The organism is Rhodococcus mengyinensis, assembly GCF_048381435.1.
In the GTDB taxonomy this organism is placed as follows: domain Bacteria; phylum Actinomycetota; class Actinomycetes; order Mycobacteriales; family Mycobacteriaceae; genus Rhodococcus_F; species Rhodococcus_F opacus_D.
Map to the genome: position 1 here is coordinate 1 of NZ_JBLWIT010000136.1, position 56551 is coordinate 56551.

At 68.4% G+C, this 56551-nt stretch carries 55 protein-coding genes and 1 pseudogene (1 of these 56 cut by a window edge); 24 read left to right on the forward strand and 32 right to left on the reverse strand.

Annotated elements, in window-relative coordinates:
- From ACNJ7E_RS33670 to fdhA, 4 genes are all read left to right on the forward strand, one after another.
- The coding region (locus ACNJ7E_RS33670) for an aromatic ring-hydroxylating oxygenase subunit alpha (RefSeq protein WP_418341944.1) at window positions 1-1056 on the forward strand (1056 nt) is incomplete at its 5' end.
- A gap of 18 nt (window positions 1057-1074) precedes the next feature.
- Entirely contained in the window at window positions 1075-1311 is a 237-nt protein-coding gene (locus ACNJ7E_RS33675; RefSeq protein WP_348539604.1) for a hypothetical protein, read from the forward strand.
- Between the two features lie 37 nt (window positions 1312-1348).
- Window positions 1349-2302 (forward strand): PDR/VanB family oxidoreductase, encoded by a 954-nt coding sequence (locus ACNJ7E_RS33680; protein ID WP_418341945.1) that lies wholly within the window; start codon window positions 1349-1351, stop codon window positions 2300-2302.
- Window positions 2303-2458: 156 nt separating this feature from the next.
- Window positions 2459-3679: a formaldehyde dehydrogenase, glutathione-independent gene (fdhA, locus tag ACNJ7E_RS33685; RefSeq protein WP_418341946.1), complete on the forward strand. Its 1221-nt coding sequence runs from the start codon at window positions 2459-2461 to the stop codon at window positions 3677-3679.
- 788 nt (window positions 3680-4467) lie between these two features.
- Here the strand turns inward: fdhA and ACNJ7E_RS33690 are convergent.
- Window positions 4468-4761: a hypothetical protein gene (locus tag ACNJ7E_RS33690; protein ID WP_280780073.1), complete on the reverse strand. Its 294-nt coding sequence runs from the start codon at window positions 4759-4761 to the stop codon at window positions 4468-4470.
- A gap of 217 nt (window positions 4762-4978) precedes the next feature.
- Between ACNJ7E_RS33690 and ACNJ7E_RS33695 the strand changes: the two are divergent.
- Together ACNJ7E_RS33695 and ACNJ7E_RS33700 are read left to right on the forward strand one after the other, a co-directional pair.
- A pseudogene (locus tag ACNJ7E_RS33695) lies at window positions 4979-5405 on the forward strand (phosphatidylserine/phosphatidylglycerophosphate/cardiolipin synthase family protein); the annotation flags it as partial.
- A 426-nt stretch (window positions 5406-5831) separates the two neighbouring features.
- Complete coding sequence (locus tag ACNJ7E_RS33700; protein WP_280780072.1) at window positions 5832-6161, forward strand: carbon-nitrogen hydrolase family protein; 330 nt, start codon at window positions 5832-5834, stop codon at window positions 6159-6161.
- A gap of 1070 nt (window positions 6162-7231) precedes the next feature.
- Here the strand turns inward: ACNJ7E_RS33700 and ACNJ7E_RS33705 are convergent.
- Complete coding sequence (locus tag ACNJ7E_RS33705) at window positions 7232-7972, reverse strand: lipoate--protein ligase family protein (RefSeq protein ID WP_280780071.1); 741 nt, start codon at window positions 7970-7972, stop codon at window positions 7232-7234.
- A gap of 239 nt (window positions 7973-8211) precedes the next feature.
- Here ACNJ7E_RS33705 and ACNJ7E_RS33710 point away from each other — a divergent pair, with 239 nt between their 5' ends.
- Window positions 8212-8649: a cupin domain-containing protein gene (locus tag ACNJ7E_RS33710; RefSeq protein ID WP_005256250.1), complete on the forward strand. Its 438-nt coding sequence runs from the start codon at window positions 8212-8214 to the stop codon at window positions 8647-8649.
- Window positions 8650-8669: 20 nt separating this feature from the next.
- Here the strand turns inward: ACNJ7E_RS33710 and ACNJ7E_RS33715 are convergent, their stop codons facing one another.
- From ACNJ7E_RS33715 to dprE2, 4 genes are read right to left on the reverse strand one after another with little or no spacing between them, the layout of a single operon-like run.
- Window positions 8670-9413, reverse strand: coding sequence for a cobalt-precorrin-6A reductase (locus ACNJ7E_RS33715; protein WP_280780070.1), 744 nt, complete (start codon window positions 9411-9413; stop codon window positions 8670-8672).
- 2 nt (window positions 9414-9415) lie between these two features.
- On the reverse strand, window positions 9416-10165 hold the full coding sequence (cobM, locus tag ACNJ7E_RS33720) for a precorrin-4 C(11)-methyltransferase (protein WP_280780069.1): 750 nt from the start codon (window positions 10163-10165) through the stop codon (window positions 9416-9418).
- The gene (gene cbiE, locus ACNJ7E_RS33725) at window positions 10162-11397 is read right to left on the reverse strand and encodes a precorrin-6y C5,15-methyltransferase (decarboxylating) subunit CbiE (protein WP_418341947.1); all 1236 of its coding nucleotides are present in this window, start codon (window positions 11395-11397) and stop codon (window positions 10162-10164) included. The genes cobM and cbiE overlap by 4 nt, the downstream gene beginning before the upstream one ends.
- Window positions 11394-12170: a decaprenylphospho-beta-D-erythro-pentofuranosid-2-ulose 2-reductase gene (dprE2, locus tag ACNJ7E_RS33730; protein WP_280780067.1), complete on the reverse strand. Its 777-nt coding sequence runs from the start codon at window positions 12168-12170 to the stop codon at window positions 11394-11396. Before dprE2 ends, cbiE begins: the two co-directional genes overlap by 4 nt.
- Before the next feature lie 30 nt (window positions 12171-12200).
- On the opposite strand from dprE2, the gene ACNJ7E_RS33735 reads away from it, so the two are divergent.
- Window positions 12201-12614: a pyridoxamine 5'-phosphate oxidase family protein gene (locus tag ACNJ7E_RS33735; protein WP_418341948.1), complete on the forward strand. Its 414-nt coding sequence runs from the start codon at window positions 12201-12203 to the stop codon at window positions 12612-12614.
- Here the strand turns inward: ACNJ7E_RS33735 and ACNJ7E_RS33740 are convergent.
- Window positions 12574-13332 carry a polyprenol monophosphomannose synthase gene (locus ACNJ7E_RS33740; protein ID WP_105416207.1) on the reverse strand — a complete coding sequence of 253 codons (759 nt, stop codon included), beginning with the start codon at window positions 13330-13332 and terminating at the stop codon, window positions 12574-12576. The two genes, ACNJ7E_RS33735 and ACNJ7E_RS33740, sit on opposite strands and share 41 nt — an antisense overlap.
- A 118-nt stretch (window positions 13333-13450) precedes the next feature.
- Complete coding sequence (locus ACNJ7E_RS33745) at window positions 13451-14590, reverse strand: M24 family metallopeptidase (protein ID WP_280780066.1); 1140 nt, start codon at window positions 14588-14590, stop codon at window positions 13451-13453.
- A gap of 36 nt (window positions 14591-14626) precedes the next feature.
- Here ACNJ7E_RS33745 and ACNJ7E_RS33750 point away from each other — a divergent pair, with 36 nt between their 5' ends.
- On the forward strand, window positions 14627-15583 hold the full coding sequence (locus tag ACNJ7E_RS33750) for a 5'-3' exonuclease (RefSeq protein WP_418341949.1): 957 nt from the start codon (window positions 14627-14629) through the stop codon (window positions 15581-15583).
- A gap of 7 nt (window positions 15584-15590) precedes the next feature.
- Here ACNJ7E_RS33750 and ACNJ7E_RS33755 read toward each other — a convergent pair whose 3' ends face one another.
- From ACNJ7E_RS33755 to pafA, 8 genes are all read right to left on the reverse strand, one after another.
- Window positions 15591-16280 carry a DUF4333 domain-containing protein gene (locus ACNJ7E_RS33755; RefSeq protein ID WP_095869276.1) on the reverse strand — a complete coding sequence of 230 codons (690 nt, stop codon included), beginning with the start codon at window positions 16278-16280 and terminating at the stop codon, window positions 15591-15593.
- 102 nt (window positions 16281-16382) lie between these two features.
- Window positions 16383-19118 carry a DEAD/DEAH box helicase gene (locus ACNJ7E_RS33760; RefSeq protein WP_418341963.1) on the reverse strand — a complete coding sequence of 912 codons (2736 nt, stop codon included), beginning with the start codon at window positions 19116-19118 and terminating at the stop codon, window positions 16383-16385.
- A gap of 18 nt (window positions 19119-19136) precedes the next feature.
- Entirely contained in the window at window positions 19137-20177 is a 1041-nt protein-coding gene (gene tatC / locus ACNJ7E_RS33765; RefSeq protein ID WP_280780064.1) for a twin-arginine translocase subunit TatC, read from the reverse strand.
- Window positions 20178-20248: 71 nt separating this feature from the next.
- Window positions 20249-20524: a Sec-independent protein translocase subunit TatA gene (tatA, locus tag ACNJ7E_RS33770; RefSeq protein ID WP_005563470.1), complete on the reverse strand. Its 276-nt coding sequence runs from the start codon at window positions 20522-20524 to the stop codon at window positions 20249-20251.
- A 72-nt stretch (window positions 20525-20596) separates the two neighbouring features.
- Window positions 20597-21661, reverse strand: a complete 1065-nt coding sequence (locus tag ACNJ7E_RS33775; protein WP_418341950.1) for a 2-dehydropantoate 2-reductase — start codon at window positions 21659-21661, stop codon at window positions 20597-20599.
- Window positions 21658-22638: a helix-turn-helix transcriptional regulator gene (locus ACNJ7E_RS33780; protein WP_418341951.1), complete on the reverse strand. Its 981-nt coding sequence runs from the start codon at window positions 22636-22638 to the stop codon at window positions 21658-21660. The genes ACNJ7E_RS33775 and ACNJ7E_RS33780 overlap by 4 nt, the downstream gene beginning before the upstream one ends.
- The gene (locus tag ACNJ7E_RS33785; RefSeq protein ID WP_418341952.1) at window positions 22635-23627 is read right to left on the reverse strand and encodes a helix-turn-helix transcriptional regulator; all 993 of its coding nucleotides are present in this window, start codon (window positions 23625-23627) and stop codon (window positions 22635-22637) included. The genes ACNJ7E_RS33780 and ACNJ7E_RS33785 overlap by 4 nt, the downstream gene beginning before the upstream one ends.
- Window positions 23628-23674: 47 nt before the next feature.
- Window positions 23675-25033, reverse strand: a complete 1359-nt coding sequence (gene pafA, locus ACNJ7E_RS33790) for a Pup--protein ligase (protein WP_012687833.1) — start codon at window positions 25031-25033, stop codon at window positions 23675-23677.
- A 73-nt stretch (window positions 25034-25106) separates the two neighbouring features.
- On the opposite strand from pafA, the gene ACNJ7E_RS33795 reads away from it, so the two are divergent.
- On the forward strand, window positions 25107-26573 hold the full coding sequence (locus tag ACNJ7E_RS33795) for a phosphatase PAP2 family protein (protein WP_280780060.1): 1467 nt from the start codon (window positions 25107-25109) through the stop codon (window positions 26571-26573).
- Here the strand turns inward: ACNJ7E_RS33795 and prcA are convergent.
- The 5 genes from prcA to ACNJ7E_RS33820 form a co-directional block, all read right to left on the reverse strand.
- Window positions 26564-27343: a proteasome subunit alpha gene (gene prcA / locus ACNJ7E_RS33800; protein WP_418341953.1), complete on the reverse strand. Its 780-nt coding sequence runs from the start codon at window positions 27341-27343 to the stop codon at window positions 26564-26566. The two genes, ACNJ7E_RS33795 and prcA, sit on opposite strands and share 10 nt — an antisense overlap.
- Window positions 27340-28224 carry a proteasome subunit beta gene (gene prcB, locus ACNJ7E_RS33805; protein ID WP_037229527.1) on the reverse strand — a complete coding sequence of 295 codons (885 nt, stop codon included), beginning with the start codon at window positions 28222-28224 and terminating at the stop codon, window positions 27340-27342. The genes prcA and prcB overlap by 4 nt, the downstream gene beginning before the upstream one ends.
- Window positions 28221-28415 carry a ubiquitin-like protein Pup gene (locus ACNJ7E_RS33810; protein WP_007299058.1) on the reverse strand — a complete coding sequence of 65 codons (195 nt, stop codon included), beginning with the start codon at window positions 28413-28415 and terminating at the stop codon, window positions 28221-28223. The genes prcB and ACNJ7E_RS33810 overlap by 4 nt, the downstream gene beginning before the upstream one ends.
- A gap of 170 nt (window positions 28416-28585) precedes the next feature.
- Window positions 28586-30085, reverse strand: coding sequence for a depupylase/deamidase Dop (gene dop, locus ACNJ7E_RS33815; RefSeq protein ID WP_007299057.1), 1500 nt, complete (start codon window positions 30083-30085; stop codon window positions 28586-28588).
- Between the two features lie 74 nt (window positions 30086-30159).
- The gene (locus ACNJ7E_RS33820; protein ID WP_280780058.1) at window positions 30160-30537 is read right to left on the reverse strand and encodes a nitroreductase family deazaflavin-dependent oxidoreductase; all 378 of its coding nucleotides are present in this window, start codon (window positions 30535-30537) and stop codon (window positions 30160-30162) included.
- Window positions 30538-30619: 82 nt separating this feature from the next.
- Here ACNJ7E_RS33820 and ACNJ7E_RS33825 point away from each other — a divergent pair, with 82 nt between their 5' ends.
- A complete protein-coding gene (locus ACNJ7E_RS33825; protein WP_280780057.1) occupies window positions 30620-31168 on the forward strand; it encodes an NUDIX domain-containing protein in 549 nt (182 codons plus the stop codon).
- A gap of 65 nt (window positions 31169-31233) precedes the next feature.
- Here the strand turns inward: ACNJ7E_RS33825 and arc are convergent, their stop codons facing one another.
- On the reverse strand, window positions 31234-33009 hold the full coding sequence (gene arc, locus ACNJ7E_RS33830; protein ID WP_005243005.1) for a proteasome ATPase: 1776 nt from the start codon (window positions 33007-33009) through the stop codon (window positions 31234-31236).
- A gap of 181 nt (window positions 33010-33190) precedes the next feature.
- Here arc and ACNJ7E_RS33835 point away from each other — a divergent pair, with 181 nt between their 5' ends.
- Window positions 33191-33685: a WKL family lipoprotein gene (locus ACNJ7E_RS33835; protein ID WP_280780056.1), complete on the forward strand. Its 495-nt coding sequence runs from the start codon at window positions 33191-33193 to the stop codon at window positions 33683-33685.
- A 48-nt stretch (window positions 33686-33733) separates the two neighbouring features.
- On the opposite strand, the gene ACNJ7E_RS33840 is transcribed toward ACNJ7E_RS33835, so the two are convergent.
- Complete coding sequence (locus tag ACNJ7E_RS33840) at window positions 33734-34588, reverse strand: tRNA (adenine-N1)-methyltransferase (RefSeq protein ID WP_025432818.1); 855 nt, start codon at window positions 34586-34588, stop codon at window positions 33734-33736.
- A 94-nt stretch (window positions 34589-34682) separates the two neighbouring features.
- On the opposite strand from ACNJ7E_RS33840, the gene ACNJ7E_RS33845 reads away from it, so the two are divergent.
- Together ACNJ7E_RS33845 and ACNJ7E_RS33850 are read left to right on the forward strand one after the other, a co-directional pair.
- Window positions 34683-35588 (forward strand): RecB family exonuclease, encoded by a 906-nt coding sequence (locus ACNJ7E_RS33845; protein ID WP_280780055.1) that lies wholly within the window; start codon window positions 34683-34685, stop codon window positions 35586-35588.
- Window positions 35585-36421: a thioesterase family protein gene (locus ACNJ7E_RS33850; protein ID WP_418341954.1), complete on the forward strand. Its 837-nt coding sequence runs from the start codon at window positions 35585-35587 to the stop codon at window positions 36419-36421. Before ACNJ7E_RS33845 ends, ACNJ7E_RS33850 begins: the two co-directional genes overlap by 4 nt.
- Window positions 36422-36485: 64 nt before the next feature.
- On the opposite strand, the gene hisG is transcribed toward ACNJ7E_RS33850, so the two are convergent.
- The 6 genes from hisG to metH are packed head-to-tail and all read right to left on the reverse strand — an operon-like array spanning window position 36486 to window position 43714.
- Complete coding sequence (hisG, locus tag ACNJ7E_RS33855) at window positions 36486-37337, reverse strand: ATP phosphoribosyltransferase (RefSeq protein WP_105416235.1); 852 nt, start codon at window positions 37335-37337, stop codon at window positions 36486-36488.
- Window positions 37338-37384: 47 nt separating this feature from the next.
- Window positions 37385-37666, reverse strand: a complete 282-nt coding sequence (locus ACNJ7E_RS33860; protein ID WP_009473527.1) for a phosphoribosyl-ATP diphosphatase — start codon at window positions 37664-37666, stop codon at window positions 37385-37387.
- 25 nt (window positions 37667-37691) lie between these two features.
- Entirely contained in the window at window positions 37692-38585 is an 894-nt protein-coding gene (locus ACNJ7E_RS33865; RefSeq protein WP_280780053.1) for a pseudouridine synthase, read from the reverse strand.
- Window position 38586: 1 nt separating this feature from the next.
- Window positions 38587-39444, reverse strand: coding sequence for an oxygen-dependent tRNA uridine(34) hydroxylase TrhO (gene trhO, locus ACNJ7E_RS33870; RefSeq protein ID WP_280780052.1), 858 nt, complete (start codon window positions 39442-39444; stop codon window positions 38587-38589).
- Between the two features lie 15 nt (window positions 39445-39459).
- Window positions 39460-40152, reverse strand: coding sequence for an HAD family hydrolase (locus ACNJ7E_RS33875; protein WP_418341955.1), 693 nt, complete (start codon window positions 40150-40152; stop codon window positions 39460-39462).
- The gene (gene metH, locus ACNJ7E_RS33880) at window positions 40145-43714 is read right to left on the reverse strand and encodes a methionine synthase (protein WP_280780050.1); all 3570 of its coding nucleotides are present in this window, start codon (window positions 43712-43714) and stop codon (window positions 40145-40147) included. Before metH ends, ACNJ7E_RS33875 begins: the two co-directional genes overlap by 8 nt.
- 51 nt (window positions 43715-43765) lie before the next feature.
- Here metH and ACNJ7E_RS33885 point away from each other — a divergent pair, with 51 nt between their 5' ends.
- The 6 genes from ACNJ7E_RS33885 to ACNJ7E_RS33910 all read left to right on the forward strand — a co-directional run bounded on the left by ACNJ7E_RS33885 (window position 43766) and on the right by ACNJ7E_RS33910 (window position 51753).
- Complete coding sequence (locus tag ACNJ7E_RS33885; protein WP_009473532.1) at window positions 43766-44707, forward strand: PAC2 family protein; 942 nt, start codon at window positions 43766-43768, stop codon at window positions 44705-44707.
- Window positions 44704-45855 (forward strand): MFS transporter, encoded by a 1152-nt coding sequence (locus tag ACNJ7E_RS33890; protein WP_280780049.1) that lies wholly within the window; start codon window positions 44704-44706, stop codon window positions 45853-45855. The genes ACNJ7E_RS33885 and ACNJ7E_RS33890 overlap by 4 nt, the downstream gene beginning before the upstream one ends.
- A gap of 90 nt (window positions 45856-45945) precedes the next feature.
- Window positions 45946-48441: a nitrite reductase large subunit NirB gene (gene nirB, locus ACNJ7E_RS33895; protein WP_418341956.1), complete on the forward strand. Its 2496-nt coding sequence runs from the start codon at window positions 45946-45948 to the stop codon at window positions 48439-48441.
- Window positions 48438-48764, forward strand: coding sequence for a Rieske (2Fe-2S) protein (locus tag ACNJ7E_RS33900; protein WP_280780047.1), 327 nt, complete (start codon window positions 48438-48440; stop codon window positions 48762-48764). Before nirB ends, ACNJ7E_RS33900 begins: the two co-directional genes overlap by 4 nt.
- 124 nt (window positions 48765-48888) lie before the next feature.
- Complete coding sequence (locus ACNJ7E_RS33905; RefSeq protein WP_418341957.1) at window positions 48889-51075, forward strand: acyltransferase family protein; 2187 nt, start codon at window positions 48889-48891, stop codon at window positions 51073-51075.
- A 99-nt stretch (window positions 51076-51174) separates the two neighbouring features.
- Window positions 51175-51753 (forward strand): carboxymuconolactone decarboxylase family protein, encoded by a 579-nt coding sequence (locus ACNJ7E_RS33910; RefSeq protein WP_280780045.1) that lies wholly within the window; start codon window positions 51175-51177, stop codon window positions 51751-51753.
- 14 nt (window positions 51754-51767) lie between these two features.
- On the opposite strand, the gene ACNJ7E_RS33915 is transcribed toward ACNJ7E_RS33910, so the two are convergent.
- Window positions 51768-52208, reverse strand: coding sequence for a DUF3224 domain-containing protein (locus ACNJ7E_RS33915; protein WP_280780044.1), 441 nt, complete (start codon window positions 52206-52208; stop codon window positions 51768-51770).
- A 65-nt stretch (window positions 52209-52273) separates the two neighbouring features.
- Between ACNJ7E_RS33915 and ACNJ7E_RS33920 the strand changes: the two genes are divergently transcribed.
- The gene (locus tag ACNJ7E_RS33920; RefSeq protein ID WP_280780043.1) at window positions 52274-53074 is read left to right on the forward strand and encodes a helix-turn-helix domain-containing protein; all 801 of its coding nucleotides are present in this window, start codon (window positions 52274-52276) and stop codon (window positions 53072-53074) included.
- A gap of 16 nt (window positions 53075-53090) precedes the next feature.
- Here ACNJ7E_RS33920 and ACNJ7E_RS33925 read toward each other — a convergent pair whose 3' ends face one another.
- Window positions 53091-53303 (reverse strand): helix-hairpin-helix domain-containing protein, encoded by a 213-nt coding sequence (locus ACNJ7E_RS33925; RefSeq protein WP_280780042.1) that lies wholly within the window; start codon window positions 53301-53303, stop codon window positions 53091-53093.
- 11 nt (window positions 53304-53314) lie between these two features.
- Window positions 53315-53896, reverse strand: a complete 582-nt coding sequence (locus ACNJ7E_RS33930) for a helix-turn-helix domain-containing protein (RefSeq protein ID WP_007299039.1) — start codon at window positions 53894-53896, stop codon at window positions 53315-53317.
- A gap of 47 nt (window positions 53897-53943) precedes the next feature.
- On the opposite strand from ACNJ7E_RS33930, the gene ACNJ7E_RS33935 reads away from it, so the two are divergent.
- From ACNJ7E_RS33935 to ACNJ7E_RS33945, 3 genes are all read left to right on the forward strand, one after another.
- Window positions 53944-54783, forward strand: coding sequence for a class I SAM-dependent methyltransferase (locus ACNJ7E_RS33935; protein ID WP_283354448.1), 840 nt, complete (start codon window positions 53944-53946; stop codon window positions 54781-54783).
- 171 nt (window positions 54784-54954) lie between these two features.
- Entirely contained in the window at window positions 54955-56076 is a 1122-nt protein-coding gene (locus tag ACNJ7E_RS33940) for a helix-turn-helix domain-containing protein (RefSeq protein WP_280780040.1), read from the forward strand.
- Window positions 56077-56258: 182 nt separating this feature from the next.
- On the forward strand, window positions 56259-56551 hold the start of the coding sequence (locus ACNJ7E_RS33945; protein WP_418341958.1) for a hypothetical protein. Its footprint extends 871 nt past the window's final position; only the first 293 of its 1164 coding nucleotides appear in the window; its start codon is at window positions 56259-56261; its stop codon lies off the right edge, out of view.

Sequence of the window (56551 nt, forward strand, 5' to 3'; positions counted from 1 at the left end):
AACCAGTGGTACGTCGCAGCCTACGGCCGTGAGGTCGGACGCGAACTGTTCTCGCGCACCATCTGCGAGGAGCCGATCCTGTTCTGGCGGACCGAGGCCGGCGAGGCCGTTGCGATGAGCGACCGGTGCGTGCACCGCCGGTACCCGCTGTCCGAGGCACCGAGCCGGCTTGACGGCGACAAGGTGGTCTGCGGCTATCACGGTTTCACCTACGGCAGCGACGGTGGCTGCGTGTTCGTGCCCGGCCAGGCGCGCGTTCCCCGCACCGCCCGGCTGAAGTCGTACCAGGTGGTCGAGCAGGACTCGTTCGTGTGGGTCTGGATCGCCGACCCGCAGAACCCCCAGCAGGGCGACCCCGCCCGCATCCCCCGCGCACCGTGGATGGATTCCCCCGACTACACCGTGGTCAGCGGCATGGAACCGATCGACTGCAACTACGGCCTGCTCGTCGACAACCTGATGGACCTGTCGCACGAGACGTACCTGCACGGCGGTTACATCGGCACCCCCGAGGTAGCGGAAACCCCGATCACCACGGAGATCGACGAGGACCGAAACGTCATCTACGTGTCCCGGCACATGGACGACGCCGAGTGCCCGCCGTTCTACTCCAAGTCCACCGGCATCGAGGGACGCATCACCCGCTGGCAAGACATCGAGTACACGCCCCCGTGCCTGTACCTGCTGCACAGCCGCATCGCCCCGATCGGCGCACCGCTGCCCGGCGACGACGGCTCCGACCCGCACGCGTTCCACAGCGAGATCGTGTACGCGATCACCCCGTCGACGGAGAATTCCACCCTCGACTTCTGGGCCGTGGCCCGCGACTTCGCGGTCGGCGACGACGCCGTCACGACGTTCCTGGCCGAGAACAACCGGACCGTCGTGATGCAGGACGTCGTAGCGCTGAACATCCTGCAGAAGGCGCTCGACACGGAGAAGGACGGCTACCAGGAGCTGTCGATCAACATCGACGCCGGCGGCCTCGGCGCACGCCGGATCCTGAAGAAGCTGGTCGACGCGCCGCAGGCCGCCACGGCAGCGACGGTGGGCTGAGCCGTGGAACCGACCAGGATGCTCCGCGGCGCCAACGTGATGCGCATCGTCTGGCTTCCGGGCTCGGACCTGCTCGAGGGCGAGTGCCACTGCGGCGCGCGCCACGTCGCGGAAGAACCCGCCGCCCTCTGGGAGTGGTTGCTCGCCCACCCCGAGGGACACGCCAGCGCTCCCATCCCCGAACCGTGGTCCACGCGACCACATTCAGTAACCGCGGATTGCGTCGACACCACACACCAGCTCGCCCACACCTGACCCCCAGCTCAGCCGGCACCATCGAAACCAGGTGAGAATGAAAAGCACCCACAACGAGACCGATCTGTCGCTCGTCGTCGCAGCCAAGTTCGAGGCCGCCGACGGCGTGGCCGTCCTTCAACTGCGCCAGCCCGACGGGGCCGACCTCCCGCAATGGTCACCGGGTGCCCATATCGACCTGATCCTCACCCCGGAGCTCACCCGCCAGTACTCGCTGTGTGGGGATCCGTCGGACCGCAGCGTCTGGCAGATCGGCGTCCTGCGTGAATCCGCCGGGCGCGGCGGCTCCCAGTTCGTGCACGACAAGCTCTCCTCCGGTGACACCGTGCAGGTGCGCGGCCCCCGCAACCACTTCGAACTCGAACAAGCGGACAACTACCTGTTTATCGCTGGTGGCATCGGAATTACCCCGATCATGGCGATGGCCGCCGAAGTTGACCGAGCCGGCTCGCAGTGGACGCTCGTCTTCGGTGGCCGCAGCCGCGCGACTATGGCGTTCGCTGACGAGTTGTCCACCCACTATCCGGAACACGGGGTCATTAATCCCCAGGACGAAGGGAGCCTGATCGACCTGGACGGCCTTCTCGGCGAACCACTTCCGGACACCCTCGTCTACACCTGCGGGCCCGGGGCCCTGCTCGAGGCGGTCACCGACAAATGCCAGTCCTGGCCCACAGGAAGCCTCCACCTCGAACGGTTCAGCGCCAAACCGCTGAGCGAACCTGTCCTCAACACTTCGTTCGAGGTCGAACTCGCCTTGACCGGCAAGACCCTCACCGTGCACCCGGACGAGTCGATCCTCGACGCCGTTACGGCCTGCGGAATCCAGGTCCTGTCATCCTGCGAGCAAGGCACCTGCGAAACCCCGGTCCTGGGCGGCACTGTCGACCACCGCGACTCACTACTGACCAAGGAAGAGCAAGACGCACACGACACAATGATGATCTGCGTATCCCGCGCCAGTTGCCCCCGGTTGATCCTCGAAATCTGAACCCCGCGACCATCCGTCGGTCGGCCCACTGGCCGCCGAACATCGGGGATCGCAGATACCGAAACGCAGCTGACCCTTCACCCACCAACTCATCGCATGATCCCGGGCCAGCGAGCCTGTACATATTCACATCAATCGATTGGAGTATCGATTCCTATGTCCGACAACAGAGCAGTGGTCTATGCCGGCGCCGGCAAAGTGGAAGTGGTCGACGTCGACTTCCCCTCCTTCACCCTGCAGGACGGTCCCGGCGTCAACCCCGCCAGTGTCGGACGTGAATGCCCACACGGAGTCATCCTCAAGGTCGTCTCCACCAACATCTGCGGCAGCGACCAGCACATGGTCCGCGGCCGCACCACCGCACCCGAAGGCCTCGTCCTCGGCCACGAAATCACCGGCGAGGTGATCGAGGTCGGTCGCGACGTCGAATTCATCAAGGTCGGCGACCTGTGCTCGGTTCCGTTCAACATCGCCTGCGGCCGCTGCCGCAACTGCAAGGAAGGCAAGACCGGGATCTGCCTGAACGTCAACCCCGACCGACCCGGCGCCGCCTACGGCTACGTCGACATGGGTGGCTGGGTCGGCGGACAAGCCCAGTACGTCATGGTCCCCTACGCCGACTGGAACCTGCTGAAGTTCCCCGACCGCGACCAGGCGATGGAGAAGATCCTCGACCTGACCATGCTCTCGGACATCTTCCCCACCGGCTTCCACGGCTGCGTCACCGCCGGAGTCGGCGTCGGGTCCACCGTCTACATCGCCGGCGCCGGCCCCGTCGGTCTCGCCGCTGCGGCCAGCGCCCAACTCCTCGGAGCCGCCGTGGTGATCGTCGGCGACCTGAACTTGGACCGGCTCACGCAGGCCCGCAGCTTCGGGTGCGAGACCGTCGACGTCTGCCAGGGCGACCCGAAAGACCAGATCGAACAGCTCCTCGGGGTACCGGAGGTGGACTGTGGCGTCGACGCCGTCGGTTTCGAGGCCCGCGGGCACGGTCACGGCGCGGCAACGGAAGCTCCGGCCACCGTCCTGAACTCACTGATGGACATCACCACCGCCGGCGGCGCGATCGGCATCCCCGGTCTCTACGTCACCGGGGACCCCGGGGCCGTCGACGAGGCCGCCAAGGTCGGTGCCCTCTCGCTCAGCCTGGGCACAGGATGGGCCAAGTCCTTGTCCTTGGCCACCGGACAGTGCCCGGTCATGAGCTACCACCGCAGTTTGATGATGGCGATCCTCCATGACAGGGTCCAGATCGCCAAGGCCGTCAACGCGAGGCCGATCAGCCTCGAGCAGGCACCCCAGGGGTACGCCGAATTCGACTCCGGTGAAGCCACAAAATTCGTCCTCGACCCCCACAACGTGATCAGCGCGGCCTGAGATCACGCAGGGTGGGAGAGGCATTCTCCCGGTGAATGCTCGTTGCTCTCCCACCCGTCTCTGCCCGCACCGAACGCCCGGCCTAAACCAACGACGCGGGAATCACTGACTCACCCCGTATCCGAGCTGACCAGACGAGATTTCACACTGACGGCAGCAGATCCGACGTTGGCGCCCGATCCCCTCACTGACCAGCTGCGCCGCCGAATCTTCTGTCTCATGAGACATATGGGATTCTGGAAAACACGTGAGTGTGGAACCTACACCACCACGCCGAAAACGGCGGTGCTTACTTCGTGCACTTCCGGTTTGTGCGCACTAAGCCGCGATAACTTCAGTTTGCCCACCGTCTTTACCCATCCCAGGTTCGCACAGCGTCGGCAACCGGACTTGGTGACGCGCTCCCCAGCGTCGCGGAGCGTTGTCGCATCCAGGTCACTACCAGTTGGATTGAGAACCCCGCATGAATACGTGACTCGTGACGCGCTGCGCGCCCACCAGAACGATCTGCAGCGATCGCACCTTCGTCGATAGCACGAACGTGCCCTCAGCAAGCGGAATCAGGTGTGCCAAGGGCTCTTACGCATGCTTACCCGACCGTCAGTTCGTGGAAGCACGGAGGCCCACATCAATGCGCGCAATAGGTGACACCCCGGAAGCATCCAACACTTGGCACCGGCATCAACCGGGCGCGTACAGCGACCGAGGGCCGTGGGGGACGACAATGTCCCGCACCGGCATCGATGCGGGGCACTCGCCTCAGAAGGGACAGCAGAGGCTGCTGTCGGTTACCCGCGGGAGAGTCCGGGCTGGATCTGGATTTGCCCGGGGTTGGCCTTGGTCTTGCCGACCGTCCATTCGCCGTCCGCACCGCACACCAGGGCGCCATTGCGGTCGCCGGGCTTGCCGTACGTCACCGTCTCGTTGCCTTGGGAGTCCGTGTTCACGATCGGGCACGGACCACCGGTGGGACCGTTCGGGCCGATCGGCTCGGCCTGAGCGACGGACGCTGCCCCGGCCGCACTCAGGACCGTAAAGGCAGTGAAGGCGATGGCGGTAAAGGTTCGGCGGGCGTTGATCATTCATTCGCTCCTGAGGATGTCGGGGAGGTGCGTCGGTGACAGGTACAACTCTGCCCACTCCAGCGCCCGATCTGAAGCAACCCCAGGGGTCCGTTCGCCCACCCCGGGGAGGGAAACACCCCACCCCAACACGGCGTGGCAGAGGGCCCGCCCGAGGGCCTGAGGCCAATATCGATTACACCGAGCCGGGCGTTCCCACCCGCTACCGTGTCCGGGTATGGCGACCACCTTCCACGGACCGAGCCCGTGGCCGCACATCACCCGCGCCATCCGCACCCGTGGAATCCGGCACGCTGCGATCGCCCACCTCGGCCAGGACGCGCCAACCCTGATGCCGCTGCGCGCCGGGGACGTCCTCGTCGTCAACGCCTCCCGCGCCGCGGTCCGGGCGCACCTGACCTCCCCGGTCGCGCTCGCGTACTACGTCGACGCCGGAGTGCGGGTGCTGTCGTCACCGAACCTGCACGCCAATGTCATCGCCACCGACCGGCGGGCGGTCATCGGCTCCCGCCAAACGCCTCCCGCCAAACGCCTCCCACAGCTCCACCCTCGCCGAGGAGGCCGTGGTCATTACCGACCACCCCGACATTGTCGCCGCCGTGCGGAGGTTCATCGACGGCATCGACGAGATCACCGAGGTCGATCATCCCGTCCGGCGAACGGAGGTACAGGGGTTTGGCTCGTCTCGTAACCCTCGGCGTGTCACCAGTTATGTGTCGCCCTGTGGTCCTGGCCAGTCGGTCGGACGCGGCGCCCCGGCGTCACCGATCCACCTTCACGTTTCGAGGAAAGGGTCCCACCACCACGCAAAGGCTAAGCCTGTGCTTTCCTCAGGGAACTGCCATCTAGACCTGTGGTGGAACCAGCACCTGCCGTACTGCCATGTCGAGCACAGGTCGCCAGTCACCCCCACGCCGCGTCGGCGTCGCCAAGTCAAGATTTCCGCGCCGACCCGCGCAGCACCTGAACCTCGGGTTCACGGTCGCCGTGGACGGGCGCCATCGGACTCGCTCGTCGGATCCCGGATGCGGGACGGCCGACCCCACTCCATCGATCCAAGGTAGGAGATAGTGCGCACTCTCGACGTCGCGGCAGTCGAGCTCGATATCCGTGTCGGCGACATCGACCACAATGTGGAGTGCATTCGCGACGGTGTCGCGCGCGGTGTCGCGGCCGGAGCCCGCTTGATCGTGCTGCCCGAGCTCGCCACCAGCTTTTCCGCGCGACACGGACCCACGTTCGAGCGAGACGCTTCTGCCGTACCCGATCATGATCAAACCTGTCATCGGTTTGCTGCTATCCAGGGGCATTTGCTCAGGCGATTCGGCCCGCGTCGGGTCGAGGGTCAGCACCCTCGAGGCTCGCTGGTTGATCCGATTACAACCATCGCGACCCCCTAACCGCCCCGCCCGCGCAGTGCACAGAGTAGTTATTCCGGTGCGCATCGGAACGACAGCGATCTTCCGAACATGACTGAGAGGCAGCGGAACCAAGTACCGCCGCCTTCTCGAAGACCGACAGCGCAACGACCCCCGAACACGCCCTCGAGCGGCTAAGCGAGACTGTCGGCGACGCGTCCGCGACCGGTGGCCGGCATGCCCAGACACCGGTCGTTGTGGTGGGTGCCCCGGACGGAGAGACGATCTGGCGGGGGCGGGGGTGGTGTGCAGCCACCGCGTGATCCGCGCGCAGTGCGCGATCTTCATGTAGATCGGATCGAAATGCCCGCGCGGGTCTCGTCGGTCGGCAGCCTCAGGCGGGTTTGAGCGTCATGCCAGGGGAGGTGCCGGGCGAGGTCGCCGCCCGGGACCCACGCCGCGAGCGCCTAGGCGGTCGCGCGTGCGGTGCCGACGAAGTCGCCGATCCACGGAACCACGGCGTCGCGCACCTGAATCCGTCGGGCGAGCAACCCGTTCGACAGCAGCAGGTCGGTGGCGCGTTGCCTTTCGTCCAGGAATTCGCCGATGACCGGGTTGATGCCGAACGGCCGTCCGCGCAGCGCCGCGTCCCACGCGTCGAGACTTTTCGTCCAATTCCTGCAACGCCTCGATGATCGCGCAAGTTGCTCCGCGCCACAGCTGAGGGCCCGCCGCCGCTGATGATGTTGTAGACCAGCCGGCCTCCGGTGGCGTGTTGCAGGCTCGCGGGCATCCTGCCGCCTGCAACGGGTCCGTGGCCTCGGCGGTGTGACCTGCAACGTTGAGGTCTAGCGTGCGCAACGTTCTAAGCTTCTTGACCGGTACGCGGCTTCCTGCAGGTCCCCAGTTGATCGTGAGCGCGGTGAACACGACCGCGATGCTGGGTCTCGGCTTTGCGACAACGCTGGAACCCGGTAGAACGGCGGTCCAACAGTTTGTACCGAGGCCTGCGTTCTCCAGAACAGAACGCTCGCGCGCGCCCCGCCAGAGGTGTGAAATTCACTGTCCGGCAACGTTCTAGGCCAATGGGTCAACGCACGGCGCGGTGACCCTCACGCCACATGTGCGTCGCGCAGGGTCGCGGCCTCCGCGAGTACGTCGGGGTCTGCGATCAGTTCGCGAACCACGCCGACCTCGGCGAGGACCGCAGCCCGGACCTGGTCGAGGGTGACGTCCGGATTCAGGTCGGTCAGCGACGCCGCCGTCCCGGGGTCGAACTCCAGCTCGAGCGCGGCGTTGACATCGGTGAGCACCGCCCGCACCGGGTCGGAATCGGACACCACCAGTTCGAAGCCGAACAGCCACGCCCCGGCGACTATTCGCTGCGCGGTTCCTGCGAGCTTGACGCGGCCCGCGCCGTTCACCGTCCAATCACCAGGGCAATACTCACCGGGCACCGGTCCGATGCGAGCGTCGACACCCAGCTTCCTCAGCACGTCGACGAGCCGCGGGGTGATGCGCTGGAAGCGGGGCCGGGCCCCGACCATGCCCTCCGTGTCGCGGGAGAACATCTCCACGACGAGGGTCTGCTCGTGGTAGGCCGCCGCCCGACCGCCTGCCCCTCGGACGACGGGGGTGAATCCATGTCGCCGCGCCGCCGCGGCGGCGGCCGGAAACTGCGGTCGAACAGCGTCCAGCCGCCCGAACGACAGCGTCCGCGCGGGACTGTAGATGCGGATCAGCGCAGGGGCATTCGGCTCCCGCGCGGTGCGACGCAGAAGCGCCGTAGCAAGCGCCGCGTCCAACACGGGATCGTCCGGAAAGTGAGTGGTCAGCAACTGCTCGATCGTCATGCTTGTCCTGTCGGTCCGCTCCGCAACCCCACGGCCACGACATCATCGCCGCGACCGGCACGCCTTTACAGTGTCGCCGAGGGCGACGACGAGAGCACCCTGAGGTAGGTGACCGGGATCGGGTTCGCGGATATCCCGCGGCCGCTCCCTCCGGAGCCCTACCCTGGACACGCCGAAAGGCACTCCCCCTGGATGCCTGCGCGCAGTGTGCAGGGCCAGCGCGCCGAGAGGTCGTCACGATGCTCCTCAGATCGAGTGTGGTCGTCTTGTCCTGTGCCGTAGCCGCGGTGCTGTCCGCTTCCCCCGCCCAGGCCACGCCGTCCTCGGGGGTGACCGCGCAGGTTCTGTTCGAGACGACGGTTCCGGCGGTCGCCGGAAGCTCGGCGGGCACCGATCTCACGCTGCGGCGCATCGAGATCGCCCCCGGCGGCACGACGGGATGGCATTACCACGACGGTCCGGTGTACGCGTTCGTCGAATCCGGTGTGCTGTCCCGCACTCTGCAGGACTGCACGAAAGCGGTGACGACAGCCGGTCAGGCGATCACCGAGGACCACGGAAGCGATCACGTCCACGAGGGCTCGAATCTGGGAACCGAACCGCTGGTGCTGCTCGCGTTCTACACGGAACCGGAGGGCAAGCCCCTGTCCGAGGACGCGCCGGCGCCGGCCTGCTGACGGTCACCGCGCCCGCCTCCTCATCGGGTGACCGAGTCGATCCACTCGACCGCTCCCGCGACGTCGTCCACCGTTGTCGTTCCCGACGGCAACGGTGGACGGCTGATCATCAGTACCGGAACGCTCAGTGCGCGGGCGGCGTCGAGTTTCGCGTCGGTCTGACCGCCGCCGCTGTTCTTGGTGACCAGGACGTCGATGCGGTGCTCGCGCATCAGCGCGATCTCGTCGGTCACCGCGAACGGCCCGCGGGCGAGGAGCAGCGTCGACTCCGGCGGCGTCGCCACATCGGGCGGATCGATCGCGCGGATGAGAAACCACAGTGCGTGCAGGCCGGCGAACGCGTCGACACCCTGCCTGCCGATGGTGAGGAAGACTCTCGTTCCCAGGTCGGGCAGCAGTGTGGCCGCGTCGGCGAGGTCGGCGGCGCGGTGCCAGCGTTCGCCGGGATTCGGAGACCATTCGGGGCGCCGGAGGACGACGTGCGGTATCCCGCGACGGTGCGCGGCCTCGGCGGCGTTGCTCGTGACCTTCGCCGCGAACGGGTGCGTGGCGTCCACGATCGCGTCGACGGGATGCGCGCGCAGCCACTCGTCGAGTCCGTCCGCTCCCCCGAATCCGCCGATCCGCACGTCACCGACGGGCAGGCGCGGATCACGGACCCGGCCGGCGAGGGAGGACACGGTGTCGACACCCGGAACGTCCGCGAGTGCGGCGGCAAGCGCTCGGGCCTCCCCGGTGCCGCCGAGGATCAGGATCCGCGCCACGCTCAGTGGGTGGTGCGCTCGCGCGTGGCGGAATACAGGTAACTGTCCGGAAATCCCTCGGCCGCAAGCACTTTCCCGACGATCACCACGGCGGTCTTCGTGACGCCCGCCGCCTTCACCTGATCGGCGATCGTCGCCAGGGTGCCGCGGAGCACGATCTCGTCGGGACGCGAGGCGAACGCGACAACGGCGGCGGGACAGTCGCGGCCGTAGTTCTCGGTGAGCTCTTCGACGATCTGATCGATCCGGTGCGCACCCAGGTGCACCACCATCGTGGCACCACTGCGGCCGAGGGAACGTAGGTCCTCGCCCTCCGGCATCGCGGTGGACAACGTGGACACCCGGGTCAGCACGATCGACTGCGAGACACCGGGAACGGTCAGCTCCCGCCCCAGCGACGCCGCCGCCGCGGTGAACGCGGGCACTCCGGGCACCACGGTGTACGCGACGCCGGCGGCTTCGAGCCGGCGCACCTGCTCGGCGACGGCACTGAAGATCGACGGGTCACCCGAATGCAGGCGCGCGACGTCCTGACCGGCCGTGTCCGCCTCGATCAGCAGGGCGACGATCTCGTCGAGACTCAGCCGCGCCGTGTCGATCACCCGCGCACCCTCGGGGCATTCCGCCAGGAGTTCCTGCGGGACGAGGCTGCCCGCATACAGGCAGACGGGGCTCCCCGCGATGATCCGCTGCGCGCGGACCGTGACCAGGTCGGCCGCGCCGGGACCTGCCCCGATGAAGTACACCGTCATGCCGCATCACCTTTCGACTGCTTCGTCACCGACCACTGCACCACCGGCAGTTGCGGCCGCCACGCGGTGAACCCGCCGAGTGGCTCACCGCGATACACCTGGAACTTGCGGAGCTGCCCGCCGCATTTCGAGAACCACTGCAGCAGAAACGCTTCCGATTCCGCCGTCACCGCGTTGACCACCATCCGGCCGCCGGCCCGGAGCCGCGACCAGCACTCGTCGAGCAGGCCGCCCTGCGTGACACCACCGCCGACGAAGATCGCGTCCGGTGTGGACAGCGCGGGTGGTACGTCCTCGAACGCCGCGGGTGCGTCGCCGAACACGGCGAGGGACGGCACCCCGAGCGCGGCCGCGTTCGACTCGATCTGGTCGACGCGTGCCGCGCTGCGCTCGAAAGTCACGGCCCGGCAGCGGGGGTGGGTACGCATCCATTCGATCGCGACCGTGCCGGACCCGCCTCCCACATCCCACAGCAACTCCCCCGCCGCCGGGGCGAGGGCGCACAGCGTCAGGGCACGGATCTCGTGTTTGGTCATCTGCCCGTCGCCCGTGAACGCGACGTCGGGCAGTCCGGGCATCCGGGTCATCCGGAGGGTGCCGGAGTCGGCCCGGCAGTCGATCGCGATCACGTTCAGCCGGGCCCCCGGTTCGTGCGGCCAGGCCGACGCCGTTCCGTCGAGCCTCGACTCGTCGGGTCCGCCCAGTTCGCCCAGCACCATGAGCCGCGACGGTCCGAACCCGTGTTTCGTCAGGAGCTCGGCCACGGCAGCGGGGGTGTGCTCGTCGCGGCTCAGCACGAGCAGTCGCGTGTGATCGCCGAGTGCAGGCAGGAGCGCGCCCACGGGCCGGTTCACGAGACTGACCACGGGCGTCTCGTGCGCGGCCCAGCCCAGCCGCGCGCACGCCAGGGTGGCCGAGGACGGGTGCGAGATCACCCGAACCCGCTCCGCGCCGAGCAGGTCGACGAGGGTGACGCCGATACCGTGGAACATCGGGTCTCCGCTGGCCAGGACGCACACCCGCCTCCCGTGGTGCTGTTCGAACAGGCCCGGTAGCGCGGGGACGAGCGGCGACGGCCAGGCCACCCGCAGCGCCGGCGACTCCGGAAGCAGGGCGAGTTGCCGCCCCGAACCCATCACCACGTCGGCGCCCTCGATCGCGCGTCGCGCGGACGGCGACAGACCGTCCCACCCGTCGGCCCCGATCCCGACGACGACGATCGGGTCGGTCATCGCGGCATCCGGCGCCAGATCGCCTGCGGCAGCAACCTCATGACGAAGAACACCGGGCGCAACCGTCCCGGCACCCACACTCGGCTCGCACCGCGGTGCAGACCGCGCACGACAGCGTCCGCGACCTGTGCCGGTGTGCTCGACATCGGCGCCGGCGACATCCCCTCGGTCATCCGGCCGATCACGAAACCGGACCGGACGAGCAGGAGGGAGACACCGCTACCGTGGAGGGCGTCACCGAGACCGGAGGCGAATCCGTCCAGGCCCGCCTTCGCCGACCCGTACACGTAGTTGGCCCGGCGCACACGCACACCCGCGACGGACGAGAACACCACGATCCGCCCCGACCGCTGTTCCCGGAGCAGGCTGGCGAGATGCGTGAGCACAGCGACCTGCGCGACGTAGTCGGTGTGGACCACGGCGACGGCGTGCCGCGCGTCCCGCTCAGCGCGCGCCTGATCGCCGAGAATGCCGAACGCCAGCACCGCCACCGACAGCGGTCCGTGCGCGTCCACCACGGACCGCAGCAGCTTCTCGTGGCTGTCCAAGTCGTCGGCATCGAATTCCACGCAGTCGACCACGGACGCGCCCGCGTCCAGCAGCGCCTGCCGTTCGGCGGCGAGTTCGGTGCTGCGGCGGGCCGCGAGGACGATCGTGCGGCCGGGCGCGAGCCGGGACGCGATATCGAGGCCGATCTCGCTGCGACCACCGAGGAGGAGTACCACCCCGTCGTCGCCGGGCTTGCCGCTGTTCTTCTTCGATCCCAGGCTCACCAGTCCAGTGTCCTGGATTACCGTCGGAGCATGGACCGCACCCCCTCCACCCCGATCCGCCTGACCGACGCGGCACTCACCTTCCTCGGCGAATACCACCTCGGGACGCTCACCACGCTCCGCAAGAACCGCACCCCGCACGTCGTCGCCGTCGGCTTCACCTGGGATCAGGAGCACGGGCTGGCGCGGGTCATCACCAACGGCTCCTCGCAGAAGGCCCTCAACGCCGAACGCGGAGGATACGGCGCGGTGAGCCAGGTGGACGGACCGCGCTGGATGACCCTCGAGGGTCCCGCCCGGGTCCTGACCGACCCCGAGTCCGTCGCCGACGCCGTCGCCCGCTACGCCGCCAGGTACCGCCAGCCCCGGGTGAACCCGACCCGCGTGGTCGTGGAGATCGCCGTCAGCCGCGTACTCGGCTCGGCTGCGCTGCGTCACCACTGAATCGCAGCTTCCACGGGACCAGCGCGGACTCGATCTGCACGGCGAGGCTCATCTTGGACACGCCGTCGGTGCGCTCCTCGAACCGGATCGGGACCTCCGCGATGGTCATGCCGCGCTGCACCGTGCGGTAGTTCATCTCCACCTGGAACGCGTACCCGTTGCTCTGCACACCGTCGACGTCGATGGCCCGCAGCGTGTCCGCGTGCCACGCCTTGAACCCGGCGGTGGCGTCCTTGACGCGCAGCCGCAGGATCGCGTTGACGTAGAAATTCGCCCACGCCGACAGCGCCTTGCGATGCCAGGGCCAGTCGCTGGCGACCGCGCCGCCCGCCACGTAGCGGGAGCCGAGCACGACGGCCGCGTCCGTCGTCGCCAGCGTCTCCACCATCCGCGGAATGGCCTCGGTGGGGTGCGACAGGTCGGCGTCCATCTGGATCACGATGTCCGCGCCCTCGTCCAGCGCCCTGCTCATCCCGGCGACGTAGGCCCGCCCGAGGCCGTCCTTCACGGTCCGGTGCAGGACTCCGACCGGGATCGGACCGCTCTGCGCCAGGGTGTCGGCGACCTCACCGGTGCCGTCCGGCGAGTTGTCGTCGACGACCAGCACATGCAGGTTCGGAATCTCCGACGCCGCGAGAAGCTCGACGATCTTGGGCAGGTTGTCGCGTTCGTTGTAGGTCGGTACGACGACGGTTACCTTCGGGGCGACGCTTTCCATGACACCTTCGCGTGATCTGTGATCCCGACTCTCCGCAGACGTGCAGCGGCGAGTGCGGTCGTGAACAAATGGAAGATGTTACTACCCGCGCCGCACCGCCCCCGCACGCTCCCGGCGCTCAGCCGGGGAGAACCGTCAGCCCGTGCGGCCGGGTGTTGACCGGCTCACAGCCGTCGGCGGTCACGATGACGATGTCCTCGATCCGTGCACCCCACTCCCCGCGGAAGTAGAGGCCGGGCTCCACGCTGAACGCCATCCCCTCGGCCAGTTCGATCGCGTTACCCGACACGATGTACGGCTCCTCGTGCACCGACAACCCGATTCCGTGCCCGGTCCGGTGCACGAACACCTCCGCCAGCCCCTGCGCGGCCAGCAGGTCGCGGGCGGCCGCGTCGACCGCTTCCGCGGTGACGCCGGGGCGCACCAGGTCGACGGCCGCCGCCTGCGCCTCCTCGAGCACCGCGAACTTGGCGGCCACACCCGGATCGGGCTCACCCATGCTGTACGTGCGGGTGGAGTCGGAGTTGTAGCCGGGTTCGACGGGTCCGCCGATGTCGATGACCACGACATCACCCGATTCGACGACCCGCTCGGACACCTCGTGGTGCGGGTCGGCGCCGTGCGGTCCCGAGCCGACGATGACGAACGCCGCCTCGGTGTGCCCCTCCGCCAGGATCGCGGCGGTAATGTCGGCCGCCACCTCGGCCTCGGTGCGGCCGACCTTCAGGAACTCCCCCATGCGGGCGTGGACCCGGTCGATGGCCTGACCGGCCCGGCGCAACGCGTCGATCTCCGCGTCGTCCTTGACCATCCGCAGCTCCCGCAGCACCCCGGTGGCCAGGACCGGCAGCGCGCCGAGCGCCTCCGACAGCGGAATCAGGTGCAGCGCAGGCATCGCATCGGTGACCGCGGTCCGGGCAGGAGACGGCAGCAGTCCCGACACCAACGCGTACGGGTCGACCCCGTCGACCCAGTCGCGGATCGTCAACCCGAGTTCGGACGCAGCCGACTCGGTGAGCGACGCCAGTTCGAGCCGCGGCACGACCACGGACGCGGTGTCGCCGTTCGCGGGAATCACCAGGCAGGTGAGCCGTTCGAACGACTCCGCGCGCGAACCCAGCAGATACCGCAGGTCGGGTCCGGGGGTGATGAGGAGGCCGTCGAGTCCGGCGTCGCGGGCCAGTGCGCCTGCGCGAGCGATCCGGTCGGCATAGATGGTGGTCGGGAAGCGTGAAGTCGATGCACCGAGGGAACTCATGGCTTCAGGCTAAACCGGTTTGGCAGGATGAGGGTCATGACAGGGCCTCTGCTTCTCCTCGACGGTGCCAGCCTGTGGTTTCGCGCGTACTACGCGCTACCCGACTCCATCACCTCCCCCGACGGTCGATCCGTCAACGCGGTGCGCGGGTTCACCGACATGGTGGCCGCACTGATCACCAAGCACCAGCCGTCCCGGCTCGCGGTGTGCCTCGACCTCGACTGGCGGCCCGCGTTCCGCGTCGAGGCGGTGCCCACCTACAAGGCGCACCGGGTCGCCGAGGACACCGGCGGGGCGGAGGAAGAGGTTCCCGACACCCTGTCGCCGCAGGTCCCGATGATCCTGGATGTCCTGGCCGCCACCGGAATCGCGACCGCCGGCGCCGAAGGGCTCGAAGCCGACGACGTGCTCGGCACCCTGGCCGCCACCGAGACCCGCGACACCACCATCGTCGTCACCGGCGACCGCGACCTCCTGCAGGTCGTCACGGACGCCCCGGTGCCGGTGCGGGTGCTGTACGTGGTGCGCGGCCTCGCCAAGGCCGAACTGCTCGGGCCGGAAGAGGTCGCAGCCAAGTACGGGGTACCCGCCGACCGGGCCGGTGAGGCCTACGCCGAACTCGCCCTGCTGCGCGGCGACTCGTCCGACGGGCTACCGGGAGTGAAGGGGATCGGCGAGAAGACCGCGTCGAGCCTGATCATGCAATACGGATCGCTCGCCGCCCTGCGGGCCGCCGCAGTCGACCCCGAATCCGACATGGCGAAGGGTGCTCGCGCGAAATTCGCCGCCGCAGCCGACTATCTCGACGCGGCGCTGCCGGTGGTGCGGGTGGTGCGGGACGCCGATGTCGAGCTGTCCCGCGAAGACACGCTGCCTGCCGAACCGGTCGACGCGGACCGGCTCGGCAGGCTGGCGGAGGAACTCGGAATCGAGAATTCCGTCGGCCGCCTCACTGCGGCGATGAAAACGGTGGCCGCCGCACGGGTTCCGTGACGGCCGTCTAGCTGGGGCGGCTCACTTCGTACGTGCCCTTGTCGTCGGTGAAGGTGAGAGTGACCTGCTTCTTCTCACCGTCCACGGTGAGACTGCACGTGAAGCTGTTGCCCTTCTTCACTTCCTGATCCGCGGGGCACGTGACACCGGATACGTTCTCGGCGCCGTACGAATCGGTGACGATGCGCTCGACACCGTCCTCGGCCGCCTTCTGATCGAGTGTGTCCGTGCCGAACACCGTGAACGCGAGCACCAGGGCGATACCCACAATCACCAGCAGAGCCACTACACCGCCGATGATCAACGGCAGCTTCGACTTCCCCGACGACGGCGGCTGCCCCCACTGCTGCTGGCCGGGGGTCGGGCCCCACTGCTGCGGCTGACCCGGTTGCTGACCCCACTGCGGCTGCCCGGGCTGCTGACCCCACTGTCCCGGACCCGGCTGTCCGAGCTGACCGGGTTGCGGCTGCTGACCCCACTGCGGTTGTCCGGGCTGCTGGGGGTGCTGACCCCACTGCGGCTGCCCGGGCTGCTGAGGCTGACCCGGTGCCGGCTGTCCCCACGGCTGAGCGGGCGGCTGCTGACCGTACTGCGGCGCCCCGTACTGGCCGCCGGTCTGGTCAGGGTTACCCTGGCCCGGTTGCTGTCCCTGGGCCCATTGCCCGTTCGGGTCGTTCGGTCCGTAAGGGCCGCTCATCGTCGCCTCCCGCTCACGTGTCAAGTTTTGTACCTACCGTAACGCCCCGCCATCGGATTCGGGCCTTCGGACGGCGTGCGAATCCAACCACACGGCGTCGGGTCACGCAGCATCCACGGCGACGACACCGCGGCGGATCGCCGCGACCGCCCGACGTGCGGCCTTGCCGACCTGCGGATCGGGGGACGTCGACCGGACCTGTTCGAGCAGGTCGATCACCTGCCTGCACCACCGCACGAAGTCGCCGGCAGACAGCGCACGCCCCTGATCTCCTGCCGCGATCAGCGCCTCGACGAGCGAATTGTCGCTCGCCCAGTGGAAGATCGCGGCAGCGAAGCCGAGGTCCGGCTCACGGGTGGGCGGCAATTTGTGCCGGATCTCGTCCGCCCGCAGCTCCCGCCACACCCGCACGGTCTCGTCGAGGGCGTGCCGTAGTGCTCCCGGACCGCCGCCTTCGACAGTGTCCCCTTCACGGCGCGATTCGAAGATCACGGCGGACACGACGGCGGCGAGTTCCGCGGGCCCGAGACCCTTCCACACACCCTGCCGGAGGCACTCGGCCACCAAGAGGTCGCTCTCGCAATAGATTCGACTCAGCCGTGTGCCGTGTTCGGTGGCGTCGGGGTGTTCGCCCGGCGAGATGTAGTCGCGTTCGGCGAGCAACGACAGGATGCGATCGAACGTGCGCGCCAACGAGTTCGTCGTGGCAGCCACCTTCTGCCGCATCGTCTCGGTCTCGCGGGCCAGCCGGTTGTAGCGCTCACCGATCCGGCTCAGCTGCTCGCGGTCGGGCCAACTGTGGCACGGGTGCTGCCGGATGGCGCGCCGCAGCCGCGCGATCTCGGCGTCGTCGGTGGCAGCACCCGACTTCTTCCGCTTCCGGCGTCCCGGCGCGACGATTCCGGTGCTGCGCAACGCCGATGCCAGATCGCGTCGCACCCGTGCGGTGTGATGATCGAAGCGCCGCGGCAACCGCATCGATCCCAAAGACCGTGCGGGCTCCGGGAAGTCGCCGGCCGACACCCGGCCCGCCCACTTCGCCTCGGTGAGGATCAGCGGCTTCGGATCCGTGGGGTCCCGGTCCGGTTCCAGCACCACGGCCAGACCCGAGTGCCGTCCCACCGGGATCGCGATCACGTCGCCGCGCCGCAGTGCGACGAGCGAGGCGACGGCGGCGTCCCGGCGTTCGGTTCGACCTGCCCGTTCGAGTGACCGTTCCCGGCTGCTCAGTTCCTCCCGCAGGCGCGCGTACTCGAAGTACTCGCCGTCCTCGCCGCCCAGCCGTTCGCGGAGCGTGGTGAGCGCGGCCTCGTTGCGTTCGATGCCCCGCGTCAGGCCGACCACCGACCGGTCGGCCTGGAACTGGGCGAACGACCGCTCGAGCAGGGCCCGTGATTCCGCGGCTCCCATGCGATCGACCAGGTTGATGGTCATGTTGTAGCCGGGACGGAACGAGCTGCGCAGCGGGAACGTGCGCGTGGAGGCCAGCCCGGCGACGTCCACGGGTTCCACCCCGGGCTGCCACAGGACCACCGCGTGACCCTCGATGTCGATGCCACGACGTCCGGCCCGGCCGGTGAGCTGCGTGTACTCCCCCGGGGTGAGTTCGGCGTGGGCCTCACCGTTGTACTTGACGAGGCGTTCGAGGACGACCGTGCGGGCGGGCATGTTGATGCCGAGCGCCAGCGTCTCGGTGGCGAACACGGCCCGGACCAGTCCCTTGACGAACAACTCCTCGACCGTCTGCCGGAACGCGGGCAGCATCCCCGCGTGGTGCGCGGCGAGGCCCCGCTCGAGCGCCTTGCGCCATTCCCAGTACCCGAGGACCTCCAGATCGGCCTTCGGCAGTTCCGCGGTGTGGGCGTCGATGATGGTCCGGATCTCGGCGACCTGCTCCGGCGTCGTCAGATCGAGGCGAGACCGCAGGCACTGCGCCAGCGCGGCGTCGCACCCGGCGCGGCTGAAGATGAACGTGATCGCCGGGAGGAGTCCCTCGTCGTCGAGGCGGGAGATCACTTCCGGTCGGGGCAGCGGCCGGAAATCGCTGGAGAACCCGCGCCCGCCGCCGCGGCGTCCCCTGCCACGCGACTCCCACGAGTCGGCGCGCTCGAGGGCCTGTCGCTGTTTGACGTGACGGACCAGATCCTGGTCGACCACCAGATCCTTGAGCGCGTCCCCACTGCGCGCCCTCGTATCGAAGAGGTCGAACAGTCGCTTCCCGACCATGATGTGCTGCCACAGGGGGATCGGGCGGTTCTCGTCGACCACCACGGTGGTGTCGCCGCGCACCGTTTCCATCCACGCACCGAACTCCTCGGCGTTGCTGACGGTCGCCGACAGGCTGACGAGTCGGACGTCCTCGGACAGGTGCAGGATCACCTCTTCCCACACGGCCCCACGGAACCGGTCCGCCAGGAAGTGCACCTCGTCCATGACGACGTGGGACAACCCGCGCAGCGCCGGGGAGTCGGCGTACAGCATGTTCCGCAGCACCTCGGTGGTCATGACGACCACCGGGGCGTCCGAGTTGATGCTCGAATCGCCGGTCAGCAGCCCGACGGTGTCCTTGCCGTACCGCCGCACCAGCTCCGCGTACTTCTGATTGCTCAGCGCCTTGATCGGTGTGGTGTAGAAGCACTTGCGACCGGACGTGAGCGCCAGGTGCACGGCGAATTCGCCGACCACGGTCTTGCCCGCGCCGGTCGGGGCGCAGACGAGGACGCCGTGGCCGCCCTCGAGCGCGCGGCAGGCGTTGATCTGGAAGGGGTCGAGCACGAAGCCGAGCTGCGCCGAGAACACGTCGAGTTCGGTGCCGCCGGTCGTGTCACCTGTTGTCACTGCCACCCCGTCAGATTGTCACAGGGTGTCGGAGAAGTCCTGACCCGGTGTGTTGCTGCCGGTCGTGCTCGCGTCGTCGTTCTTGTTCGCGCCGCCGGACTTGCCGGACTTGCGTGACCGCCGGAACCGGCCCGCCGGCTCGGGGACCGGTGTGGCGGCGACGTCGAACGCTTCGTTCAGGTCCGACGGCGCGGCGATGGTCGACGCCTCGTCGTCGTCGAGGGCACCCCACTCCTGTTCCGTGCGACGGGCCTTGCGGCGGTCGTTGATGCGGGCGATCTGCACGGCGACCTCGAACAGCACGGTCAACGCGAACGCGAGCGCGAGCATCGAGAACGGGTCCTGCCCGGGGGTGGCGATCGCGGCGAACACGAACAGAGCGAAGATCAGACCGCGGCGCCACGCCTTGAGCTTCGCGTAGGGCAGGATGCCGACGAAGTTCAGCGCGACGATGAGCAGCGGGATCTCGAAGCTGACTCCGAAGATGATCAGCAGGTTGATGATGAACCCGAAGTATTCCGCGCCACCGAGTGCGGTGATCTGGACGTTGTCACCGATCGTCAGCAGGAAATGCAGCGCCTTCGCGACGACCACGTAGGCGAGGACGGCTCCGGCCATGAACAGCGCGGCACCGGACACCACGAAGCCGATCGCGTAACGGCGCTCCTTCGAGTAGAGGCCGGGCGTGATGAACGCCCACAGCTGGTACAGCCAGATGGGGCAGGCCAGGACGATGCCCGCGGTCAGCGCGACCTTGAAACGGAGCATGAACTGCTCGAACGGTCCGGTCGCGAGGAGACGGCACGACCCGTCGTTGCTCAGGTCGGCGCGACTCGACGCAGGCAGCGAACAGTACGGCCCACGCAGAAGCTCACCGAGACTCTCGATCCCGAGAATCTGGTGGGAGTACCAGAAGAAGCCCACCGCGGTGGTGACCACGATGGCCAGCACGGACAGGAGCAACCGCGTGCGCAGCTCGTAGAGGTGATCGACCAACGACATGGTGCCGTCGGGATTGGTCCTCCGCTTGCTGTGGCGCGGATCGAACGGAATTCGCACTGTTGTTCGCCCTAGTCTTGGTCAGCAGGCAACCGGGGTGAAGAATCACCCCGGTTGTCAGGCGGCTCGGGCTACGCCGACTTGGGCTCGGTGTGCTGCGGCTGCACCGGCGCCGGAGGGGTGACCGGTGCGGTGGTGGTGTCCGCCACGGGCAGCTCGGCGGGCGCGCTCTGCTGCGCGGTGGGCGCCGGCGTGCTGTTGTCGTTCTGCATCTCCTTGACCTCGCTCTTGAAGATGCGGAGCGAACGGCCGAGTCCACGAGCCGCGTCGGGCAGCTTCTTGGAACCGAACAGGATGATGACGACCAGCGCGACGATGGCCCAGTGCCAGGGGCTCATGGCTCCCATGATGAAACCTCCAAAAGATCAGGTGACCCCGATGCTACCGGACATACACGGCACCGGTTCGGTCGAAACCGGCTAGTTGCGCTGCCGTTTACCTGTCGGTTTCCCGGGTGCCCGCTGTGAGCGCAGCTCGGCGAGCAGCGCGTCCCCGGACCAGTGCCGGTTCCCGCCCGCCTCGGCCTCGCGGATCAGTTCGACCAGCCTCGCGTTCACCGGTGCGACCGTCCCCGACGACGCGGCCAGGCGCACGATCTCCCCGCTGATCCAGTCCACTTCGGTGCGCCGGCCCGCTTCGAGGTCGTCCCACATCGAGGATCGCGCGTGCGGGTCGATGGCCAGCATCCGGCTGCCCGCCACCTGGAACACCCCGTCCGGGACGGTCAGCAACCGGGGAATCCACTGCGGCGGCAGCGGTGTGAGCTTGGCGACAGCGATGCCACGGGCGGTCAGGAGAGTCAGCGCTTCCCGCTGCGCCAGCGCGACCGCACGCCGGAACGACCGCTGCGACAACTCCTCGCGGAGCGGCAGGCCGGACAGGGCGTTGACCGCGTTATTCAGGTTGAGCAGCAGCTTCGCCCACTGCACCGCGCGGAAGTCGTCACGTGCATGCAGCGGCAACCCTGAGTCGCCGAAGACCGGCGCGAATGCGCGCACCGCCGGATGCTGCTCGATCTCGAGGTCACCCTCGGAGCCCTGGTGGAAATGCCCGTCGCCGCGGTGCACCACGTTGAACGGCACCATCGCCGCGAGAACCACCTGCTCCGGCACGGCCGCGCGGAGGGTGTCCGCATTGCCCAGCCCGTTCTGCGCACTGACTACGACCGTGCCGGAACCGATCGCCGACGCCAGCGCGGCACCCGCCTCCGGTGTCCCCGCCGACTTCACCGACACGACGACGAGATCGGCGGTGGCCACCGACTCCGGGCCGGTGGCGAAGGCGATGCCGGAGGCACCGACCCGGATGTCCGCTCCGTGCAGGTCCGTCAGCCGCAACCCGTGTTCGCGGATCTCCGCCCCGACACGCTCCCGGCCGATCAGGGTCACCTCGGCACCGGCGGCGGCGAGCCGGCCCCCGACATAGCAGCCGATGCTGCCCGCACCGAAGACGCTGATCCGCAGCGGACGCCCGTCGCCGCTCATGCCTCGACGGCGTCGTAGGCGGACAGCGCCTCCACAGCCCGGCGGCGCACCTCGTCGACCAGTTCGGCCGGTTCGAGCACTCTGATTCCGGACCCGAACCCCAGCACGAGCCGGGCCATCCACTCGAGCGCCCCGTAACTCATGCTCGCCTCCACCGAGCCGTCGGCGGCGACCGTCCGGACATCCATCGGGTAGTAGTCGAGCACCCACACGCAGTCGGCGCCGATGTGCAACCGGGCCTGGGGAAGGGACGCGTCGCCGCTGAACAATTCCAGGTTGGAATCCCGCACGAGAGCCTGCGCCGGCGGTGTGGACGGCTCGTCCAGCTCGGTGGCGGCGTCGATCCGGTCGAGCCGGAACAGCCGGACTCCCTCGGCCTGCCGGCACCACGCCTGCAGGTAACTCTGGTTGTCGACCAGCACGACCCGCACCGGATCCACGGTGCGCTCGGTGACGCGGTCCCGGGACGCCGAGTAGTACGTCAGGTGGAGTGCGTGCCGTTGATGGAGCGCGGACCGCACCGTGGCGGCGATGGGATCTTCCGCCACATCTTCCACCGCCTCCCGCTCCGACGCCGGCGTCACCGCCGCGCGGGCTGCCGCGGTGCCCGCGGCGTCCTCGATCTTCGCGATCGCGCTGTGCGCCGCGGACGGATCGACCATGCCCGGCATCTCCACCAGCGAACGCAGGGCAATCAGCAGGGCCGTGGCTTCGGTGGACGTCAACCGCAGCGGTCGGTCGATGCCCGCCGAGAACGTCACCTCGATGCTCTCCTCGGAGAACGAGAGGTCGATGAGGTCGCCGGGACCGTAGCCGGGCAGGCCGCACACCCACAACTGGTTGAGGTCGGACATCAGCTGTGTGGTGGTGACGCCCAGTTCGGCGGCGGCCTCGGCCGCGCTCATCCCGGGGTTCGCGATGAAGTACGGCACCAGGTTGAGGAGCCGGGACAATCTCGACGACAGCCTGTTGCTCACGACGTCCCCCCTTCCCCTGCGGCGTCCTTCAGCTTGGTCAGCACATCGTGGCGTAGTTCGGGCGGATCGAGGACCAGGGCGTCCGCCCCGTGGCCCGCGACCAGCCGCGCGATCCAGTCCCGGGAGCGGACCGGAATCCCGAGCACGGTGCCGGCGCGCTCGTTCACCCGCTTCTCCTCCGCCGTGGTCGCCAGTCGGCGCAGTTCCTGGGCCCGGCCCTCGGCCACCCATACGGTGGCGGTCCCGGTGACCTCCCCCGAACCGGTAACCCGGTCGACGATCTCCCGGAGGTCGACGCCCGCCGGTTTGTGGACGACCCCGGACGGTCCGAACTCCGTCACGTTGTCGCCGATCCGCGACAGCCGGAACGTCCGGACGGCCCCCCGGTCGACGTCGTGACCGACGAGGTACCACCGGCCGTGCGCGGTGACGACGCCCCAGGGTTCGACGGTGCGCTCGGTGTACGGCTCGTTGAGGGCGCCGCGGTGCGGGAAGTGCACGGCGCGGCCGGCGTCGACCGCCGCCAGCAGCTTGCCGAGCGCCGGTTCGGAGCCGCGGGTGCGGGCGGGCACCGCCGTGATCGGGGTGGCCGCCGAATCCGGATCCACCTGCACACCCGCCGCGCGCAGCTTGAGCAGTGCCCCCTGGGCCGCGGACGTCAACTCCGGCGACTCCCACAGCTGGACCGCCACCGCGACCGCCGCGGACTCCTCCTGACTGAGTTCGATGTCGGGGAGCTCATACGCATTGCGGTTGATGCGGTAGCCCTCGACCGTCGAGAAGCGCGACGCCTGCCCGGTCTCGAGCGGGACACCGAGATCCCGGAGTTCGTTCTTGTCGCGTTCGAACATGCGGCTGAACGCCTCGTCGCTGGCGGAGTCGGCGTACCCGGCAACGCTCTCGCGAATCTTCTCGGCGGTGAGGAACTGCCTGGTGGACAACAAACAGATCACCAGGTTCATCAACCGCTCGATCTTGGAAGTCGGCACGCCCGGAAGCCTAGTGGGTGAGCCCGTTACGGACTCCCACAGCGCCGCTACATCGAGGCAATCAGGCGCTCCACCCGCTCGTCGACCGACCGGAACGGGTCCTTGCACAGCACGGTCCGCTGGGCCTGATCGTTGAGCTTGAGGTGCACCCAGTCGACCGTGAAGTCGCGTCCGGCCTCCTGCGCCGCGGTGATGAACTCGCCGCGCAGCTTCGCCCGGGTGGTCTGCGGCGGAGTGTCCACCGCCGCCTCGATCGTCTCGTCCTCGGTGATCCGCTTCACCAGCCCCTTGCGCTGCAGCACGTCGAACACGCCGCGACCGCGTTTGATGTCGTGATACGCCAGATCGAGCTGCGCGATCTTCGGGTCGGCCAGCTCGAAGCCGTGCCGGTCCTGGTAGCGCTGGAACAGCTTGCGCTTGATCACCCAGTCGATCTCCGTGTCCACCTTCGCGAAGTCCTGCGTCTCGACGGCGTCGAGCATGCGACCCCACAGGTCGACCACCTGAGTGACCTGCGGATCGGGATCCCGGTTCTGCAGGTGTTCCACCGCGCGCGCGTGGTACTCCCGCTGAATGTCGAGGGCGCTGGCCTGCCTGCCGCCGGCGAGCCGCACCGGGCGGCGTCCGGTGACGTCGTGACTGACCTCGCGGATGGCGCGGATCGGGTTGTCGAGCGCGAAGTCGCGGAACGACACCCCGGCCTCGATCATCTCGAGCACGAGCGCCGCCGTGCCCACCTTCAGCATGGTGGTGGACTCCGACATGTTCGAGTCGCCGACGATCACGTGCAGGCGGCGGTACTTCTCCGCGTCGGCGTGCGGCTCGTCACGGGTGTTGATGATGGGCCGCGACCGCGTGGTCGCCGAGGACACGCCTTCCCAGATGTGCTCGGCGCGCTGCGACAGGCAGAACGTGGCCGCCTTGGGCGTCTGCAGGACCTTGCCCGCGCCGCAGATCAGCTGCCGCGTCACCAGGAACGGGAGCAGCACGTCCGAGATCCGGGAGAATTCGCCGGCCCGGGCCACGAGGAAGTTCTCGTGGCAGCCGTACGAATTGCCCGCCGAGTCGGTGTTGTTCTTGAACAGGTAGATGTCGCCGCCGATGCCTTCCTCGGCGAGCCGCTGTTCGGCGTCGATCAACAGCTCCTCGAGAACGCGCTCCCCCGCCCGGTCGTGGTTGACCAACTGGATGAGGTTGTCGCACTCGGCGGTGGCGTATTCGGGGTGCGAGCCGACGTCCAGATACAGGCGGGCACCGTTCCGGAGAAACACGTTGGAGCTCCGGCCCCACGACACCACCCGCCGGAACAGGTAGCGCGCAACCTCGTCCGGGCTCAGTCGCCTGTGACCATGGAAGGTGCAGGTCACACCGAACTCTGTCTCAATTCCCATGATTCGTCGCTGCACACCTCGACAGTACAACGCGGATCACCCGGCGGAGCGATAAAACCGTCCAGCGACACCCCGCGCATACCCTGAGATGGTGAACCGACACTTACGCCGAATCCATCGGGCCGACGAGATCGTCTTCGACCGCAGCGCCAATCTGAGTCCCTCCGGGCTAGACCGGGCCATGCGCTTCCTCAGCCGCGCGGCCGACAAGGGGCTCCTGTGGTGGTTCGTGGCGGCGGTCCTGGGACTGGTCGGCGGGCGCGCCCGCCGCGGTGGTGTGCGCGGACTGCTGTCCCTCATGATGGCGAGCGGTCTGGCCAACGGCATCCTCAAACCGCTGTTCCCCCGGCGGCGCCCCCCGGCCCGCGTATGGACGAACGTGCTGCGCGGGGTGGCGATCCCCCGGTCCTCGTCGTTCCCGTCGGGACATGCGGCGTCGGCGGCGGCGTTCACCACGGGTGTCGCCCTGGAATCGCCCGCGACCGCTGCCGTCGTGGCCCCGCTCGCCGCCGCGGTCGCCTACTCCCGTGTGCACAACGGCGTGCACTGGCCGACCGACGTTGCCGCCGGACTGCTACTCGGCGGGGCCGTCGCGTCGGGCACCCGCCGCTGGTGGGCGGTGCGCACGGAGGAACCGGCAGAGCTGGGCCCCGCCGTCGACGCACCGGCACTTCGGGGCGGCGAGGATCTGCTCGTGGTGGTCAACCCGGAGTCCGGGCCGGACAGTGTCGATCCGAGTGAGGAGATCACAACCGCTCTCCCCAAGGCCGACGTGCGCGCACTCGACACCGCCCGCGATTTCGCCGAACAACTCGACGCCTGGGTGGCCGATACGGAGCCGCGCGCCCTCGGGGTGTGCGGTGGCGACGGGACCGTGGTCGCCGTCGCGTCCGCGGCAGCGCGTCACGCGTTGCCGCTGGCGGTGTTCCCGGGCGGCACGCTCAATCACTTCGCGCGGGATGCCGGCGCCGCCGACATCTCGGACACGGTGAACGCCGTCGAGACCGGGCATGCGGTTCTCGTCGATCAGGCCGTCGTCCACACCGATGTCGCGGAGCCGGCGCCGTTCCTCAACACCGCCAGTCTCGGCGGCTATCCCGACGCGGTGCGACTGCGGGAGAAGTGGCAACCGCGGTACGGGAAGTGGCCCGCGGCATGTGTGGCGATGATCCGGATTCTCTCCGCGGCAACACCGCTCGCCGTCACCATCGACGGCAGGCCCGTGAAGGTGTGGATGTTGTTCGTGGGGAACGGTCGGTATTCCCCCGGCGATCAGGTTCCGATGTCGCGTCCCGCCATCACCGGCGGACTGCTCGACGTCCGGTACGTGCGGGCCGACCGGAAAGCGTCCCGGCCGCGGCTGCTGTTCGCCGCCGCCACCGGGACACTCGGAAGCAGCCGGGTGTACGTGCGATCCCTCGTGCCCCGGCTCACCGTCCGCGTGGACGGCTCGCCGGTCGCACTGGCCACCGACGGTGAAGTGGTCGCCGACGCCCTGCGGTTCGACTTCCGGACGGTGCCCGAAGCGATCGCGGTATACCGGCCTCAGACCTGAGGGGCGGCCGGCTTCGTCTCGGGGTCCGGCTTCGACTCCGAAGCCGGCTCCGGGGCGGCTGCGGGCGCTGCGGGGATCAGCTGTTCGAGCGCGGGTCCGGTGATCCGCCGGAACGCGCGGCGAGGACGGGACTGGTCGAGCACGGCCACCTCGAGGCTGGCCACGTCGACGTTGCGCTTCTCGCCTTCTCCGGCACCACCCTGACGCAGGGCGTTGACCGCGATACCGACCGCCGCCTCGAGATCGAGGTCGGCACGGTACGACTCGCGCATGGCGGTCGCGATCGGCTCGGTCGTGCCACCCATCACGACGAAATGCTGTTCGTCGACGATGGATCCGTCGTAGGTGATGCGGTACAGCTGGGGAGCCTTCGGGCTGCCCACGCGCCCGACCTCCGCGACGCAGATCTCCACCTCGTACGGCTTGGGCTGTTCGGTGAAGATCGTGCCCAGGGTCTGCGCGTACGCGTTGGCCAGCGATCGGCCCGTCACGTCACGGCGGTCGTAGGAGTAGCCCCGCATGTCGGCGTGGACGATCCCGGCGCGCCGCAGGTTCTCGAACTCGTTGTACTTGCCGACGGCCGCGAAACCGAGCCGGTCGTACAGTTCGCTGACCTTGTGCAGCGCGGTGGAGGGATTCTCGGCGACGAACAGCACGCCGTCGCGGAACGTGAGCACCACGACGCTGCGTCCGCGGGCAATTCCCTTGCGCGCCAGTTCCGAGCGGTCCCGCATGATCTGCTCGGCGGACGCGTAATACGGCATGGTCATCGCGCAGACCCCCCTTCTTCGGTGCGCTCGGCGACGATGCGCCGAGCCAACTCGGACGTCGTCTCCTCAGACACGTGCACGGCACCGGCCTGGGTGATCGTGACCGCGGTCGGGTAGATGCCGCGGGTCAGGTCGGGCCCACCGGTGGCCGAATCGTCGTCGGCCGCGTCGTACAACGATTCGATGGCCGCCCGCAGGGCGGTCTCCTCGTCGCTGTCCGGCGAGTAGATCTTCTTCAGTGCCGACTTCGCGAACAATGATCCCGAACCGACCGCGTGGTATCCGGCGCGTTCCTCGTACCGGCCGCCGACGACGTCGTACGAGACGATCCGGCCCGCGTGGGCCTCGTCGTCCGCGTCGAGGTCGTACCCAACGAGCAGCGGAACGACCGCGAGACCCTGCATCGCCGCCCCGAGGTTGCCCCGCACCATCGACGCCAGGCGGTTGGCCTTGCCGTCGAAGGTCAGCTGAACGCCCTCGATCTTCTCGTAGTGCTCGAGTTCGACGGCGAACAGGCGAACCAGCTCGATAGCGATCCCCGCGGTGCCGGCGATACCGGCCGCCGAGTATTCGTCGGTGACGTACACCTTCTCGACGTCCCGGCTGGCGATCAGGTTGCCCTGGGTCGCGCGCCGGTCGCCTGCGAGCAGGACGCCACCCTTGTAGGTGAGCGCCACGATCGTCGTTCCGTGCGGTGCGAGATCACCGCTCTCCATCCCGTCACCACCCCGTGTCGAGTGCGAACGATGGCCGATCCGATTCTCCGGCAGCAATTCTGGTGCGTGACCACGCAGATACTCGGTGAACGAGCTCAGATTCGAACCGAAACTGAGCCTCGTCTCACCGTCGCCTGTCCGCAATGCCGGTCGATCCGCCGTCACTGGCCGCCCTTCTGGACATAGGCCCGGACGAAGTCCTCGGCGTTCTCCTCGAGCACGTCGTCGATCTCGTCGAGCAGGTCGTCGGTGTCCTCGGCCAGCTTTTCGCGACGTTCCTGACCCGCGGCACCGTCAGCGCCCGGGGTGTCGTCCTCGTCGCCGCCACCAGTTCGTTTGGTCTGCTCTTGTGCCATCGCAGCCGACCTCCTTGTGTGAAGGGAGCTCTTCTTCCGAGCGTCCTGTCCTGCCAAGCAGTCTGACTACATCATCCGCTCGGACCTTCACCCTACCGAGCGCCGCCGCCGCACGTGTGCCGACGCGACGGCGAGTTCCGGCGCAGATCCGTCCGCGACCGCTCGACGGGTCAGTTCGTGAGCTCGTCGACGAGTTCTTTCGCGGTCTCCACCGACTCCAGCAACTCCCCCACGTGCGCCTTGCTGCCCCGCAACGGCTCGAGGGTGGGGATACGGACCAGGGAGTCGCCACCGAGATCGAAGATCACCGAATCCCAGCTCGCGGCCGCGATGTCGGCGCCGAACTTGCGCAGGCACTCACCTCGGAAGTAGGCGCGGGTGTCGGTGGGCGGGGTGTCGACGGCGTCGAGCACCGCCTGCTCCGAGACCAGCCGTTCCATCGACCCGCGGGCGACCAGCCGGTTGTACAGACCCTTGTCCAGGCGGACGTCCGAGTACTGCAGGTCGACCAGATGCAGCCGCGGCGCGGACCAGTTGAGGCCCTCGCGGTTCCGGAAACCCTCGAGCAGCCGCAGCTTGGCCGGCCAGTCCAGCAGGTGAGCGCACTCCATCGGGTCCCGCTCGAGAAGGTCGAGCACCATCGCCCACTTCTCCAGCAGATCGGCCACCCGGGGGTCGTCGTTGCCCTCGGCGGACATGAACTTGTCGACCCGGTCCAGGTAGATCCGCTGCAAGGCAAGCCCGGTCAGTTCCCGGCCGTCGGCCAGCGCGACGGTGGCGCGCAGCGTCGGGTCGTGGCTGATGTGGTGCACGGCGGTCACCGGGCGGGCCAGCTGGAGGTCTGTGAGGTCGACACCGGCCTCGATGAGATCGAGGACCAGGGCCGTCGTCCCGACCTTCAGGTATGTCGACATCTCGGCGAGGTTCGCGTCGCCGATGATGACGTGCAGTCGCCGGTACTTGTCCGCGTCCGCGTGGGGTTCGTCGCGGGTGTTGATGATGCCGCGCTTGAGTGTCGTCTCGAGCCCGACCTCCACCTCGATGTAGTCGGCCCGCTGGGACAGCTGGAAGCCGGCCTCGTCACCGGACTGGCCGATGCCCACCCGCCCCGACCCGCAGATCACCTGACGGGACGCGAAGAACGGGGTCAACCCGTTGATCACCGCGGAGAACGGCGTGGCCCGGGACATCAGGTAGTTCTCGTGGGTGCCGTACGACGCGCCCTTGCCGTCCACGTTGTTCTTGTACAGCTGCAGTCGCGGGGCGCCGGGAACGCTCGACGCGTGCCGGGCGGCCGCCTCCATCACCCGTTCGCCCGCCTTGTCCCAGATCACGGCGTCCAGGGGGTCGGTGACCTCCGGGGCCGAGTACTCGGGGTGCGCGTGATCGACGTAGAGGCGGGCGCCGTTGGTGAGGATCATGTTGGCTGCGCCGACCTCGTCGGCATCGATCACCGGCGCCGGGCCGCTCAACCGGCCCAGGTCGAATCCGCGGGCATCGCGCAGCGGGGATTCCACCTCGTAATCCCATCGGGTGCGCTTGGCGCGCGGCACTCCCGCTGCCGCCGCGTAGGCCAGCACCGCCTGGGTGGACGTCAAGATCGGATTGGCCGAAGGCTCGCTGGGTGAGGAGATTCCGTACTCGACTTCGACACCGATGATCCGCTGCATGCTGCCGAGCCTATGCGATCACCCACATCACCCGGCGGCACACTCCTGCCGCGCGAGCCGTCCGCGCCCGGCGACTAGTCCGGCGAGCACTCCAGGTACTGGTCCGCCGAGATCGCCCGGAGCACCGCGCGGACCCCGGCGGGAGCCCAGGAGTGGGTGCTGTCGGTGACGACGCTCGGGTCGGTCAGGTGCACCGTCCGGCGGCGCGTCACGATGGTGCATCCGCCCGCCGCCACCACGTTTCGCACCCAATCGCTCTGCGCACCGTACGTCAGGGCGAACCGGTAGCGGCCGTCTACGACGAACACGTTGACGGGTGTGCGATACGCCTTGCCCGACCTGCGGCCCCGGTGCTCGACCATGGCGAACCCGGGCAGGATCGTCGCGACGTGACGGCTCACCTGATTGGTGACGACCCGGTTGAATCGGGCGACCGAACGCGGCAACGCCATGACCTCTCACCCCTTCGGCACCGGAACGAGCAACCGACCTCGACAGTACCGACGTCCGCCGGGGTGCTGGCAGGATCGACACATGGATTCCGCACCGAACACCCCACCCGGCACGGACGAAGTGGTGGCGGTGTTCGACAGTGCTGGACGACCGGTGGGGTCCGCCGAGCGTTCCCGCGTCTACGCCGAGGGGCTCTGGCACGCGAGTGCCGGCGTCCTCGTCCGGTCCGGCGACGGAAAGCGTCTCTACGTGCACCGACGCTCGGACACGAAGACGGTATTCGCCGGACATCACGACTGCCTGGCGGGCGGGGTGGTCGATCCGGGGGAAACCCCGGAGGAGGCCGCGAGCCGGGAGCTGGCGGAGGAACTGGGCATCACCGGAGTGGGCCTCACCCCCATCGCGAGGGTGGCGTGGGACGGGCACTGGCAGGGTTTGCGGCTGCGGTGCCACCTGTACGCCTACGAGACGCACTGGGACGGGCCGATCGTCCACCAGGCCAGCGAGATCGCGTCGGGCTGGTGGTGGACGCCCCACGAACTGGTGACGCATCTGCACGACCCGCAGTGGCCGTTCGTGCCGGACACCCGGGCGCTCCTGGAGGACTACCTCGTGACACGGGACCGCTGACACACAGCCGCCTGCGCGGCGGGAACCGTGTTCGAGTTCCCGCCGCGCAGGTGGTGCCGCACGGCTTACAGGTACTGGCCCGTGTTGGATTCGGTGTCGATGGCGCGGCTCGCGCTCGCGTTCTTACCGGTGACCAGCGTGCGGATGTAGACGATCCGCTCACCCTTCTTGCCCGAGATCCGGGCCCAGTCGTCGGGGTTGGTGGTGTTCGGCAGGTCCTCGTTCTCCGAGAACTCGTCGACGATGGAGTCGAACAGGTGCTGGACCCGCAGACCCGGGGCACCGGTGTCGAGCACCGACTTGATCGCGTACTTCTTGGCGCGGTCGACGATGTTCTGGATCATCGCACCCGAGTTGAAGTCCTTGAAGTACAGGACCTCCTTGTCGCCGTTGGCGTACGTGACCTCGAGGAAGCGGTTCTCCTCGCTCTCGGCGTACATGCGGTCGACGACCCGTTCGATCATCACCCGGATGCAGGCCGTGCGGTCGCCGCCGAACTCCGCGATGTCGTCGGCGTGCACCGGCAGCGTCTCGACGAGGTACTTCGAGAAGATGTCCTGTGCCGACTCCGCGTCGGGACGTTCGATCTTGATCTTCACGTCGAGGCGACCGGGACGCAGGATCGCGGGGTCGATCATGTCCTCGCGGTTGGACGCGCCGATCACGATGACGTTCTCGAGTCCTTCGACACCGTCGATCTCACTGAGCAGCTGCGGCACGACGGTGGTCTCGACGTCGGAGGAGACACCCGACCCGCGGGTGCGGAAGATCGAATCCATCTCGTCGAAGAACACGATCACCGGGGTGCCCTCGGACGCCTTCTCCCGGGCCCGCTGGAAGATCAGCCGGATGTGCCGCTCGGTCTCGCCGACGAACTTGTTCAGCAGCTCGGGGCCCTTGATGTTGAGGAAGTAGGACTTGGCTTCCTTGCTGTCCTGGCCCCGGGCCTCCGCGATCTTCTTCGCGAGCGAGTTGGCGACCGCCTTGGCGATGAGCGTCTTACCGCACCCGGGCGGACCGTAGAGGAGCACACCCTTCGGTGGCCGCAGCTCGTATTCGTGGAACAGATCCTTGTGGAGGAACGGCAACTCGACGGCGTCGCGGATCTGCTCGATCTGCCGTCCGAGGCCGCCGATGTCGTCGTAGTGCACGTCGGGAACCTCTTCGAGGACCAGATCCTCGACCTCGGCCTTGGGGATCCGCTCGAACGCGTACCCGGCCTTGGTGTCGACGAGGAGGGAGTCGCCCGGCCGAAGTTTGCGGGTGGGCGATTCCGCGTCGTACGCGATCGACTCCCTCTCGCTCTCCTCGAAGACGGTCGCGAGGGGTTCGGCCAGCCACACGATCCGTTCCTCGTCGGCGTGGCCGACCACGAGGGCGCGCTGACCGTCGTCGAGGACCTCGCGCAACGTGCTGATCTCACCCACACGCTCGAAGTTGCCCGCTTCCACGATCGTGAGCGCCTCGTTGAGGCGCACGGTCTGGCCGAGCTTGAGGGTCTCGGCGTCGACGTTCGGGGAGCAGGTCAACCGCATCTTGCGGCCGGAGGTGAACACGTCCACGGTCTGATCGTCGTGCACTCCGAGCAGCACGCCGTACCCGCTCGGCGGCTGGCCGAGGCGATCGACTTCTTCTCGAAGGGCGATGAGCTGCTGACGGGCCTCCTTGAGGGTGTCCATCAGCTTGGTGTTCCGGATGGACAGCGAGTCCACTCGCGATTCCATCTCACGAAGCTGTTCCGGCGACTCCGCGAGCTGCCTGCGCAGTGCCGACGCCTCTGCGCGCAACGCCTCGAGCTCTCGTGCGGCCGCAACCGAATCGGGGTTCTCTGTCGAGCTCATGTGCGTCTCCTCCCAATGAGATCTATCAACGCTACCGGCACTGCCCGAATTCTGCGCCGTGACACGGATTCTGCCGATTGCGAATCGGCATCGTGACGCCCTGGGCCACCGAACCTCTCATGTTAGCCTTACCTACCTGTCGAGCAGTTTCTCTCTGTTCTGTGTAACGAAAGGGTTCGTCGTGATAATCCGCAAGCCCCTGAACGGAACATCTTTCATCGGTAGGGCCGTGGTTGCCGTGGGCGCGGTGGTCCTCGCGCTCGGGATGTCGGCCTGCTCGTCCGACGACGCATCCGACACCGCGGCGACGACGTCCGCGGCCACGGCGAGCGAGGCGGTTGCCGCCCCCACGTCCGACGAACTGCTCGGTACGCTCCAGGTCCTCGTGGACCCCGCCCGACCGGTCGACGAGAAGACCGACGTGGTCGTCGACGGCGACGAACGCCGCCCGAATCTCGAGGCCATGACGGCGGCGATGGCCAACTACCCGGTGTCCTTCACGGTCACGGATGTGCAGGTAGAGGGCGATACCGCGACGGCGAACGTCGCGATCGTCAGCCCGCACGGCACGGCCGCTCCGACCGCATGGACGTGGGAGAACGTCGACGGCACCTGGAAGGTGTCGGACGAGAGCACGTGCACCCTGCTGGGCATGGCACGCGCCGGCTGCAGCTAGTCTCCCGCCTTCGGCGGCGCCCACTCCGGGCGCCGCCGAAGGCGTGTCTCAGCCCTTGCCCGACCGGCGCTGCGGCTTGGGAGTGACGGTTCCCTCGGCGAGACGCCGGGCGCTCACCAGGAACGCGGTGTGGCCCTGCATCCGGTGTTCCGGGCGCACGGCGAGCCCGACGACGTGCCACCCGCGGACGATCGACTCCCAGGACCGCGGCTCGGTCCAGCACTCCTGCTCGCGCATCGCCTCGACCACCTTCGAGAGCTGCGTCACAGTGGCGACGTAGACGATGAGCACACCGCCGGGCACCAGCGCCTTGGACACCGCGGGCAGCGCATCCCAGGGGGCGAGCATGTCGAGGACCACCCGGTCGACCTGACCGCCCGCCGCCTCGGCGTCGAACTCGGCGACGTCGGCGATGGTCAGGTCCCAGTTCTCGGGGCGTTCCCCGAAGAACGTCTCGACGTTCCGGACCGCGTGTTCGGCGTGGTCGTCGCGCACCTCGTACGAGATGACCCGGCCTTCCGGACCGACCGCCCGCAGCAGTGAGCACGTCAGCGCGCCCGATCCGGCACCGGCCTCGAGCACGCGGGCGCCAGGAAAGACGTCGCCCTCGTGCACGATCTGCGCGGCGTCCTTCGGGTAGATGACCTGCGCCCCGCGGGGCATCGACAGGATGTAGTCGACGAGCAGCGGACGCAGCGCGAGATATGGGGTGCCGTTGGTCGACTTGACCACGCTGCCCTCGTCGGTGCCGATCAGGTCGTCGTGCAGGATGCCGCCGCGGTGGGTGTGGAACTCCTTGCCGGCCTCCAGATTGACCGTGTAGTGCCGGCCCTTGGCGTCCGTCAACTGGACTCGATCGCCCACCCGAAACGGTCCGCTCGGTCGCGTTTCGCGTCCCACCATCGTCACCGACTCCTCAGCCTGTTCGTCCGGCGCCGTCCGACGCCCACACCGCGCCCCGACTCGACTGTCGGACCGGGGGCCTACCCTGCCAGGTGTGAGCATCTCAGAGTCGCCAGCCCCCGTCACAAAGGGTTCCCCGTCACAGCCCGGCGACACTTCGGCCACCCGCAGGCGCCCCGCCCTGTCACCGTCCCGCGCCGGCGACTTCAAGCAGTGCCCGCTCCTCTACCGTTTCCGCGCGGTCGACCGGCTCCCCGAGGCGCCGTCGCGCGCGCAGGTGAAGGGCACGGTCGTGCACGCCGCGCTGGAGACCCTGTTCGGGCTGCCCGCGGCCGAACGCGTTCCGCAGAAAGCGGTCGATCTGATCCTCCCGTCCTGGGAGCGCATTCTCGCCGAGGCCCCCGACCTGATCGACCTGGTCCCCGAGGACGAGCGCGACACGTTCCTCGACGAGGCGCGTGCCCTCGTCACCGCCTATTACGAGCTGGAGGATCCCACCCGGTTCGAGGCCGAATCGTGCGAACAGCGCGTCGAGACCGAACTCGCCGACGGGGTGCTGCTCCGCGGATTCGTCGACCGCATCGACGTCGCCCCCACCGGTGAGGTGCGGGTGGTCGACTACAAGACCGGCCGTGCGCCCCGCGAGATGTCCGAGTCCAAGGCACTGTTCCAGATGAAGTTCTACGCACTGGTCCTGCTGCGCACCCGCGGCATCGTCCCCGCGCAGTTGCGGCTGCTGTACCTCGCGTCCGGCACAGTCCTCACCTACGCACCCGACGAGGACGAACTGCTGCGGTTCGAGCGCACGCTGTCGGCGATCTGGAAGGCCATTCTGGCGGCCGGGGTCACCGGCGATTTCCGACCCAAGCCGAGCCGGCTCTGCGACTGGTGTGATCATAAGTCTCTGTGCCCCTCGTTCGGTGGAACGCCGCCTCCCTACCCGGGATGGCCGGAGGGGCCCGCCGAAGACGCACCGGGTTTCGAGGAGATTGTCGAATGAGTTCCGAGTCCTATTACGTACCACTCGGTTTGGAAGCACTGAGTGCGCCGGAAGTGGACTCGGACCAGAAGATCACCGTCGAGCGGTTCGACAGCACGGCTCTGACGATCAGTGTGTGGGCGGAGACGATGCAGCACGGCGCTCCCCCGTCCGCGCTGCTCGTGCGAGCACTCGAGCGCTGCGCGCCGCGCGACGACGTGCGTCTCACGCGAGTCGTGGTCGAGATCCTCGGTCCCATCCCGATCGCCGAACTCGAGGTCCGGTCCTGGGTGCAGCGACCGGGACGCCGGGTGGAGCTGGTGGTCGCCGAATTGTGGACCGTCGGCGACCGTCCCCGTGCCGTCGCGCGGGGCTCGGCGTGGCGGATGGAGACCGTCGACACGAGCGACGCCGTCCACGTCGTCGACCCACCACTCGAACCGCGGTCCACCGGCCGGGACGGCAAGTTCGGCAAGGCCTGGAACTCGGGCTACCTGACGACCCTCGACTGGCGGTGGATCGCCGAGATGGGATGCGAGGGCCCGGGCAAGCTGTGGGCGAAGCCGCGACCCGCACTGGTTCTCGGCGAGACCTTGACGCCGCTCGAGCGGCTGTTCTCCATCGCGGACATCGCGAACGGCGTGGGATCGAAACTCGACCCGGCGGACTGGACGTTCCTCAATACCGACCTCACCGTGCACATCTTCCGGGTCCCCGAGGGTGAGTGGGTGGGGGTCAGCTCCGAAACCTCCATCGGACCCGACGGAGTGGGCATGTGCGCGGGCGTGCTCTACGACGAGACCGGCGCCGTCGGCCGGATCGCCCAGACCGTGCAGGTCCGCGCCCGCCCCTGAGCGGAGCGAGCGCGGACCGTGTTGCGGGCGGAGCGAGCGCGGATCGTGTTGCGGTGGAACCAGATCAGAGCGCGCGGCAGGACCGGATGTTGGACGCGAGGATGGCCTTGGCGCCGAGGTCCGCGAGTTCGTCCATGACTCCGTTGTGGCCCTTGATCGGGACCATCGCCCGGACCGCGACCCAGTTCTCGTCGGCGAGCGGCGACAGCGTCGGCGACTCGAGGCCCGGGGTGATCTTCAATGCGTCGTCGAGGATCGTCTTGGGGCAGTCGTAGTCGAGCATCAGGTTCTGCTGCGCGAACACGATGCCGCGCACCCGCTCGACCAGCTGGTTGCGTGCGGAATCGCCGTCGGGCGAGCCGGCGCGCTCGATGAGCACACCCTCGGAGTCGCACAGGGTGTCGCCGAACGCGACCAGGTTGTGCTGGCGCAGCGTGCGGCCGGAGCCGACGACGTCGGCGATGGCGTCGGCGACGCCGAGCTGGATCGAGATCTCCACGGCGCCGTCGAGGCGGATGACCGAGGCCTCGATACCGCGTGCGGACAGGTCGTCGCGCACCAGGTTGGGGTAGGACGTGGCGATCCGGAGCCCCGCGAGGTCCTCGACCGTCCAGTCCTTGCCCGCGGGAGCGGCGTACCGGAACGTGGAGCGGCCGAAGCCGAGCGACAGCCGTTCGGCGACCGGGGCACCCGAGTCGCGGGCGAGGTCGCGGCCGGTGATGCCGAGATCGAGTTCACCGGATCCGACGTAGATCGCGATGTCCTTGGGGCGCAGGAAGAAGAACTCGACCTGGTTGGACGGGTCGAGGACGGTCAGGTCGCGGGAGTCGGTGCGACGGCGGTAACCGGCCTCGCTGAGGATTTCGGCGGCGGACTCGGACAGCGAGCCCTTGTTGGGGACTGCGACGCGCAGCATGGCGGAGGGTTCCTTTCGGGAGCGGGTGGAGGAGTCTCGATCACCGATCACAGATGTCGGTAGACGTCCTCGAGCTTCAGGCCCTTACCCACCATCAGCACCTGCGTCCAGTACAGCAGCTGAGAGATCTCCTCGGCGAGCGCCTCATCGCTCTCGTGCTCGGCGGCGATCCACACCTCACCCGCCTCTTCGAGGATCTTCTTTCCCTGCGAATGGACGCCGGCGTCCAAGGCGGCAACGGTGCCGGAGCCCTCGGGGCGGGTAGCGGCACGCTCGGTCAGCTCGGCGAACAGGGATTCGAAGGTCTTCACGAGGACCCATTGTTTCACGCCGCCGCGGACCTCTCCGAACCGGTCACCACCCGAGTGTGCGGCGACTCTCGAACCGGCGGACCTCACCCGAACGGGGATCGGTGAACTCGATGGCCCGCGCCAGCAACCGCAACGGCGTCGAGAAGTCGCCGGGCTCGGATCGCCGGAAGTCCGGGTAGTAGTTGTCGCCCTCGATCGGCAACCCCAGCGACGACATGTGCAACCGCAGTTGGTGTGTCCGGCCGGTCTTCGGCAGCAGGCGGTACCGCGCGCGGCCGTCGCGGGTCTCGATCAGGTCGACGACGGTCTCACTGTTCGGTTCGCCCGGTTCCTCCGTCGCCGTCATGATCCCGTGTTCCTTGACGATGCGACTGCGGATGGTGCGCGGAAACGTGAGCGTCGGATCGTGCCCGGCGACGGCCTCGTATTCCTTGGTGACCTGCTGGGACACGAACAGTTCCTGATACGGCCTGCGGTCTTCCCGCCGGATCAGGAACACCAGGACGCCGGCCGTCATCCGGTCGAGCCGGTGCGCCGGTGTGAGGTCGGGCAGGTCGAGCGCCCGCCGCAGCCGCACGACCGCCGTCTCGGTGATGTGCGCGCCCCGCGGAATGGTCGCGAGGAAATGGGGTTTGTCGATCACCACGAGGTGGTCGTCGCGGTGCAGGATGTCGATCTCGAACGGAACCGGGATCTCCGGCGCGGGGTCTCGGTAGAAGTACACGAAACGCGTCGGGGCATAACGGGTCCCGCGGTCGACCACCCGGCCGTGTTCGTCGACGACGTCCCCGCCGTCGATCAGCGACAGCCAGTGCGCGCGTTCGTCCGGGTACGTCTCGACCAGGAATTCGGCGACCGTCTTCGTGCCGACGCCTGCCGGCATCCGGATGCGATCGGGACCGAGGCCGTTGCGGACCGGCAGGGGCGCCCCCGCCACCTCAGCCCGCCCGATTCTCGGTGCAGTCGGCGCAGACGAGCACGAGTTCGCGGCCCCGGTCGTCCGGCAGATTCTCGTACCGGGACGTCGGACCGCCGCACGTGCTGCAGCGCCCCAGGGTCTTGGCCTGATCGCTGAACTCGATGCTCATCCGCTTGTCGAACACGTACAGCGACCCCTCCCACAAGCCCGTGTCGCCGAATGCCTCGCCGTAGCGGACGATGCCGCCGTCCAGTTGGTAGATCTCACCGAATCCGCGCGAGCGCATCAGCGAGGACAGGACCTCGCACCGCACTCCCCCGGTGCAGTACGTGACGACGGCCTTGTCCTTGAGATGGTCGTACTTGCCGCTGTCGAGTTCGTGCACGAACTCGCGCGTGGTGGACACGTCGGGCACGACTGCGTCCCGGAAGCGGCCGATCTCCGCCTCGAAACCGTTGCGCCCGTCGAAGAAGACGACGTCGTCACCGCGACCCTCGATCAGGCGATGCACCTCGTCGGGCGCCAAGTGGGTACCGCCGCCGACGATGCCGTCCGCGTCCACCTTCAGCTCGCCCGGCGCACCGAACGTCACGATCTCCGGCCGCACCTTGACGCTCAGCCGCGGGAAGTCGTCACCGAGCCCGTCCGACCACTTGATGTCGGCGTCCTTGAACGGCGCGTAGCTGCGCGTCCCCTTCACGTACCTCTTGACGTCGTGGATGTCGCCGCCGACCGTCGCGTTGATGCCGTGCTCGGAGACGAGGATCCGTCCGGTGAGGCCGTTCGCCTCGGCGAGTGTGTACTGCCACAGCCGTATCGCCTCCGGGTCGGCGAGCGGAGTGAACACGTAGAACAGCACGATTTTCGGGACAGCCACGGGAAACCAGACTACCTAGAGACGGACACCACTCCGCTGCGCCCACACCTCGGCGAGGTCGGAACCGGTGAGGCCCTCGAGACTGTCCCGGAACACCCGCCCCGGGCCGTCGGCCACCGCGATCTCGCACGGGACGATGAGGACGACGCACCCCGCGGCCTGCGCGGACGCCGCACCGGTGGGCGAGTCCTCGATGGCGAGGCACTGCGACGGATCCAGCCCCAGCAATTCCGCGCCCCGCAGGTACGGGTCGGGATGCGGTTTGCCTGCCGGCACCTCGTCGCCGCACACCGAGTGGTCGAAGTGGTGCCTGCCGAGCGTCTCGAGTGCCCGCTCGGTGAGCCGGCGCTCGGTGTTGGTCACCAGCGCCGACCTCAGGCCGTGCGCCCGGACGGTCCGCAGTGCGTCGTGGGCGCCCGGCCGCCACGGGATCCCGTCGCCGAACAATTCCTCGACGCGCGCGAACATCCATTCCTTGGCCTCGGCGAGCGCCACCGGATCCCGGTCGAGCCCGAGGGCGTCGAAGATGACGCCGAGAGCGTTGGCGCTGGACGCACCGATCGTCTTCAGCCGCGTCTCCTCGGTCATCGGCCCGCCGAGGTGCAGCGACAACTCGCGGACCGCGACGTCCCACATCTTCTCGGAATCGAGCAGCGTTCCGTCCATGTCCCACAGAACACCTGCGAGACCGTCGAATGCATCAGACATTGAAGTACTTCGCTTCGGGGTGGTGCAGCACGAACGCATCCGTGGACTGCTCGGGATGCAACTGCAGTTCCTCCGACAACTTCACACCGATCCGTTCGGGTTCGAGCAGGGCGACCATCTTCGCGCGGTCCTCCAGGTTGGGGCAGGCACCGTACCCGAAGGAGTACCGGGCACCGCGGTAGGCGAGGTCGAAGAATCCGGACACCTCGGACGGGTCCTGCTCGGCCACGTTGTGACCGCCGGGCAGCACGAGCTCCTCGCGGACCCGTTGATGCCAGTACTCGGCCAGCGATTCCGTCAGCTGCACGCCGATACCGTGCACCTCGAGGTAGTCGCGGTACGCGTTGGCGGCGAACAATTCGTTCGCGAAGTCCGCGATCGGCTGCCCCATGGTGACGAGCTGCATCGGGAACACGTCGACCTGACCGGTCTCCTTCGCCTCGGTGCGGGACCGGACGAAGTCGGCGACGCACAGGAAGCGGTCGCGGTGCTGGCGCGGGAACGTGAACCGGAAGCGTTCCTCCGCGTCGGGTGTCGGGTCGGTGAGCACGACCACGTCGTCACCCTCGGACACCGCGGGGAAGTAGCCGTACACGACGGCGGCGTGCGCGAGGATTCCCTCGGTGCTCAACCGGTCGAGCCAGTACCGCAGGCGGGGGCGGCCCTCGGTCTCCACCAGTTCCTCGTACGTGGGACCGTCGCCGGAACGCTGCCCGCGCAGACCCCACTGCCCGAGGAACAGGGCCCGCTCGTCCAGCAGCCCCGAGTAGTCCGACAGCGACACGCCCTTGACGATCCGGTTGCCCCAGAACGGCGGGCTCGGGACCACGATGTCGGTGGCCACGTCGGATCGCTCGGGCACCTCGATCGGGGTCTCGGCCGCCTTGCGCTTCTCCGCGATCCGCTTGGACCGTTCGTGCCGTGCCTTGCGTTCGGCCGCCTTCTCGCGGGCCGCGATCGCTTCCGGGCTGTCCGGGTCGGGTCCGCCGCCACGCTTGACGGCCATGATCTCGTCCATCCGGTGCAGGCCCTCGAACGCGTCGCGCGCGTAGCTGACGTCGCCCTCGTACACCTCGGCCAGGTCGTTCTCCACGTACGAACGGGTCAGCGCGGCACCGCCGAGGAGGACGGGGAACTTCTCCGCGACGCCCTTGGCGTTGAGTTCCTGCAGGTTGTCCTTCATCACCACGGTCGACTTCACGAGCAGACCGGACATGCCGATGACGTCGGCCTTCTGCTCGATCGCCGCGTCGAGGATCGTCGCGATCGGCTGCTTGATGCCCAGGTTCACCACGTCGTACCCGTTGTTGCTCAGGATGATGTCGACGAGGTTCTTGCCGATGTCGTGGACGTCGCCCTTCACGGTGGCGATGACGATGCGGCCCTTGCCGTCCTCGTCGGTGGCCTCCATGTGCGGTTCGAGGTATGCCACGGCCGCCTTCATCACCTCGGCGGACTGCAGCACGAACGGCAGCTGCATCTGCCCGGATCCGAAGAGTTCGCCGACGGTCTTCATGCCGGACAGCAGCGTCTCGTTGATGATCGCGAGCGGCGGCTTCTCCTCCATCGCGGCGGTGAGGTCGTCGTCGAGGCCGTTGCGTTCACCGTCGACGATGCGGCGTTCCAGACGCTCGAACAGCGGCAGCGCCGCCAGTTCCTGGGCGCGGGATTCGCGTGCCGACGCCGCGGAGACGCCCTCGAACAGTTCCATCAGCTTCTGCAGCGGGTCGTAGCCCTCGCGGCGGCGGTCGTAGACCAGGTCGAGGGCCGTTTCCCGCTGTTCGTCGGGGATCCGTGCCATCGGCAGGATCTTCGACGCGTGCACGATCGCGGTGTCCAGGCCGGCCTCGGTGCACTCGTGCAGGAACACCGAGTTCAGGACCTGCCGGGCCGCCGGGTTGAGACCGAACGAGATGTTGGACACGCCGAGGGTGAAGTGCACCCGCGGATGCCGCTTCTTCAGCTCGCGGATCGCCTCGATCGTTTCGATGCCGTCGCGGCGGACCTCTTCCTGACCGGTGGAGATCGGGAACGTCAGCGCGTCGATGATGATGTCGGACTCGTCGAGGCCCCAGTTCGCGGTGAGGTCGTCGAGCAGGCGCTCGGCGATGCGGACCTTGTGCTCCGCGGTGCGCGCCTGGCCCTCCTCGTCGATGGTCAGCGCGACGACGGCGGCGCCGTGCTCCGTGACGAGCCGCATGATCTTCTGGAACCGCGAGTCCGGTCCGTCGCCGTCCTCGTAGTTGACGGAGTTCACGGCGCACCGGCCGCCGAGGTGCTCGAGGCCGGCCTGCAGGACCGCGGGCTCGGTGGAGTCGAGCATGATCGGCAGCGTCGACGACGTCGCGAATCGGCTCGCGAGGGCGGCCATGTCGACGGCGCCGTCGCGTCCGACGTAGTCGACGTTGAGGTCGAGCATGTGGGCGCCGTCGCGGGTCTGGTCCTTCGCGATGTCGAGGCACTTCTGGTAGTCCTCGGCGATCATCGCCTCGCGAAACGCCTTGGAGCCGTTGGTGTTCGTGCGTTCACCGATCATCAGGATGCTGGCGTCCTGCTGGAACGGCACCGCCGTGTACAGCGAGGACGTTCCCGACTCGTGCACCGGGTTCCGCTCGGCCTTCTCGACCAGACGGACCGCTTCGGCCACCTGCCGGATGTGCTCCGGGGTGGTGCCGCAGCAGCCGCCGACCAGACCGAGTCCGAACTCGGTGACGAAGCCGCTGAGCGCCTCGGCGAGCTCCTCCGCGGTGAGCGGGTACTCGGCACCGTTCGGGCCGAGCTGCGGCAGTCCGGCGTTGGGCATCACCGACACCGGAAGGGAGCTGTACTTGGACAGGTGGCGGAGATGTTCGCTCATCTCGGCGGGACCGGTCGCGCAGTTGAGGCCGATCATGTCGATACCGAGCGGCTCGAGCGCGGTCAGCGCGGCACCGATCTCGCTGCCGAGGAGCATCGTGCCGGTGGTCTCGACCGTGACGTGGGTGATGATCGGCAGCCGCGACCCCAGGGTCTCCATCGCCCGCTGACTGCCGAGGATGGCGGCCTTCACCTGCAGCAGGTCCTGGCAGGTCTCGACGAGGATCGCGTCGGCTCCCCCGTCGATCATGCCCATCGCTGCCTCCGCGTAGGCGTCGCGGAGGATCGCGAACGGCGCGTGGCCCAGCGTCGGCAGCTTGGTTCCGGGTCCCATCGAGCCGAGGACGAAGCGGCCCATGCCGTCGCGTCCGGGCCCCATCTCGTCGGCCACGTCACGCGCCAGCCGGGTGCCCTTCTCGGCCAGTTCCCGGATACGGTCCGAAATGTCGTAATCGGCGAGGTTGGGTAGGTTGCACCCGAACGTGTTGGTCTCGACGGCGTCGGCCCCGGCCTCGAAATACGCGCGGTGGATGTCTTTCAGCACGTCAGGGCGGGTGTCGTTGAGAATTTCGTTGCAGCCTTCGAGCCCGAGGAAGTCGTCGAGCGTGAGGTCCGCGGCCTGCAACATGGTGCCCATGGCTCCGTCGCCGATGACAACGCGCTGGTTCAACGCATCGAGCAGGGCAGAGTGAAATGGCGCAGACATGCCGTCCAGACTAGTGGGCGCGCGAACCAATGCTGGCCGTAGGCTGGGTGGGTGAGTTCCAGTGAGTTCCCCGTCACGCCTGCGGGCCGCGACGACGACACCCCCGACACCGAGGACGCCGGTGCGACGGACAGTGGCGTGCCCGTACTTCGTGACCCTGTCCTCGTCGCCGCCTTCGAGGGCTGGAACGACGCCGGCGATGCCGCGAGCGGAGCCGTCGAGCACCTCGAGTTGACCTGGGACGCCCAGCCGCTCGCCGAGCTGGACTCCGAGGAGTACTACGACTACCAGGTCAATCGACCCACGGTGCGGCAGGTCGACGGTGTCACCCGGGAGATCGTGTGGCCCGCCACCCGGCTGTCGGTGTGCTCGCCTCCCGGCAGCGACCGCGACGTGGTTCTGCTGCGTGGGATCGAACCGAACATGCGCTGGCGCAGCTTCTGCGAGGACCTCCTCGAGCTGATCGACCAGCTGCAGATCAACACCGTGGTGATCCTCGGGGCGCTGCTCGCGGACACCCCGCACACACGGCCGGTCCCGGTGACGGGCAGCGCGTACAGCAGCGAGGCCGCCGAGCGGTTCAAGCTCGAGCAGACCCGCTACGAGGGTCCGACCGGGATCACCGGGGTACTGCAGGACGCGTGCGTCCGGGCCGGTGTGCCTGCCGTGTCGTTCTGGGCGGCCGTGCCCCACTACGTGTCCCAGCCGCCGAATCCCAAGGCCACGGTGGCGCTGCTGCAACGCGTCGAGGATGTCCTGGACATCGAGGTTCCCCTCGGAGAACTCCCGGCCCAGGCCGACGACTGGCAGGAAGCCGTCACCGAGATGACCGCGGACGACGAGGAGATCGGCGAGTACGTCCGTTCCCTCGAGGAGCGCGGCGACGCCGAGACCGACATCTCCGACGCCATCTCGAAGATCGACGGTGACGCGCTCGCCGCCGAGTTCGAGCGATATCTCCGCAGGCGTGGGCCCGGCAGCTTCGGGCTGTGACGAAGAACTCATCCGAGTCGCTTCGTTCCTCGCTCCAGCGCACGGCGCTCTACGCCGGCGGTTTCCTCGGTCCGTTCGGCGGCGGGGTCGTCGCCTCGATCCTTCCCGAGATCGGGGACGACCTCGGCGTGAGTGCGTCCGCCGCGGCCGGCTCGCTGACGGCGTACCTGCTGCCGTTCGCGTTGCTGATGCTGGTGTCGGGCACGCTGGGCGCGCGGTGGGGGCAGACGCGGACCGTGCGGATCGCGTACGGCGTCTATCTGCTGTCGTCGCTGGCGTGTTTCGCGGCGCCGACGCTGCCGCTCTTCCTCGGCGCCCGCGTGCTCCAGGGGTGTTCGAACTCGTTCACGACGCCGCTGCTGCTGGCGGCGCTCGCCGCCTCGACTCCGCAGAAGCATCTGGGCCGGGCGCTGGGGGTCTTCGGCGCCTTCCAGGCCGCAGGAACGTCGAGCGCGCCGCTCGTCGGCGGGCTCGCGGCGGAGGTCGACTGGCGACTCGCGTTCCTCGTCATCGCCCTCGTGGCCGCGGTGCTGGGTCTGGTCGGCGTTCCGGACAGCGCTCCCGCCGAGCCGGGGGCACCGCGCCCGCGACTGCGCGACGCCCTCACCCCGTCGGTGCTGAGAATCGGGGTGGTGGCACTCCTCGGCTGGGGCGCGCTCGGTGGGCTGAGCTTCCTGGTCGCGTTCCGCGCCGAGGACGCCTTCGGGCTGAGCCCCACCCAGCGCGGGCTGCTCCTCACCGGGTTCGGCGTGGCAGGCATCCTCACCGCCCGCCTCGTCGGCGGGGTCATCGACAAGATCGGGGCCCGGTCAGCCGTCCTGATCGGCGCGGTCGGCGGGGCGATTCTCGTCGCGGCCGCCGGGACCGTGTCTCTCCTCGCAGTCGTGGCCGTGGCGTGGTTCGCGGCCGGAATCGCCGGTCAGTTCGTCCTGGTCGGTGTCAACGCCGCCGTGCTCGGGTCGCCGGGCCCGAACCGGGGCGGCGCGGTGTCCGTCGTGCAGGCGCTGCGGTTCATGGGCAACGCGCTCGCGCCGATCACCCTCACCCCGGTGTACTCGGTGTCGCCCGCGGCCGGCTTCCTGCTGCCCGCGCTGCTCCTCGCCGTGCTGGCCCCGCTGCTCATGCCCCGCGACCGCGCACCCGCCTGACACGCCTTCCGGGAGGGCTGTGAGGTGTTCCTGATTCCCACGTAACGTGCGCGCAGCCGTTACGACACTCCCGGGGCGGAGCCTCGACGCATGGCCAACACACCGAGTTCGAGCAAGCTGCTGGTCGTCGGCAACGGTATGGCCGGCGCACGCACCGTCGAGGAGATCCTGAACCGCGGCGGCGGCGAGCGTTTCGAGATCACAATGATCGGCGACGAGCCCTACGGCAACTACAACCGGATCATGCTCTCGCACGTGCTGTCCGGCGAAGCGGCCGTCGACGACGAGGACCTGATCCTCAACCCCATGGGCTGGTACACCGCCAACGGCGTCAAACTCCACGCCGGCGACCGCGCCGTCGCACTCGACCGGTTCGCGAAGACCGTCACCTGCGAGAGCGGCCGCGTCGTCGACTACGACGTGCTCATCATCGCCACGGGAAGCAACACGTTCTTCCCCAACATGGACGGGTTGCGCGAGCACGACGGGCGCCTGGCCCGCGGGGTGTTCGGATTCCGGAACATCGCCGACACCAACGGCATGCTGCAGATGGCGCAGGCCCGCGACGACGTGTCCGCGGTGGTGATCGGCGGCGGCCTGCTCGGTCTGGAGGCGGCGTACGGGCTGCGCACACAGGGCCTCACCGTCGACGTCGTCCACTCCCCCGGGCACCTGATGAACCAGCAGCTCGACGAACGCGGCGGGAGCGTCCTGCGCGCCGAGATCGAGAAACTCGGCGTCGGCGTCCACACCTCGATGCGGACCACCGCCGTGCTGCGCGACGAAGCGGGCCTGGTGACCGGGGTGTCGTTCGTCGACGGCTCCACCCTGGACGCCGACATGGTCGTCGTCACCGCCGGAATCCGGCCCAACACCGAACTCGCACGGGCCGCCGGGCTGGTGGTCGAACGCGGTGTGGTGGTGGACGACCAGATGCGCTGCGAGGACGAGGGTTCCGTGTACGCCGTCGGCGAGTGCGCACAGCACCGTGGGGAGACCTACGGCCTCGTCGCCCCGGTGTGGGAACAGTCGGTCATCCTCGCCGAAGTCCTCACCGGCTCCAATCCCGAAGCGGCGTACGTCGGTTCGCGCACCACCACCAAACTGAAGGTCGCCGGCGTCGACGTGGCCGCGATGGGCGTCAAGGGACCGGAGACGGCGGACGACGAGTTCGTCCAGTACTACGAACCGCGCAGCGGCACGTACAAAAGCCTCGTCGTCCGCGACGGCAAGCTGATCGGCGCCACCCTGATGGGCGACATCAGCAAGGCCGGTTTCCTCACGCAGGCGTTCGACGGCAAGGTGCCGCTGCCCGAGGAGCGGATCAGCATGCTCTTCGACGTCGGAGCCCCGAGCGCCGCGGCGAGTGTCGCCGATCTCCCCGACGACCTGCAGGTGTGCAACTGCAACGGCGTGAGCAAGGGCGATCTGGTGGCGTGCGTCCATTCCGGCGCCAAGACCCTCACCGACGTCTGTGCCCAGACCCGGGCAGGCAAGGGCTGCGGCTCGTGCAAGGGACTCGTCGCCGACATCGTGGCCTGCGCCGCGGGCGGCGAACTCGAGGCCGACCCCTCCGCAGACTGGTACGTGCCCTGCATCCCGATGACGAAGCCCGAACTCATCGCGACCATCCGGGAACGCGATCTCCGCGCCGTGTCCCAGGTGTTCGCCGAGCTCGCCGCGGACGCAAAGGAGGACGCATCCGCGAAGATGCCCCTGGCCTCGCTGCTCCGCACCATCTGGGGGCCCGACTGGGTGGACGAGCGCGGCGCGCTGTTCATCAACGACCGCGTCCACGCCAACATCCAGCGCGACGGCACGTTCTCGGTGGTCCCGCAGATGAAGGGCGGCGTCACCACGCCCGAGCAACTCCGCAAGATCGCCGACGTGGCCGACAAGTACGGCGTGCCGCTCGTGAAGGTCACCGGCGGGCAGCGCATCGACCTGCTCGGCATCAAGAAGGAAGACCTTCCCAAGGTGTGGGGTGACCTCGACATGCCGTCCGGGTTCGCCTACGGCAAGAGCATGCGCACGGTGAAGACGTGCGTCGGAACCGATTTCTGCCGCTACGGTCTCGGCGATTCGACGAGCCTCGGCATCGCGCTCGAGGAGCGGTTCCAGGGCCTGGAAACGCCCGCGAAACTGAAACTCGCGGTCGCCGGATGCCCACGTAACTGCTCGGAGGCCCTGTGCAAGGACTTCGGTGTGGTCGCGGTCGGCGACGGCCGATGGGAAATCTACGTCGGCGGCGCCGCCGGAGCGCACATCCGCAAGGGCGATCTGCTGGCCACGGTCGAATCACCGGAAGCCGTAGTGGAACTCGGCGGCCGCTTCATCCAGTACTACCGCGAGAACGCGAAATGGCTCGAACGCACGTACGACTTCGTGCCGCGGGTGGGACTCGAACATCTTCAGGCGCTACTGGTCCGAGACGAGGAGGACATCGTGAGGGGATTGGACGAGCGGATCCAGACGGCGGTGGACGGCTACCGGGATCCCTGGAAGGAGCGCAGCGCGCCGAAATCGCCCGCACAGTTCGCTCCGTCGCTCCCGCTGCTGCCGCTTCCCCAGGTGCCGGTCCGATGACCGCCCTGATCGAGGGGCCTTCCGAGGTCGCGGTGGGGCCGGTCAGCGACCTGACGCCGGGCGAAGGCCGGACGTACGTCGTGCAGAACCGTCAGGTCGCCGTATTCCTGTTGTCGGACGGCACCGTTCGGGCGATGGATGCGGTGTGCCCGCACAAGGGCGGTCCCCTCGCCGACGGACAGATCGACGCCACCGGCGTGATGTGCCCGCTCCACCAGTACGCGTTCGCCTTCGACACGGGCGCGTGCGCATCCGAGGGTGTGGGCTCGGTCCGCACCTACTCCGCGTCGGTTCGCGAAGGGTCGGTCGTCGTGCACGTGTGACTGACCATTCACGAGTGCTCTGCCCTGATACGGCGTGCCTTTCGGGAAAGTCTCGGCACCGCTGTCATCATGAGCTCAATGCTGCAGCTGAAGGGGCACGTCGCATGGACAGATCGCTGGTCGAGTGAATACCGTCGCGAGTCCGGAACGGCGACGCCGATCCGGTAACCGCCCTCCGGCCGGTGGCCGGCCCGCCGAGACGGTGTTCCGCGCGGACATCGAGGGTCTACGCGCCGTCGCCGTGCTGGCCGTGGTCCTCTTTCACGCGGGCGTGCCCGGCATCGACGGAGGGTTCGTCGGTGTCGACATCTTCTTCGTCGTCTCGGGGTTTCTCATCACCGGCCTGCTGTGGCGGAACGTCGCGACCACCGGCCACGTCGGGCTGGCCGAGTTCTACGGTGCGCGGGCCCGCAGGCTGCTGCCCGCCGGGTGCATCGTGCTGGTGGCCACTGCGATCGGCTCGGCCCTGCTCCTGCCCCCTCTGCAGGCCCGCGCGGTCCTCGGTGACGGGATCGCCAGTGCGCTGTACGTCGGTAACTACCGGTTCGCCCTGCACGGCACCGACTATCTGGCCGCCGACGCGCCCCCGTCACCGTTCCAGCACTACTGGTCGCTCGGCGTGGAAGAGCAGTTCTACCTGCTGTGGCCGGCGCTGATCATCGGGGTCGCCTGGCTCGTCCGGCGCAGGTCACGGCGCCTCGACGCGGACGAAACACCGTCGACGACCCCGTATCTGATCGTGCTCGCCGTGGTCGCCGCAGTGTCGTTTGCGGTCTCACTCGACTGGACCCGGACCCTGCCGCCGTGGGCGTTCTTCTCGTTGCCCGCCCGCGGCTGGGAACTGGCCGCAGGCGGGTTGGTCGCCCTGTCGGTTCGGCACTGGCAGCGGCTGCCGTCGGTGGTCGCCGCCGCGGCCGGGTGGACGGGTTTCGCGCTGATCGTCGTCGCCTGTTTCCGACTCGGTGAGACGACGCCCTACCCCGGAACCGCCGCACTGGTGCCGGTCGTCGGCACGGTGCTGGTGATCGGGGCGGGGTGTTCGGCGCCCCGGCTGGGTGTCGGGCGGAGCCTGTCACTGCGGCCGATGCGGGCGGTCGGGCGGGTGTCCTATTCCTGGTACCTGTGGCACTGGCCGGTCTTGCTGCTCGCGCCGATCGTGCTCGGCCGCTCGCTCGACCTGACCGACCGTCTGGCGATGGTCATGGTGTCCGCGGGTCTGGCCGGCCTGACACTGGTCCTGGTCGAGAATCCCGTGCGCTTCGCTGCCCCGCTGCGTCGCTCGGCCTCGCGCAGCCTCGTGCTCGGCGGCGCCGTCACCGTCATCGCTGTCTGTGCGGCGCTGGTGCTGTTGGTGGCGCGGCCGGTTCCGGTCGGACACGGAGCCGCGGCCGCGGCCCTCACCGTCTCTGCGCCGGCCGGATCGGCGCCTCCCGCAGTCGATCCGCGCGACGCGGCGGTACACGACATGACCGCGCAGGTGCAGGCGGCGGTTGCGGAATCAGCAGGGCTGCAATCGGTCCCGTCGAACCTGTCACCGCCGCTCGCCGACGCACCGGCAGACAAGCCGGAGGTGTTCGTCAACGGCTGCGTGCGGTCGTGGCTCGAAGTGGGTCAGGACGAGTGCGCGTCGGGGACCGTGGCGTCTCCGACGACGGTGGCGCTGGTCGGAGATTCGCATGCCGCGATGTGGGCCCCGGCATTCGAATCGGCCGCCGAACAGAAACAGTGGCGGCTCGAGACGATGGGCAAGGTCACTTGCCCGCTTCTCGACCTCCCACTCACCAGCCCCTACCTCGGGCGGGCATACACCGAGTGCGAGCAGTGGCGCGGCGAGATCGTCGACCGGCTGCGGACCGAACGGCCCCGGTTGGTCGTGCTGAGCATGTCCCGGCGCTACGGCGCCGATTTCGGTTTCACCGTGTACGGCCAGGCCTGGCTCGACAGCCTGACCCGGCTGGTCACCGAACTCCGGGCCACGGGCGCGGCCGTCCTCGTCCTCGGACCGATCCCGGATCCGCAGTCGACGGTGCCGACCTGTCTGTCCGCCCACCTGGACGACGCGACCGCCTGCTCACCGCCACGGCCGGTCGCGGTGAACGACGCCGGCGTCGCGGCCGAGGCCACGGCCACCGCCGTAGGCGGCGGGCGGTACGCCGACCTCACCTCCCTGTTCTGCACCACCGAGCGCTGTCCCGTCATCGTCGGCAACGACCTCGTGTACCGCGACGACAACCACCTGACCCTCGAACACGCTCAGGCACTCTCGCCCGTCGTCGCCGCGCTGGCCGACCGGGCACTCGCACCGGGCTGACCGGTTGCGACGGTTCCTGCAATCACATCCGGTTCGGGTGTCACATTCGGCCGGTGGCCGGTGTCTCATGCCGAGAGCACAACAACCGGAGGAGGAATCATGGCCAGCAGTACCCGGATCCCGAAGGCCGAGCTGACCGGCATCTACGGCGCGATCGTCAAGCGGACGTCCCGCAAGATGCTCGGCGAGGTAGCCGAACCGGTCGAGGTCGCGTGGCACAACCGGAAGGTGCTGAACTTCAGCTTCAGCGTCGGCCGCCAGGCACGGAAGTGGGATCAGTGTGACGAGAACCTGAAGTCGTTCGCCCACATGGCGGTGGCCTGCCTGGTCGGATGCAGCTTCTGCCTGGACTTCGGCTACTTCCACGCCCACAACGAGGGGCTCGATCTGACCAAAGCACGCGAGGTGCCCCGCTGGCGCCAGTCGGACGTGTTCACCCCGCTGGAGCGGGATGTGCTCGAGTACGCCGAAGCGATGACCCAGACCCCGCCGACGGTCACCGACGAAATGTCGGCCAGGCTGCTCGAGGCGCTCGGCCCGGCCGCGCTGGTGGAACTGACCGCGTTCGTCGCGCTGGCGAATCTCATGACACGCACCAACACCGCGCTCGGCATCGAATCACAGGGCTTCGCGACGGCGTGTGGCCTCGAGCCCCTCGCCGCACCCACGACGACATGAGCGACGTCGAAATATCAGCCGACGTCGTACGACAGAACGAATTCGTAGCCGCTGTCGCCGGGTCCTGCGATGGACAGGTCCGCGCTGCCGCGTAGGTCGATCAGACCGCCGGTGCCCATACCCGGCACCACCTCGATCCGGGCCGACACCGAACCCTGGTCCTGGCTGCCGATGTGCTGGAACACGCACGTCCCGTCGTGCCCGCCGATCGAGCCCTCGAAACGCTCGAGGCCGAGCACCGGCGCGGCATCGGCCTTGTACGCGATCAGGTAGACCACTGTGCTCGTTCCCTCGATGTCCCCGGAGTACGAGTACGCGACGGTCGCTCGGTTGGCACCGCGAGTGGGGTAATAGGTGTCGCCGGCGGTCGTGCCTTCGCCGTCGATGTCGACGATTACCGATTCCGACCACGCGGCGATGGAGAACTTGCCTCGTGCAGTGTGTGAGTAGCTCATGACACGTGACTCTAGGTACGAGGCAGCGTGGCGTTCTTGAACATTCGCGACACTAGGATGAGCGAATGTCGACTGTGCCAGGACACCCCGAGGCGATCGTCCGCCCGACGGCCGCCACACCGGGGTTCGAGGTCGAACGGGTCGCTCCCCGAGAGGCTTTGGCCGAGTTCGTCGACTACCACTGGCTGGTGAGGTGGTCGGTGCCGAAGCCCCATCGACAGCAGGTGGTGCCCCAGCCCCGCGTTCATGTCGCTGCCGAGGACGGACAGTTGCTGGTGCACGGGATCTCCCGGTCGCCGTTCTACCGAACACTGACCGGGAACGGCCACGTGCTGGGAGCCGCCTTCCACGCCGGAGGGTTCCGGCCTCTGCTGAAGGGCAGCGTCGGCGCGATCTCGGGAACCGTCCAGCCCGGACGGCATCTGCTCGCCGGTGACGATCGCCCGGTCGCGGAGCGGATCCTCGCCGGCACGGACAGCGCGGAGATGATCGACACCTTCGAGCAATACCTTCTCCGCACCGATCCCGTTCCGGATCCGACGGGACGGGAGATCACAGCCCTGGTGGGCGACGCCCAGTGCAACCGCGACATCGTCCGGGCAGACCAGCTCGCCGCACACGCCGGCTGCAGCCTGCGCACCCTGCAACGGCTGTTCACCGAGTACGTCGGCATCGGCCCGAAGTGGGTAATCCAGCGATTCCGCATCCTCGACGCGGCCGGCGCCGCCCACTCGGGCGAGAGGATCGACTGGTCGGCGCTCGCCTACGAACTGGGGTTCAGCGACCAGGCTCACCTGACCCGTGTCTTCACTCACGTGGTCGGGACACCACCGGCTACCTATCAGCGCACGCACGGCCGGCTGTAGGGCGGCCGGGTTCGGTTCACTTCGCGAAGCCGAGCCCCCGCTCCGCGAGTTCCTCCTCGAGGATTCGGATCGCCTTCGGTCCGACGCCGTGGATCTTCAACAGTTCCTTGGCGGTGACCGTCGTCAGTTGATCGAAACGCGTATAGCCGTGGGACGCGAGCTCACGACGGGAGACCTTTCCCATGCTCGCCGGAAACTCTGTCTGACCCGTTGTGTCGGAAGACGACATGTCCGTCCTTTCTACTCGTTGTGATCGGCGTGCAGGTGGGCACGCTCCCCGTCGTGGTCGAAGATCGTGAGGATCTCGACGGGACCGTCGTGGGCGCCGATGGAGTGCGGCACCATGGTCGAGAACTCCGCTGCGGCACCGGCTTCGATAAGTATGGTTCGCTCACCGAGCTGCAGGCGGGCCGTCCCCGATAACACGGTGAACCACTCGTGGCCGGGGTGCACACTCACATGCTCGGGGCCCGCGGGCCGGTCGGAGGTGATGCGCATCTTCGCCACGGTCGCGCCGTGGAGCGCGCGTTCGCGGGACAGCAGCCAGATTGTCAGGCCTCGCGTGTGTTCGGGCTGCGGTCGGATCACCACATCCTCGTCCTCGACGGACTCGACGAGCTGATCGAGCGTGGTGCCGAGGGCCCGCGCGATCGGGACCAGTTGGTCGAGGGCGATCCTGCGGTGGCCGGTCTCGATGCGGCTCAGCGTGGACGGACTGAGAAAGCAGCGCGCAGCGAGCACGTCCAGTGACCAGCCGCGGGCCAGCCGAAGCCCCCTGATGCGTTGACGAATCACGCTGTCCAACCCGACTTCTTGCGTCATAGGCAAGAGTGTATGCGTGCAACGCAGGATGTGGCTAGCCTGGAGCCATGACACAGCATTCCCATCACCACAGCGGGCACACTCCCGAGCACGAGGCGGCGCTCGCGGATCTACTGGACCTGGACGCCGAGGTGTTCGGGTCCTACCTGGATTCCGTGGCCGAATGGGTCGGACAGCGCACCCGAGAGACCCCGCGCCGCGTCGTCGACGTGGGGGCAGGCACGGGCGTCGGCAGCCTGACCCTGGCTCGACAATTCCCCACGGCAGAGGTGATCGCGCTCGACAGGTCGGAGGTGATGCTCACGCGCCTGCGCACGGCCGCGCACGGGCAGGGACTGACCGGGCGGTTGAGCGTCGTCCACGCCGATCTGGATGTCGCCTGGCCCGCAGTCGACGCGGCGGACGTCGTGTGGGCAGCCTCCTCGTTGCACGAGGTCGCCGACCCCGACCGGGTGCTCCAGGACATGTACGGTGCGCTGAATACCGGCGGCGTGCTGGTGGTCGTCGAGATGGACGCGCTGCCGCGCCTCCTTCCGGACGACCTAGGCCTGGGCCGCCCTGGCCTGGAGTCGCGCTGCCACGAGGCCTTGGCGCGGTTGGACTGGAACGCGCACCCGAACTGGCGGTCCCATGTGGAACGGGCCGGTTTCGTGGACGTCGAGGAGCGCAGTTTCACCAGCGAGGCAACCCCGGCCCCACCGAGCACCGGACGCTATGCACAGAACTTCCTGCGCCGCATTCGCTCCGCGCTCGACAGACAGCTTTCCGCCGACGACCGCGACACTCTCGATCACCTTCTCGCGGACGACGACCCCGACAGCGTCCTGCACCGCGGGGATCTGACGGTGCGGGGCAGCCGGACCGTATGGATTGCCCGACGCCCCTGAACCCGACGGACGGAGTGGAACTCCCTCACGCCGTCTGCGCCTGTGGGAACCGGTCCACGTGGAAGTGGTGAGTTGTGGCGGGATCCGACCACTCGGCGAGGCTCGGAACCGACCACGATCATTCGGTGTATTTTCCGGTTCCGTCTCGGACCGATTTAGTAGACTGACGACGTGCCGAATCAGGAGAACGCCGAATTCGCAGGCAGCGAGCCGAAGGTGCCGTTTCCCAAGCCGGAACGCGACATCGATCTCTACCGCCGGGCGATCGCCACCCTCCAGGCCGCACTCCCCCACGGCTGGACGTTGACGTCCGGAAAGTCCCGCTCCCTCGCCGACGCGCCGGAACGATTGCTGGTCGGCGCACCCAACGGCGAGGTGGCGTCCTTCTCCGTCATCCCCGCCCGGGGGGTGCTCGCGGGCGACGCCGCCCGGTTCGCCGACGGGTTGTCCGGATCCGATCGCGGATTCGTCTGCGCCCGTTACCTTTCCGAGCCGGTTCGCCGTCAACTCGACGCCAGGGGTCTCTCCTACGCCGATGCGACGGGCAACACCTCCCTGGCGGCGGACCGGCCTGCGATCTGGGTGCGCGACCGGGGCGCCGACGCCGACCCGTGGCGTGGCCCCGGCCGTCCGGCCGCCCAGCTGACCGGCGATCCTGCCGCCCGGGTCGTGCGCGCCCTCGCCGATCATTCGGGTCAGCTGACGGTCCCCGAACTCGTCCGACTGTCCGGCGCGTCCACCGGCGCGACCTATCGGGTGGTGGAAACCCTGGAGGAACGCGATCTGCTCGAACGTCTCCCCCGTGGCCCCATCACCAGCGTCCGGTGGCAGCAGATGCTGCGCGCCTGGAGCAGTGACTCCAGTTTCAAGGACTGCCCCACGGTCGGCTACTTCGCACCCGAGGGAGTGCAGTCGTTCGTCGCGAAACTCGGGAAGGTCTCCGGCCACCTCTACGCGGTGACCGGGTCACTCGCCGCGGCGGCGTTCGTCGAATACGCGCCGGCGCATCAGGTCCAGATCTACGCCGACCACGGCGAGGCGCTGGCCGGCGCACTCGAGCTACGCCCCGTCGATCAGGGTGCCAACGTCCTCGTCGCCACTCCCCGATCGGCTGCGGTCTTCGAGCGCACCCTGTTCCGCGACAACGTTCGTCTGGTCGCCCCGGCCCAGGCCTTCGCGGATCTTCTCGCCGGCACCGGTCGTCATCCGCAGGAGGCGGAGCACCTCCTCGATTGGATGACCGAGAACGTGACCGAGTGGAGAACAGCCCTCGGCGCACCGACGGTTACCTGACCGATCACTCGCCGCGGGCGAAAATGCCCGAGTGTGCGCAACACGACCACGCCACGCCGCGCGTGATGGCGCGCACAAGCGTGCTCGGGTAGCAGGATGTACATCTTGTGGCCTCACCGAGTGAGTCGGAACGGGCCTGACGGAAGTCGCGATCCGTTCGCAAAACGAATAGGGGTACTTGCATGTCCATGGGAGTCGGGCTCAGGATCGGCAGTGTCGTGTCCACCGCGGTGGTGGCGTCGAACGATCCAGGATCCCCGGATCCGGTCGTCATCGTCCGGGACACCGTCCTGCACATGTGCCCGGACGGCACCGCAATTCTCGGCGGGTCGGCGCCACACACGATCGGCGACACCCACACCGTGTCGGGGTTCCTTCCCCGCGTCGGCGACCCGGCCGGTGTCGCGGTCGGTGACGGATCGCGCTACCGCGCTGAAGACCTGGTCGCGGGCGCGATGCGGTGCCTGCTCCGGGA

Excerpts from the sequence above, each read along its gene's own strand:
- ACNJ7E_RS33745 (WP_280780066.1), bottom strand. The coding sequence starts at position 14,590 with ATGAGTTCCCTCGGTGCATCGACTTCACGCTTCCCGACCACCATCTAT.
- ACNJ7E_RS33795 (WP_280780060.1), top strand. The coding sequence starts at position 25,107 with ATGGTGAACCGACACTTACGCCGAATCCATCGGGCCGACGAGATCGTC.
- ACNJ7E_RS33930 (WP_007299039.1), bottom strand. The coding sequence starts at position 53,896 with ATGACGCAAGAAGTCGGGTTGGACAGCGTGATTCGTCAACGCATCAGG.
- ACNJ7E_RS33925 (WP_280780042.1), bottom strand. The coding sequence starts at position 53,303 with ATGTCGTCTTCCGACACAACGGGTCAGACAGAGTTTCCGGCGAGCATG.
- ACNJ7E_RS33920 (WP_280780043.1), top strand. The coding sequence starts at position 52,274 with ATGTCGACTGTGCCAGGACACCCCGAGGCGATCGTCCGCCCGACGGCC.
- ACNJ7E_RS33680 (WP_418341945.1), top strand. The coding sequence starts at position 1,349 with ATGAAAAGCACCCACAACGAGACCGATCTGTCGCTCGTCGTCGCAGCC.
- cobM (WP_280780069.1), bottom strand. The coding sequence starts at position 10,165 with ATGACGGTGTACTTCATCGGGGCAGGTCCCGGCGCGGCCGACCTGGTC.
- ACNJ7E_RS33690 (WP_280780073.1), bottom strand. The coding sequence starts at position 4,761 with ATGATCAACGCCCGCCGAACCTTTACCGCCATCGCCTTCACTGCCTTT.
- ACNJ7E_RS33735 (WP_418341948.1), top strand. The coding sequence starts at position 12,201 with ATGGACCGCACCCCCTCCACCCCGATCCGCCTGACCGACGCGGCACTC.
- ACNJ7E_RS33820 (WP_280780058.1), bottom strand. The coding sequence starts at position 30,537 with ATGGCGTTGCCGCGTTCGGTCGCCCGATTCAACCGGGTCGTCACCAAT.
- ACNJ7E_RS33810 (WP_007299058.1), bottom strand. The coding sequence starts at position 28,415 with ATGGCACAAGAGCAGACCAAACGAACTGGTGGCGGCGACGAGGACGAC.
- ACNJ7E_RS33900 (WP_280780047.1), top strand. The coding sequence starts at position 48,438 with ATGACCGCCCTGATCGAGGGGCCTTCCGAGGTCGCGGTGGGGCCGGTC.
- ACNJ7E_RS33825 (WP_280780057.1), top strand. The coding sequence starts at position 30,620 with ATGGATTCCGCACCGAACACCCCACCCGGCACGGACGAAGTGGTGGCG.
- arc (WP_005243005.1), bottom strand. The coding sequence starts at position 33,009 with ATGAGCTCGACAGAGAACCCCGATTCGGTTGCGGCCGCACGAGAGCTC.
- ACNJ7E_RS33935 (WP_283354448.1), top strand. The coding sequence starts at position 53,944 with ATGACACAGCATTCCCATCACCACAGCGGGCACACTCCCGAGCACGAG.
- ACNJ7E_RS33910 (WP_280780045.1), top strand. The coding sequence starts at position 51,175 with ATGGCCAGCAGTACCCGGATCCCGAAGGCCGAGCTGACCGGCATCTAC.
- metH (WP_280780050.1), bottom strand. The coding sequence starts at position 43,714 with ATGTCTGCGCCATTTCACTCTGCCCTGCTCGATGCGTTGAACCAGCGC.
- ACNJ7E_RS33750 (WP_418341949.1), top strand. The coding sequence starts at position 14,627 with ATGACAGGGCCTCTGCTTCTCCTCGACGGTGCCAGCCTGTGGTTTCGC.
- ACNJ7E_RS33915 (WP_280780044.1), bottom strand. The coding sequence starts at position 52,208 with ATGAGCTACTCACACACTGCACGAGGCAAGTTCTCCATCGCCGCGTGG.
- ACNJ7E_RS33740 (WP_105416207.1), bottom strand. The coding sequence starts at position 13,332 with ATGGAAAGCGTCGCCCCGAAGGTAACCGTCGTCGTACCGACCTACAAC.
- tatA (WP_005563470.1), bottom strand. The coding sequence starts at position 20,524 with ATGGGAGCCATGAGCCCCTGGCACTGGGCCATCGTCGCGCTGGTCGTC.
- nirB (WP_418341956.1), top strand. The coding sequence starts at position 45,946 with ATGGCCAACACACCGAGTTCGAGCAAGCTGCTGGTCGTCGGCAACGGT.
- ACNJ7E_RS33850 (WP_418341954.1), top strand. The coding sequence starts at position 35,585 with ATGAGTTCCGAGTCCTATTACGTACCACTCGGTTTGGAAGCACTGAGT.
- ACNJ7E_RS33840 (WP_025432818.1), bottom strand. The coding sequence starts at position 34,588 with ATGGTGGGACGCGAAACGCGACCGAGCGGACCGTTTCGGGTGGGCGAT.
- ACNJ7E_RS33775 (WP_418341950.1), bottom strand. The coding sequence starts at position 21,661 with ATGAGCGGCGACGGGCGTCCGCTGCGGATCAGCGTCTTCGGTGCGGGC.
- hisG (WP_105416235.1), bottom strand. The coding sequence starts at position 37,337 with ATGCTGCGCGTCGCAGTCCCCAACAAGGGCTCGCTGTCCGAGTCCGCC.
- ACNJ7E_RS33755 (WP_095869276.1), bottom strand. The coding sequence starts at position 16,280 with ATGAGCGGCCCTTACGGACCGAACGACCCGAACGGGCAATGGGCCCAG.
- ACNJ7E_RS33875 (WP_418341955.1), bottom strand. The coding sequence starts at position 40,152 with ATGTCTGATGCATTCGACGGTCTCGCAGGTGTTCTGTGGGACATGGAC.
- ACNJ7E_RS33705 (WP_280780071.1), bottom strand. The coding sequence starts at position 7,972 with ATGACGATCGAGCAGTTGCTGACCACTCACTTTCCGGACGATCCCGTG.
- ACNJ7E_RS33710 (WP_005256250.1), top strand. The coding sequence starts at position 8,212 with ATGCTCCTCAGATCGAGTGTGGTCGTCTTGTCCTGTGCCGTAGCCGCG.
- dop (WP_007299057.1), bottom strand. The coding sequence starts at position 30,085 with ATGCAGCGGATCATCGGTGTCGAAGTCGAGTACGGAATCTCCTCACCC.
- cbiE (WP_418341947.1), bottom strand. The coding sequence starts at position 11,397 with ATGACCGACCCGATCGTCGTCGTCGGGATCGGGGCCGACGGGTGGGAC.
- fdhA (WP_418341946.1), top strand. The coding sequence starts at position 2,459 with ATGTCCGACAACAGAGCAGTGGTCTATGCCGGCGCCGGCAAAGTGGAA.
- ACNJ7E_RS33675 (WP_348539604.1), top strand. The coding sequence starts at position 1,075 with ATGCTCCGCGGCGCCAACGTGATGCGCATCGTCTGGCTTCCGGGCTCG.
- prcA (WP_418341953.1), bottom strand. The coding sequence starts at position 27,343 with ATGACCATGCCGTATTACGCGTCCGCCGAGCAGATCATGCGGGACCGC.